This window comes from Peribacillus sp. NPDC097224, from assembly GCF_044761985.1.
Taxonomy (GTDB): Bacteria; Bacillota; Bacilli; order Bacillales; family DSM-1321; genus Peribacillus.
Genome location: NZ_JBIWDK010000003.1, coordinates 57,672 through 115,342 on the forward strand (window position 1 = coordinate 57,672; position 57,671 = coordinate 115,342).

Here is a 57,671-nt window from a genome sequence, read left to right on the forward strand (position 1 = left end):
TGGGAAAGGGTTTGCCGTGGTCGCTGATGAGGTCCGTAAGCTGGCTGAACAGTCTCAGCACTCTTCGACTCAAATCGCTGAACTTATTAAAGAAATTCAAGAAGACATGATGAAATCCAATCAATCCATCAACCAAGTCAAATTGGACGTGAAAGAGGGGCTTGGTATCGTCTCGAAAACAGAGGAAAGTTTCAAAGTCATCTTGGGTTCGATTAGGGATTCGAGTGATCAAATCGAAGAAATGGTCGCAACTTCCGAGCAAATGTCAGATAGCGCTCAAGAGGTTTTAACAAATTTAACGAGCATCACGACCATTGCAAGAAATGCAACAGGTCATAGTCAAAACGTTGCAGCTGCCACGGAAGAACAATTGGCATCCATGGAAGAAATAGCTTCTGCCTCCAATAATCTTTCGAGGATGGCCAGTGATTTACAGGAACTATTAGGAACGTTCAAACTATAAAAACGTCCAGCTCCGCCATCCCTACACTTCATAGGGATGGCATTTCTATTAGCGGTTTGTTTTCAAGTACGAAGCTCGGCAGGGAATAGATAAATAAAAACAATAAACAGCCGATATCATGGAATAAATTGATAATGAATGGACGTTGGGAGGAAGAATGTCATCGAGAAAATCAGGGGAAGAATCATAGATATAGAGGTGAAATCCACTCTTTTAATATATGTAATGAAAATTCGGCCAGATGAAAGGATCAAAAATGAGTGAAGAAACTAGGTATATGGAAAATGAATTATTAAATCTTTTAGATGCTTTCAAGGAGTTGAATTCAGATTTAGATGTGAAGGTTGTCTTTCAGAATATCATTCTCCAGATGGCCAAGCTTTTGGATGCAGAAGCAGGTACGTTATGGGTGACAGATCCCGATCGTGATGTGATAAAAGCCACTGCCGTATATGGGCCGACTTCCTCTAACATTCTCAAAGTAGAATTGAAAATGGATGAGGGAATCGTCGGAAAAGTGATTTGTTCAGGAAAACTACAGTTGATTTCTGATGTATCAACAGATCCGGCTTGGGCACCGAGAGTGGACAAGGATAGCGGTTTTACCACCAAGTCCATGCTTACGGTTCCGTTAATTGCAAAAGGGAAAGCGATTGGTGCCATGCAGCTTCTTAATAAAAAGAACGGCCAAAATTTCACTAGGAAAGATGCCCAAATGGCCCTCGTCTTAGCCAACCAGTCAGCATTGGCACTGTACAATAGCCAAATGTTCGAGGAAATTCAAAATATTAATCTAAGCATGATCCGCACGCTTGCCAAAACCCTGGATAAGAGAGACCCATATACTGCCGGTCACTCGGAAAGGGTGGCCACTTATTCTAAATGGATGGCTCTAAAAATCGGCTTGGATACCAAAACATGTGAGGAATTGTATAAAGCGGCCTTGCTTCATGACATTGGGAAAATCGGTATCCCCGATGAAATTCTACGAAAGCCTACTAAACTTTCGAATGAAGAATACGAGATCATAAAAAAGCATCCTGAAATCGGCGCGGATATTTTGTCGACCATGGAGCCAAAAAGAACAATCATGAATGCGGTGGAAACGGCAAGATACCATCATGAAAGGCTGAATGGAAGTGGATACCCTGATCAATTGGCAGGAAAGGAAATCCCTCTCTTTGCGAAAATCGTCGGAATTGCCGATACATTCGATGCGATGACGACGGATCGACCATATAACAAGGGACTTAGTTACCATGAAGCGGCAAAAGAGCTGATGACATGCAAGGATACACATTTCGATGAAGCATTGGTTATTGCTTTTCTGACCGCCTTGGAAGAGCGGAAATACATAACGATAGAAGAGGGACATGCATTGGAGGGAAGGTAAATGAATCCATTTGATTTCATGCTGATTGGGCATTTCGTGGGGGGACTTTCTGTTTCAGACCCGGTGGATGGCTAGCAACAAAGCCACAAAGTGGATTCCTCTATTCACGCATGTGACTGTCTTACTTCATCGTTTTTTTATTCGGTCTATTGGCAGGAGGAATCTTACTTTGGGGGCTCACAGTCATCTATTTCGGACATATCGTATTGGATCGGCAAACCTTCGTCTCTTTCTGGGGGAGGAATATCCAAATGGCCGATGAAGATCCAGGGTTGGTTATCGATCATGGTCGATGAAATCTTCCATATCATTCTACTGGCCATAGCGATTTATCTTTCATAAAGGGGGAACAGGGAATGGAACGTTTTATAAGAAAATATAGCATCGAAAAAGATTTTCCTTTATCTAGGTCCTTCGTTTGGAAGGTGTTGGGGGACAATGATCGCTTAAACCGGTTCATTGGTTTATTCCCTGTCGAATTCGGTAAAGTGGAAAACAAGCAAGGTGGGATTTTTTATCGAGATGCAATAGCAAAGGTAGCTGGATTCGTCGATATCTTGTGGAAGGAATATCCCTTTCAGTGGGTGAAAAATGAACAATATACCTTTGAACGCATATACGAAAAAGGTCCTTTTACTAAGTTGGTAACCACTTTTGAATTTTTGGAATCAACGATATACGAAAATGGATGCAAGGTCTCAATCAAGAGTGAATTTACTCCTCGTAATCTATTGGGTTTGGCGGCGATCCCCCTCATAGGAATCAAATCAATGAAAAACACGATCCGGTATGTGGACGAGCAGATGCTAGTGGCCAACGGTACCATTGAAAAAATCCACTATCAGAAAAAATCAGTAGGACAAGTAAATCTTGAGGAATTGAATCGCTTAGAAACGCTGCTTGATGAAGCACCTGTTAACCCGGATTATAGGATAAAGTTGCATGGATTATTGAGGGATGGCGAAAGCAATGATGTAGTCAAGATGAATCCTTATAAAGTTGCAAGCGAATGGGGAGCGGAGCCACTAGAGGTCTTGCGTCTTTTTCTCTACGCAACAAAAGCGGGCCTCTTAAATTTAAGCTGGAACCTGATTTGCCCGAATTGCCGTGTCTCCAAGGTGGAATATACGACTTTATCAAAGCTGAAAGGTCAATTTCATTGTGATTTATGCGGAATTGACTATAACGCGGACTTCGGTAAATATGTGGAACTGAATTTTTCCGTGCATCCATCCATAAGGAAAGCATATGACCTGGTTTTTTGTGTAGGCGGGCCGATGATCACCCCGCATGTACACATGCAAAGGGTAATACAAAAGGGGGATTCCTTTGCCTTCCCTCTTCCCGATGGTTTTGTGAAAATGAGGATACGCGTGTTGCAGGCGAATCATATTGTTACATTCGATGAATGGCCGGAAGATGAAAATATTAAGGGGATGGCCTATACATATGAGGACAACGGTTGGCATAGAAGCGGAGAACAATATAATCTAAAGAACGATGAAATGATGATATCCAATGAAAGTTCGTCGGATATCGTCGTTGTCATGGAAAAAGCCGAATGGAACCAAGAAGTCGTAACAGCTGCTTGGGTCACCTCTTTGCAGGAATTCCGGGACCTGTTTTCGTCTGAAGTATTATCCCCCGGGCAGCAGGTTGGCATCGAGAGCGTGACCATTTTATTTAGCGACCTTCAAGGATCGACATCCTTATACGAAAGCATAGGGGATGCAGACGCCTACGGGCAGGTTCGCAGGCATTTCGAATTTCTGAGCCATTGGATTTCAAAGAATTCCGGGGGTGTCGTCAAGACAATCGGAGATGCCGTGATGGCGGTATTTCATCTGCCGGAGGATGCCCTGAAAGCCGCCATTCAAATACAAGAACATGTGTCAGAGTTCAATGCCACGGTAGGTGATCCCATTGTCTTGAAACTAGGTTTATATAGTGGCCCAGCGATTGCCGTGAATTCGAATGATCGATTGGATTACTTTGGAAGGACTGTGAATATGGCTGCACGCGTACAAGGTCAAAGCGCCGGTCATGATTTAGTGCTTAGTGAGGATGCCCTTCAAAATGAAAAAATGCAAGCAATCATCATGGGGCTCGAAAGGTTTGAGATAATTCCATTCAAGGCTTCTCTAAAAGGAATCAATGATGATGTGGCGTTAATTCAGCTAAAAAAAAGAGTACCAGGCTCCCTTATCGTACAGAATGAAGAAGTGAGTGATATATAACAAATACAAAAAAATCCCAGTAAAATGAAGACTACTGGGATTTTCAGGCTGAGTATTACCGATTATGATGGTTAAACCAAGTAATGAAATTTTCGACGACCATATCCAAAAACTGTACAGTCGGTTCATGGGTCAGGTTGCCTTCTTGATCGACTTTTTCATGCACGGCCCCTACATGCACTTCATTTCCAGGAAGAAGCGGAGACGAGACGCCTGCGGCAAATAAGATATCCCGTAAATGCAATTGGGCCTTAACCGTCCCCAAATTCCCCATGGAAGCCCCGACGATCCACGATGGTTTACCAATCAAGACTTTATCCACACGAGACATCCAATCAATCGCATTGACTAACACGCCTGGCACTGTCCCGTTGTATTCAGGGGTCACCCACAAGACCGCATCCGCATGGGCCACTTTGTTTTTAAACTCTTTCACAACGACTGGCGGGTCGTTTTCGATATCCTGGTCGAAAAATGGTAGATCCCGAATGTTCAAGATTTCAAGTTCGAATTTATCTTGATACCGCTTTTGAATGTATTTAGCGAGTTTCAGGTTATAAGATTCCTTTCGAATGCTTCCAACGATGGCAACAACTTTCATCATAAAACCTCCTATTATTTATTTGCACGAGCTGATTCTTCATTAATAGTATAATTGTTATTTTATTGAAAGGGAAAAGAGACGCTCATATGCTTTGCTCGAATGTCTCCATTCAAGAGATAAAAAATCTATGCCTCGTTTACCCTTCGATGGTAATACTTATCAAGGAAATAGCCGAAAACGGATGCAAGCATTTGTTGAAAGAGCATCCCGAGAATCACGGGCACGGCAACGGCTGCAGGGAAATAGGTGGTGGCAAGGACTGCACCGGCACTGATATTGCGCATCCCCCCGGTAAAGGTCAAGGTAATGACGTCTTCTTTTTCCCAGTGTAGTAGTTTACCAATCCACCAGGAAAATGCATAGCCTGAAGCGGCGATGAAGAGTACCAAGAGTGCCATGACCAGTAGTTTCTCGTTGAAATGGGTCAGGTAGGGTGCGATTTTTGAACTGTTCAAGATTACGACAATCCCTACGCTTAGTTTGGAAAAAGGAGCCAGACGGGGGGCAAGCCCCTCTTTTATTTTCCCTTTTGTGGCCTGGTTCAAGAACATCGCAAGCATCGAAGGTATAACGATCATCCCGATCAGGCCTTTCACCATGGGCCATATCTCCATTTCAATCGTGCCTCCCCCAAAAAGTGAAACGCTATAAGGCACAATGAAGGGGGAAAGAAGGGTGTCGATAAGGATAATCGTCAAAGCAAGCGCGGCATTCCCTTTATAAATGGTGATCCAGATGATGCTGGTGACTCCGGTTGGAATGACGACACCAAGGACCAATCCGGTAATCGTGAAAGCGTCCCCTTGAAACACCAGGTGCCCGAGGGCCCAGGCCCAAATCGGCATGAGGATATGCAGGATCATTAATACTATGAAAATGGGTAAAGGATGATAGATTGCTCGTTTCAAGGATTTGAAATTGGAGCCTAGGCTACCTGTAAAGGTAATGAAAGCAAAAATCCATGGAACCAAAAATGTATAATCGGTTAGCCGTTCGGCCAACAAGACACCGATGACAACGCTTATCGGTGTGATGAATGGCATGGCTCTATTTAAATATGTATTGATTGACTGCAGCGACATCCATCCACTTCCTACCGTTTAATTTCTTCGTTTTTAAGTGTACCATATTCCAAACAATGAATATCGGAACAAAAATCCTTAGCTTATCACACTTGGTATATACAAAAATAAACCAGTTTAGTAAAATATTTTTAATGACTAATATTTTGGAGAGAAAGGGGATTTCATGAAAAAAGAACTTTTTTCTTGGGTAAAATCGGTACTTATTGCATTAATCGTCGTTTTCATTTGTCGTCAGTTTTTATTTGTTCCAGTGACTGTAAAAGGTGAGTCCATGGAGCCCACTTACGAAAATAATGACCGGATTGTCGTTACGAAAGTCGGAAACATCGAGCATTTTGATATGGTTGTATTTCACGCTCCGGATGCAGAAAAAGATTATATTAAAAGAGTCATCGGACTTGCGGGCGATAGTGTGGAAATGAAGGATGACGTGCTTTACATAAATGGGAAACAATATAAGGAACCATATGTGGAATCAAAAAAAGAGGAAATCCAATCTGATGAAAACTTGACTGAGAATTTCGACGTGAAAGTTCCAAAAGGGACTTTATTCGTAATGGGAGATAATCGCAGGCATAGTTGGGATAGCAGAAGGTTCGGTGTCATCCGCGAAGATTCACTTGTAGGGAAAGTGGAGTTTCGTTTCTTCCCTTTGAATGAACTGGGTGCCCCTCAATGACATGATATTTTGTTGGTTAAAAAGAATCCTATTGATAGTATAGACTAATTCGAACTTTTAGAAGATGATAGGTAAAGGGCTTTTCCATTGGGTAAGGTCTTTTATTTGATATGTGGAGGTTTTTTGAATGATGAAGAATGGGCTAGCCACTCTATCCATCCCAGAGTTGGATGAAGAGATGGGAAGGCAAGTGAAAGGGTACGTGGATTCGCTGACTGTTCCGCAGGGAAGTTTGGGAAGGCTTGAGGAATTGGTTATCGAACTGGCGAAGATGACAGGCGAGGCCTTTCCGGAGGTGTCTAAACCTGGCGTGATCGTGTTTGCGGCAGATCATGGGATTACGGATGAAGGGGTATCCGCTTATCCAAAAGAAGTGACCGAACAAATGGCGCTCAATTTCCTTAATAACGGAGCGGCAATCAATGTATTCAGCCGTGCGATATCCGCTTACTTTGACATTGTTGATATCGGGATTGATGCGGATATTGAAGCCCCTGAATTGACGTCAAGGAAAGTTCGTCGCGGAACTCGAAACTTTTATAAAGAGGACGCGATGACGCTAGAAGAAGTAAACCAAGCGCTTGAAGTAGGGTATGAACGGGCAGAGGCCATGATCGAGCAAGGTGCGAAATGTCTGATCCTTGGCGAAATGGGAATTGGCAATACGACAGCGAGTTCTGCCATCATCTCGGTCGTTAGTGGAAAAAGCGTGGAATCGCTAGTGGGTCAGGGGACCGGCCTGAAAAGTGAAGGAATCATACATAAACAAAGAATCATTGAAGAGGCCATTTCGTTAAGAAATCCTAATCCGAAAGATCCAATCGATATTTTAATGAAAATCGGTGGACTCGAGATTGCCGGTATGGCAGGGGCGATGCTTGCAGCAGCCAACAAACGAATACCGATTTTGCTTGATGGGTTCATTACGACAACGGCTGGTGTGATTGCAAACTTGATTTCGAATCGTTGCGCTGATTATATGTTCGTTGGCCATCAATCGGCAGAACCCGGCCACAGAACGGCCATAGAATGGCTTGGTAAAGAGCCGATTCTCCAATTGGACATGAGAATTGGGGAAGGAACCGGTGCTGCGGTTGCATTTCCCATTCTTCAGGCAGCGACGTTGGTCGTAAAAGAAATGGCAACATTTGAATCAGCAGGGGTATCCAATAAATAATGAAAACAAAGAGGCCTTCTTGATGGGGGCCTCTTATTTTTCATGTGAAAAATCCAGCTAAACGAAGCATAAGCCAGATGATCAGGGGGTAGGAAAGTAGGCTTCCAGTAAGCGTTATGCACAAACTCCATACTCGGCCTACCTTATTTTTTAATACGTGTGCAAGCAGAATCATAGAAAAGAGACAGATGAAAAAGGCTGTAATAGCTCCTGGATTATACGAGCCAAAGTAAAAGAATAAAGCAAGATGCTGTACCGCATTGAAGAAAATGGCACCCTGTGTGAAGATGACCCAATGAATGGATGATAAGACCTGAATCTGATAAAGACAAATGATGAGGAATACTAGAACAGTCAAGATAGAAGCGGCAAGGATGAATTGAGATTGACTGAAAAAGGTATATGAAAGTGTTTTGTTAAGTATTCGGTCATACTTAATGATTCTTCCGAGTTGTGGAGGAGAAAGAATAAAGGAATGAGCCATAACGTTTTGTTAATAGAAACACCTCCTTTAGGATGGGGAAGAAAACAAAATGGATAGAAAGAAACCCGGACGATGAACATGTGAATGTCCATGAGTCCGGGCCGGTTGATCATTTACAGATTATAAGCGTCGACGTTGAAACCTTTTGCTTTGTAATAATCAAGTGTACCTTGATAGATCGCTTTGGCAGCCTGTTGTTTGTAATAAGTTTGTTTCAGTTTCGCTGCATCGCTTGCATTATCGATGAAACCTGCTTCTACAAGCGTTGCTGGCATGGAATTGTATTTTAGAACATAGAAGTTAGCTTCTTTTGTCCCTCTATTTTTAAAGTCCATATAATCTATTAATCTAGCCTGGATTTTTTGAGCTAGAAGTTTGCTATCGGCATTGTATGGATTGACCGTAGCCCTGCTATACGAACTATAATAGTACGTTTCGCCGCCAGTCCCGCCGCCGGCATTAATATGGACGCTGACAAAGACATCATCATCTGATTTCTTGTTCGCTGAAGCAAAGTCCATGCGTTTTTGCAGGGATTGGCTGGTTGTTATTTTGTTGTCATTTGCCGTAACGCTACTTGTCTTTGCAGTTCTGGTCATGATTGTTTGGATGGGCGTTTTATCAAATAATTTTTGAGCTCTCTCACTTATATCTAGAGTGAGTTCGGCTTCTTTCAGACCATTACCCACTGCACCGGGGTCCGTACCGCCATGACCAGGATCGATAATGATGGTAAGCCCACCTAATTGGGAGATGGAGGAGAGGGCTTCATCCTCAACCCAGCCTTGAAGATTACCAGCCTGGATGTAAGTCCAGCCATTTTTCTTTCCAAAGTAGGTCACAGTCGACCCTTTTGGGATGGAACCAATCGACCCCAAAGATGTGGTTGCAGAGATGTAGACATCTACCTTAGATGTTGTTTGAGAAATGCCTTCTGATTTGGATGAGGTTTTCATCGTCTCATTCAGGTATTTCTCTTCGATCCAACCAGTTGTACTGCTGCTTTGTATGGAACGCCAGCCATTATTCTGCTCTGAAATGGCTACCATTTTATTTTTTGCAAGGGCTGAACCAGTTGTACCACTGCTCTTGTTAGCCGATTTATAGATTTTGGTTGAACTGATTCCAGTGATTTTTGCAGTGGAAGTAGTATCTACGAGAAAGTCGGTCCATATCCATCCTTCCTTGGATACCGTCTGTACATATGTCCAATTCCCCATTGTCGCTAATGAAACAACAGATGTGCCGTTATTGATTTTTGCCTTAGCTCCAGAGCTTTTGGCTGGTCCTTTGTATAGGTTGGCATAACTTTTCGCAATGACGCCTTGTTGAGAAACGGTGTCATAATCGGTATTAGTTAAATGTGCGTTCCAAATCCAATAGCTCTTTCCATTTAGAAACACATGACGCCAACTATTTTTCACTTCTGCATAAGCGACAACACTACCGTTGCTCAGTTTTCCAGAGGTACCGTATTTCTTGCCGGCTCCATTATATAGATTGACATAACTAGCTTTGACCTTTCCTACACCGTATGTAGGCTGAATGTATTTCTCAGCTACCCATGCTTCCTGACCATTAACGTAAATATGACGCCAAGATCCGGACTTCTCGAATAGGATCGCGGTAGTGCCCGCTAAAGCGGAACCGCCTTTTCCATAGCTCTTGGCTGGTCCTTTATATAGATTATAAGACGCTTTTCCGTTTGTCAGAACAGCTTCGCCAAAAGAAGACTGTACATATTTGGACGCAATCCAGCCAAAATCATCGTTGCTTTGAAAGTATGTCCAGGCGCCTGAGGTTTTTATGATGGTAACCATTTCACCCTTTAGCACTTTTCCGCCAGTTGTCCCATAAGCCTTACCAGGCCCTTTATAGACATTGGCACTTTTTATTGTATGGATTATTCCCGTGTCATTGGATTCTGCAGCATTGACCTTAAGCGAAGGGCTGAGTGAAGTGGTCGTTATGAAGAATACGGCCATTGTAAGTAGTAGGATTTTTTTAAACATAATGGGTGACCTCCTTAGTTATAAGGACGCACAAAGAAAATGACTAATAATAACAGTCAGTTATGGATTGATCGTTATTATAAAAATGGCAACAAAGATTATGATTGTTCGAAAGGCACCTCCATTTATTTCAGCCGATATTTTTTCCATTTAAAGCACGTCTCGACATAATATAACATATTTAAGAGGTTTTGTTCAAAAAAATGTTAAATTGTGAGTTCTAAAGTTTCATGGATTTTAAGAATTGCTAGTCTAAAAGACTGGTTGCCTTACAAACATTTCCTTGAGACAGTGAAAACCGGTCAATTGAACGCATTGGGAATAAAAAAGGGAGGTGAATGGGTGGATGGGGATATAAATGGTAAAGGAGGAGGGAAGAGGAAGGGATTAGCCAATGTACTTTTAGCAGGTAGACACTGGCTTTGCTTGAGAATGTCTCTTTCAATAAAGAATGACTGCTATTTAATGGGTAAGAGAGGCAAAAAAAGCGTGGGGAAGCCAGCAGGCGAAAAGAAATGTGTGCCGTACCGTTTTTTGTGCTAATCGGGACATTTCAAGTTTTTAAAAGCTTAGCTTTCACCCGCAATTTCTCTGCATTCGCTTTTGACATGCTAGCGTGAAATAAAAGGACTGCCGGTCACCCAAAAGCGCCAAGGATAGTCTTTTGCTTCACCCGAGTTCCCGATGCCGATACGGGGTCCGCTTGAAATGTGATCGGGTCGTTTGCCGGAAGCAAGATAAAGTGGGGGTTCTGTAAACATATGTCCGTAATCTGACATCGTGATGCCAAGTGCCTTGGATAACTTCCCGGGTCCGTTCGTCAGTTTGCGGACATCAGGAAGACCACGCCTTTCATGCATTAATTCCACTCCCACATAGGGCTCCACTGCCCGAATCAAGATGGCTTCCGGAATTTCGGGACCGCCACTCACGACATTCACAAGGGTATGGGTATGCATGGAATATGTATAAATCATGCCGGACTCACCGAACATAACTTCCGTCCGCTTCGTCCTTCTATTGCCAAAGCTATGAGCTGCCCTGTCTATGGCCCCCATATAGGCTTCGGTTTCGACGATAAAACCAGCAGCCGTTCCTTCCGGGGTCTCTTTCACAAGCAGGCAACCCAAAAGGGATTGGGCCAGCTCAATCGTCGGCTGGTTGTAAAATTCCGGTGGCAAAATGGATGGGATGGTAGGTTCTTTTTGCATCGTATCACTCCAATAAGTAGGTTACAGTTAAAATTCCCTTATCGAAGAAAAAGAAACCTCAGGATACAAAATGAAAAAATCGACTACGCATGCAGCCGATCCATTAGCTTATAGGCTCCTATCGCTTTGCATTTCCTGATCCCGCTTGATTTTACCCGGCCCCACGGAAAGAGCGACTAATATTCCGGCAAAAATAAAAAAGACACCGGTAATGAAGACACTGGAAAAGGCATCGATCCAAGCATGTTCAATCGTCTTGATCAGGACTTGGCGGGCTTCTTCCGGCAGTTTCAGGTTTTCAGGATAAAGCATGATATTGAATAGCTTATCTGTCTGATTGGCTAGCCCCTTCAATGCTTCATGCAGTACAAGGTTCTTTTCGCTCAGCACGGCATCATCCATATTTTGTTGAAGATGATGGTTCATGACGGCATTCAAGATCGTAATCCCCATCGTTCCGCCAATGGAACGAAAGAAGGTAGAGGCTGCGGTGACCGAACCAAGCTGCGACTTTGGGAATTCATTCTGAACGGCAATCATCAACGTCGGCATGACTAGCCCCATTCCCACTCCAAGGACTGCCATGAAAATAAAGGCGGTCAGGATATTGGTTTCACCATCCATCGTACTCATGAGGATGAATCCAAGCGTTGCAAAAAACATTCCGGAGGTAAGCACCGTACGAAAGCGGAAGGTTAACAGCAGCCGGCCGCCGACGATACTGGCGAGAATCATGCCGATCATCATCGGGGTCATGGTCGAACCCGCTTTAGTCGGTGACACGCCAAGCACGCCCTGCATGAAAAGCGGAACGAACATGATGGCCCCGAACATGCCAAGGCCCAGTAGAAACCCTAAAATGTTCGTGGTGGCAAATACCCTATTTTTAAATAGGGATAAATCCAGGATCGGTTCAATGGCCCTTCTTTCAAACACCACAAAAAGGGCAAGGAAAACGAGGGTGCTCCCAAAGATGGATATAGAGTCGATCGACATCCACTCGAACTTATCACCTCCGAAGGTCAAGCCCAACAAAAGCAACACGATGCCAGGGATTAAGGTGAAAATCCCTAGATAATCGATGTGAACGTTCTCTTTTTTCAAGATGGTTTCATGCTTTAATCCGACGTAAATCATTCCTGCTGATAATAAACCGGTTGGTACATTGATGAGGAAAATCCAATGCCAGCTAATATGGTCTACAATCAGTCCACCCAAAAATGGACCGATAACGGCGCTTAATCCAAAAATGGCCCCGAAAACACCTTGCCATTTAGCTCTCTGTTCAGCTGTGAAAATGTCTCCGATAATGGTCTGGGATAAGGGCATGATCATCCCGCCCCCGATTCCTTGAAGGCCACGGTAAATGATGAGCTGCTCCATTGAAGTGGCGGTGGCGCATAAAAAGGAGCCAATCGTAAAGATGATAGTTCCCAGCAGGTAAAGGGAACGCCTGCCATATAAATCCGATAATTTCCCGACGATAGGAACGACGGTGGTGGAGGCAATTAAATAGGCGGTCGTCACCCAAGCGAAGATGGTGAAGCCATTCAATTCCCCGATGATCGTCGGCATTGCTGTACCGACAATTGTTTGCTCCAATGAGCTGAAAAACATCCCGATGATCAATCCGGTCAAGATAAGCGTGGTATTGATTGACTTTTTCTCCATGTCCATTTCGCGTCTCCTTCTTGTAAATTTCAATCTCCATTGTAAGATATTGACTAAGTGGCCAAAATTATAAACTTTTTCTGACTATATAGTCAATCCATATTTTTCGCTAAAAAAATCACTTGATTGGGATGGAATCTTAAAGGAATGGATCCCGTGATATTTTTCTTTTACACACACTAGGAAGTCTTGGGCATGTTTCTCATTTCTGAATCCGTTATAATAAGATACTAAATGAAGTTATGATTGGAAGTGGGAAATATGAATAAAAAAATTGGATTCATTGGATGCGGTAAAATGGGAGAGGCGATGCTGGGAGGCATGCTTCGTTCGGGCGTCGTATCTTCACAAATGATCATGGTCAGTACGGCAAGTGTAGGGACCTTGACTAAAGTCACTTCAAATTATGGAGTGCAAGGGTGTTTGGACAATAAGGAAGTGGCAGGATTTGCCGATATGCTTTTCCTTGCTATTCCACCGTCCATGCACGAGCGGGTGCTATCTGAAGTGAAGGATTATATAAAAGAAGATGTTGTAATCGTTACGATGGCCGCTGGAATCACCACGTCACAAATCGAAGAGGGCATCGGAAAACGGGTGAAGGTCGCAAGGACGATGCCGAACACTCCATCACTTGTAGGGGAAGGCATGACAGTAATCAGCATGAATGATGAAATCGATACTGCCGACATAAGGGAAGTCACAACACTATTGAACAGCTTTGGAAAAACGGAGCTCATCCAAGAACACCTGATGGATGCGGTGCCGGCAATCAGTGGATCTTCACCCGCCTATGTGTACATGTTCATCGAAGCCATCGCGGATGGCGGTGTACGTGATGGTATCCCGAGGAAGCAAGCTTATCGGATGGCTGCCCAAGCTGTTTTAGGCGCGGCTAAAATGGTACTTGAAACGGAGAAGCATCCTGGAGCGTTGAAGGATGATGTCTGTACCCCGGGTGGTTCAACGATTGCGGCCGTTGCCACTTTGGAAGAGAATCGGTTCAGGGCAAGCGTTTTGGAGGCGATGAAGGCCTGCACGGATAAAACAAAGGGAATCAATCACTGAGAGAAGGGAATTTGCCTGACAAATGGGTAACTTCCCTGGGAACTTTAATCAGAATATTTAGTTAAAAAACAGGGGGAAAAGACATGAAGGAACATATTGAACAATTAAGAAGCATTTTATCGGCAGGACAAATATCCGTGAATGAAACGATACTGGAACAACATAGTCATGATGAATCGTATCATGCGCCAAGGTTACCGGATGTGGTCGTTTATCCGAGAAATGCCTTAGAAACGAGTGCTGTCGTACGGTACGCCAATGAGCAAGGAATCCCAATCATTCCTTTTGGTTTGGGGTCGAGTTTGGAAGGGCATGTAGTCCCTGTAAACGGAGGGATCTCACTTGATTTATCCTTGATGAATAAGGTGCTTGAAATCAGCGCAGGCGATTTTTTAGTGAAGGTCCAACCGGGAGTAACACGGACACAATTGAATAAAGAACTGAAAAAATACGGGCTCTTTTTCTCGGTTGACCCAGGTGCCGACGCAACATTAGGTGGGATGGCGGCAACGAATGCAAGTGGGACGACTTCTGTTAAATACGGGATCATGAGGGATCAGGTTAGGGATTTGGAAGTGGTGCTTGCGAATGGGGAAATCATACATACTGGAAGTTCAGCGGCAAAATCTTCATCCGGGATTCACTTGAATGGTTTATTTGTCGGTTCGGAAGGCACGCTAGGGGTATTTACCGAATTAACGTTAAAGGTCTACGGGATCCCGGAAGTGACGATGGCGGGGAGGGCCACATTTCCAACCGTCGAAGCTGCGGTGGCAGCCGTGAATGGCATCATGGTTGCCGGCATTCCCATCGCACGAATCGAGCTAGTGGACTCGGAATCTATGAAAAAGGTAAATCAGTTCTTGGATAAGTCCTATGATGTAAAACCTACATTATTCTTGGAGTTTCACGGGAATGCAGCCGGGCTTGAGCAGGATGTGACATTCGCAAAGGAAATTGTCCGGGATTTAGGGTGTGAAGATATCCAGTTTGAAACGGATTCGAAAGCGCGTAACGAATTGTGGGAAGCCCGCCATAATCTTGCTTATGCATTCATCCATAGTGCACCAGGCAAAAAATTGATGGTGACTGATGTAAGCGTGCCTTTGAACGAATTGTCTCATGCCATTTTGGATTCGAGGGAAAAGATCGAACGATCGAAAGTGGAAGGTGCGATCGTCGGTCACGTGGGTGATGGGAATTATCATGTCTTGTTCATGGTGGATCTTAGTAACCCAGAGGAAGTGGTGGAAGCAAAGCGGATAAATGAGGAGATTGTCGAATACGCACTAACTAAAGGCGGTACGTGTACGGGGGAACATGGAGTGGGACTTGGGAAAAGAAAATATCAGCGGAGAGAGCATGGCACTGCATACGAAGTGATGAAAACGATCAAGCAGGCTTTGGACCCGAAAGGCATCATGAATCCTGGCAAAGTATTTGAAGACTGATCACACATAACGGTGGGTCGAAAATGATCATGTTCTTGTGCGTGTAGAAAAATACAAATACAGAAAAGGCTCCAGGACGTCATGAACGTCACTGGAGCTTATCATTTTAGGCATTAATATTATTTTGATCCAAGGCACTTACTACATTGACGTAATTATATCCAAGGTCCGTCGCAACAGCCTCAAACGTGATTTCGCCGTTGGCCACGTTTACCCCTTTTGCAAGGGCTTCATTTTCAAGAATGGCTTTAACAGCCCCCTTATTGGCAATTTGCAATGCGTAAGGAACGGTTACGTTCGTCAACGCTGTGGTCGATGTTTGAGGGACCGCACCAGGCATGTTCGCCACTGCATAGTGGACAACTCCGTGTTTTACGTAAGTAGGGTTGTCATGTGTTGTGATATGGTCAACCGTTTCAAAGATACCGCCTTGGTCAATGGCTACATCGACAATGACTGATCCCGGCGACATGGATTTGACCATTTCTTCCGTGACAAGTTTTGGAGCTTTTGCACCTGGAATCAGGACAGCCCCGATGACTAGGTCCGCATCTTTAACGGCTTCCGCTACATTGAATGGATTGGAAATGAGAGTGGTCAACTGATTTCCAAAAATATCATCCAGTTGGCGAAGACGGTCGGGACTTAAGTCAAGGATGGTTACATCCGCTCCCAGACCGATGGCGATTTTGGCTGCATTCGTTCCAACCATACCACCCCCGATGACCGCTACTTTACCGCGTTTGACACCAGGTACACCGCTTAGGAGGATACCTTTACCCCCGTTGTTTTTCTCAAGGAATTGAGCCCCGATTTGTGAGGCCATGCGTCCAGCGACTTCGCTCATTGGCGTTAATAATGGAAGTGTGCGATTTACGGAAACGGTTTCATAGGCAATGGCCAATACACCATTTTCCTTTAATGCTTTTGCCAATTCCGGTTCGGCGGCAAGGTGAAGATATGTGAAAAGAATCAAGTCTTTACGGAAATATTTATATTCAGATGGGATAGGTTCTTTTACCTTCATGATCATGTCCGTGCTTTCCCAAACGCTTGCAGCATCTTCGACCATGATGGCGCCGGCTTCCTGGTAGGATTCATTGGTGAAACTGCTTCCTAAGCCTGCGTTTACTTCTATAAAAACTTCATGTCCGGCATTGGCTAATGCCATAACACCAGCGGGAGTGATAGCTACACGGTTTTCGTTGTTCTTGATTTCTTTCGGAATGCCTATTCTCATCTAAAATACCTCCAATGGTTTCTTTTAAGTATTACCTAAAGTATAAACGCGATTGGAAAAGGTTAGTATGTGGAAATCAGAAAAGTGGAAAAGAGGCCTTTGTGGAATTCCACAAAGGCAGAGTCAAAAGGTATGGGTAACTATTGGATACGAGCCTGGATGACCAAGGTGTACGTAAGAAAATCTGACATGGAACTAATCAGTGGAACCGATTTCCTTCATTCGTTCTATAATTCTTCTTTTCTTATAAAGCATCATGCCTGTATCGGCCATATCGGAGATCATGGAACGATTGGTGAATGCACCAAAGATGATGCCTGCGACGGGAACCATCTGCAAAAGTTTCTTCCAACCGAATTGATCGCGATATGTATAGACCACTTCCCGCCAGCCTTGAAGCTCGGAAGCAATTTCTCTTTTAGATTCGGACCCAGGAAGGACCATGTTCTCCATTTCCTTTAAAAGCGTCTTTTTCCCGACGACATCAGATGTAGTGAACTGTAGGCATTTGACGATGAAAACCCGTTCCTGCTTGTCCCGTGGATTGTAACCATAGGCTACGGCCATGTCTTGCAGGGTTTTAATGGACATGCCAAGGAGGAGGGGGATATCGATGGCTAAAGTGAAAACTCCGCCTATTCCTGTACTGGCCCCCTGGACCGTCGCTAAATGACTACCCGATTTTTTAATATCTTGACCAACTTTGTCCATCACTTGGAGTGGCACATCCCTGGAGATATCTTCGATGGTAGTGATGTTCAAATTTGGGCTATGAACCTCCACCTTCCTGATGATGGCCGATTCCTTCGTTAGGTATTTGCCGCCTGTTTGTATGTAGCTACCTATTTCATCGAGCAGGGCACCCAACCTTTTTTGAATGAAGGACGGGGTCACTTTGTCGAGTATCTTAAAGGGGAGGCGACCGATCCGGTCCCAAAACCATAGACCTTTCTGTTCCTTTTCCCACTTATTTATGATTTGCAATTCTTTCTCAAGTTCTTCTCTTGGTTCCAGATTCATGGTGGTCATTCTCCTTTCCGTCTTCCTATCTTTACCCGTAATCTAAGATTCATCGTGCTTTTTTTAGAAATTCTTTATATTGTTCGATCTTGATGTCTAGAAAGAGGGACATCTTTTGAATCGGGTCCTTTAGGCGGATATTCCCGATTTCACTTATCCGTTTTAATCGGTAGTTCAACGTATTCACATGGATATGGAGAGTCCTTGAAGCTTCATTGGGATTGCCGTCTTTTTCGAGATAGACGGTCAGTGTGTGCAATAATTCGGTCTGATTTTTCATATCGTATGCTTTGAGCTTTAAAACAGAAGGATGGACCGTTCGCTGTTTGTTGTTTGCAAAGACATCAAGCATTTGAAACATGCCGAGCTCTTCATAATGCAGGATATGATTCATATCGTTTGGAAAAATCGACTTCATTTTCAGGGTATATAGCGCTTCCTCATAACTTGATTTCACGTCGGTCAGGTTTTTATACATGTTCCCGGATGTTCCAAGGATATGTTCCACACCAAACCGTCGTTGCATTTCCAATATGAAGTAAGGGATGAATTCATAAGTGGAGAAGGCAGATTCATTCTCCTGATTGAATCCAGTAAAAAGGATGAGCCTATTCTGGTCTATGGCAAAAAGGAAACTATGAATCTTTTGGGTGGTCGTTAGCATATAGGAAATGAAACGTTCGACTTCACGGTTGATTTCGTTTGGGAATTCAAATACCAATATGGAAAAGACGACTGGGACATGGATGGAAAACTTAGTGAAATGCTCGAGTATTTCCGATTCTTCCTGATAGTGTCCCGTCAACATGCGCCAAAGAAACTCCTGGTGTCCCGCTTCTTTCCTTTTCTTTTTCAATTGCAGTTGTTGTAGTTGATTTTTGGCTTCCTTGGCAGAAAAGTGGAGAAATTCCATATCCTCCTCAGAGAAAGGTTCGTTTACTTCCAATGCCCAGATGAAGCCCAGGACTTCATTGTTTTTCCGGATGGAAACCGCTGCCCGATTGCCAAGCCCGACGTCATGCCTGGCATCTATTTTTATCGGCATCCCATCTTTCAACAAGGAAGGAATGATGCCGTCTTTCCATAAGCTATTGATGACTTTTTCGGGTACCCGTCTGCCAATGATGGTCATGATCCGGGCTTGGTCTGTTGTATCATCATGGGTACTATAGGCAAGGAGACGATGGTTTCCGTCTTCTATTGTAATCGGACAACCTAAAACGGAACTGATTCTATCAGCAAACTCCATCATATCCCCATAAAGGTCTTTAAAAATATCTCTATTTTTCGTAAATTCCTTCATACTGCTAAGGCACCTCGCTTAAAAAATTCCTTCTTATACAAATTTTAAACGATTATCCTTATTTAACATAGTGATAGGATAGAAGAATTCCAGAAAATGAAAAAACCTGCTGATTCAGCAGGTTTTTGGAAACGTTAGAAAAAGAAATTAATAACCATGTAAATCAACCCTGCTAATGTAGCAGAAATAGGCAAGGTAATGAACCAAGTGATTAGCATTCTTTTTGCCGTTCCCCATTTAACACCCTTAACCCGGTGGGATGCACCGACTCCTAGGATGGAAGATGAAATAACATGAGTCGTACTTACTGGCATATGAATCAAAGTGGCACCGAAGATGATGAAGGCACCCGTTAAATCAGCGGCAACCCCATTGATAGGGCGAATCTTCATGATCTTACCACCGACGGTCTTGATGATTTTCCATCCACCAATCGATGTTCCAAGACCCATTGCCAAGGCACAACTGAATTGAACCCATAAAGCGATATCCGTGCTTGATGCATATCCATTGGCGATCAGGGCCAGTGTAATGATCCCCATCGCCTTTTGAGCATCATTCGTTCCATGTGTATACGATTGAAGGGCTGCTGTAGCAATCTGGATCGTACGGAACCTTTGATTCGTTTTCGTCAGGTTGTTGTTTTTGAAAACAACTTTAAAGATGCTGTAAACGATATACCCTATCACGAAAGCGATGATAGGAGAGAAAATCAACGCTTCGAGAATTTTCAAGAACCCTTCCCACTTAATGGAGGAGAATCCGGCTGCTGCAATTGCGGCACCTGCAATCGAACCTATCAATGCATGGGAGGAACTACTTGGTATTCCGTAATACCAAGTAAGAAGATTCCATATGATGGCCGAAAGTAGGGCAGCCATGATTACATAAGAACCATTCGGGAGGGTGAACGGATCCACAATATCCTTCGTGATCGTCTTCGCCACGCCTGTGAAAGTCATGGCTCCAACAAAATTCATGATAGCTGCTAAGATGATAGCATGCCTTGGTTTTAACGCTTTTGTTGAAACAGATGTAGCAATGGCATTCGCTGTATCATGGAAACCATTGATGAAGTCGAATGCAAGTGCTAGGAAAACAATGATAATCGTTAAAATCAATAAAGTATCCATTTTTGGGGGTACTCCTTAGGCGTTTTTCATTATGATTGTTTCAAGTGTATTGGCAACGGCTTGACAGTTGTCGGCAATTTCTTCAAGGCTCTCGTAAATCTCTTTATATTGGATGATTCTGATTGGATCTTTCTCAACCGTAAACAGGTTTTTGATGGATTGGCGTTGGATGCCATCACAAACAGATTCAAGTTCTTTAATCTTAATCGCGTTTTCACGGATCATTGGTAATTTTTTAGTAGATAGCGTATCGACAGCTGTTTCGATTTCATAGGTGCATTCTTTAATGGCATCGACGAATTTAAGCATGTACTCATCGGCATTAACGATAGAATACATTTCGAATAGAGCGGAACAATGCTCCAAACCGTCTATGACATCATCCATTCTCATGGTTAATTCAAGAATATCTTCACGCTCTATAGGAGTAATGAAGGCGTTGTTTAATTCTTTAATGATGGTGTGAACCATTTCATCGCCCTTGTGCTCATAATCTTTCATCGTATCTGAAAAAACTTTTAAGTCGCTGATATTTTTAAGCTTATAATCTGCGAAATAGTCCGCACTTTCTTTGATGTTTTGAGCAATATTTAATAACATCACTGCAAATTTGTCTTTTTTAGATTTAAAAGCCATGGTTAATGCCTCCCAATTAGTCAAGCGTAATTTTACGTATACATGTGTACGCTTTAGTATTAACAACTTGATTGTAACGAATTCATCTAGCAATAGGGAAGGTTTTTCGACGAAAATTTACAAAATCTTAATAAAACTTTACAAAAAGATAAAGGAAAAGTGAAATTTGGGAATATCTACAATGATGAAGAGAGAAAAGAGAAGAAAAAAACCTTTCCGGATTGGAAAGGTTCAAGTGTTGGATTATAAAAATAATGAAATAATATAGTATATGGTTGCAGCCAATCCTGCGGAAATTGGTAACGTGATGAACCATGTCACCAGCATGCTTTTGGCGGTTGTCCATTTTACCCCTTTGATTCGGTGAGCTGAGCCTACACCAAGTATTGAAGAGGAGATGACATGGGTTGTACTTACAGGCATATGAATGAAGGTAGCCCCTAAGATGATGGCGGCCCCCGACATATCAGCGGCCACTCCGTTTATCGGGCGGATCTTCATGATTTTCCCACCGACCGTCTTGATGATTTTCCATCCGCCGATTGAAGTACCTAAGGCCATGGCAATCGCACAGGAAAGTTGTACCCAGAATGGGATGTCGGAGCTATGAGCAAATCCATTAGCCATTAAAGCCAATGTGATGATCCCCATCGACTTTTGCGCATCATTTGTTCCGTGTGTATAGGATTGAATCGCAGCCGTAAGAATTTGAATCCTCCGGAAACGTTTATTGGTCTTGCCTAAGTTATTATTTTTAAAGATGATCTTGAAGATGCTATACACGATAAAACCGACTGCAAATGCAATGATAGGAGATAAGATCAAGGCTTGGACGATCTTAGAAAACCCACTCCACTTGATGGAATCGAAACCACCTGATATTATGGCAGCTCCAGCAATGGATCCGATGATGGCATGGGAAGAACTGCTTGGAATGCCAACGTACCAGGTGACCAAATTCCAAATGATTGCAGATAGTAGGGCAGCAAGAATGACATAAGAACCATTATTTAAGGTAAATGGATCAACAATGTCCTTTGTTATGGTTTGGGCTACCCCTGTAAAGGTCAATGCTCCCAATAAGTTCATGATCGCAGCCATGATGATGGCGTGCCGAGGTTGTAGTGCCTTAGTTGAAACAGCGGTAGCGATTGCATTGGCCGTATCATGGAACCCATTGATAAAGTCAAAAACTAAAGCAAAGAAGATAATTGCAGCTGTTAAAATGAATAGACTACTCATGCATGTAAGACTCCCTTAATGTTCAAGTATGTAAATATAAAACCTAGTTTGCGGATACAAAGTGGACGAGAGATTAGTCTTGAAACTCCTACTATTTAGAATGGGAGTTATATCGATTGATTATTCTTTTGAAAAGGTGGCACCTACTTTTAACATTTTTTTGCCCAACTATTCAATTGTAACGAATTTCTTATCTATAAGGATAGATGTTTCGTCATTTTTTTACAAAATATTTTATTCATTCGATGAAAAATTACCTATTCATTCTTTTTTTAAATAATAATGGATAGTTTACCAAAGGATTTGGTGGATTGAAAGCTGAAAATTCCGAGGTGAATGGTTAGAAATGCAAGGTATCTGATGCTATAATTGGAAAATAAAACTAAGGGGGAATGTCACGTGATTTCAAGTGTTGGTGAGAAGATAACTTTACATAATGGAGTGCAAATGCCGCAGCTGGGCTTCGGTGTCTTTAAGGTGAAAAACGGTGAGGAAACGGTTGAATCAGTCAAGAAGGCGATTGAGGTAGGTTACCGTGCAATCGATACGGCCGCCATCTACGAAAATGAAGAAGGTGTGGGGCAGGCGATTCGGGAAAGTGGCATCCCACGTGAAGAACTGTTCATTACGTCGAAAGTATGGAATACGGAACAAGGATATGAAACGACCCTTCAAGCTTTCGAGGATAGCATGGAACGTCTAGGTTTGGAGTATTTGGACTTATATTTGATCCATTGGCCAGGTCAGGATAAATACCTGGAAACATGGAAGGCACTTGAGAAACTTTATCATGATGGAAAAGTGAAAGCGATCGGCGTAAGTAATTTCCATGTTCACCATCTGGAAAACTTATTGGCAAACAGTGAGGTTAAGCCTGTCGTCAATCAAATTGAATTACATCCATTGTTAACTCAAACCGAAATTCGTGATTACTGCAAAAAACATGATATCAAGGTAGAGGCGTGGAGTCCGCTTGGACGCGGGCATTTAATCGATGAACCTACAATCAACCATATTGCGAAAAAGCATGGGAAAAGCGCTGCACAGGTATTGATCAGATGGCACCTACAACATGATATCGTAGTTATTCCAAAGTCGATTACACCTTCGCGTATCGTAGAAAATGCTCAAGTGTTCGACTTTTCATTGAGCCTTAATGAGATGAACCAAATCGACGCCTTGAATAAAAATGAACGATTCGGTAGCAACCCGGATGAACTGATTTTTTAACCAGTTTCACGAACCCTAAAAAGAGTGCCCAGAGAAATTCTGGACACTCTTTTTTTTAACATATTATAGATGGAAACTGTCTATACTAACAGTGGAAGACGAAATGAAAAATAGTATATACCCCTTTCTCTACATCGATAATCTCTTTTTCGGTTCCAAAAAAATTAAAATAAAATAAGGTTTTAGATTTAGAATAAGGGGAAAATACTTAGTACAACAGCAAACAAGAAGAAAACACACACAGACATTAAGCGGTGTCCAATCAACTTCATTTTAAAATGACAATTACCTTTTTAAATAACCAAAAACATTCGCATTATTAAGATATGCGTACCAGGCATTATACCTTTTGAGTGTAAAGGTTATGGTGTTGATCGGACACGAATAATGAAAGTGATGAGTATTTCTTCAAGTCTGTTGAATAAAATTCATTTACTCAAGGAGGAAATATATTATGGGATTCTTATGGTCATTAATTATCGGTGGTATTATCGGTTGGTTAGCAGGTATGATTATCGGACGTGACGTACCATTCGGTATCGTTGGTAACATCATTGCAGGTTTTGTTGGTGCATGGTTAGGTTCATTAATTCTTGGAACTTGGGGACCTTCAGTAGCAGATTTCGCTATCATTCCAGCATTAATCGGTGCTATCGTATTTGTCTTCATCTTAAGCTTAATCTTAAGAGGAACAAGAAAAGCTTCATAAATAAAGAAAATGTAGCTGGCCTAAACGGCCAGCTTATTTTTTTGGGGGAATTTCAAGGCAATCGCTTTTAGCAGTTGCCTTATTTCCGTTAATTAGTATGGAAAAAAGTAATATTTGCTATTTAAATATATAAAAATTATTGTCATTTACTTAAGAAAAAGGATAAATAATCAATATATAGGATGAATGTAAAATTATGATGTTTTTAAAATAATAATAATTGTATACTGAAAAATGGGGAGGGAGAATGAGAATGATGAAAATGATGGGGATGCTTCTTGCAGTCACGGGCTTATTATTAGTGGCTGGCTGCGGTAGTGAAGAGAAAGTTCAAGAACAGACGATTAAAGTGGGCGTTTCCGCGGGCCCTTTTGAAGAGGTGGCCAAAAAGGTGAAAGAGGTGGCCAAGGAAGAGGGAATCAAAATGGAGATTGTCCCATTCAATGATTTCGTCACGCCTAACCGCGCTCTTGAAAATGGGGACTTGGATGTAAATGTATTCCAAACCAAACCATATTTAGAACAATATAACGAGAATCACAAAGCCAATATCGCAACTGTGGGGAAGGTTTTCACCACGAATATGGCTTTTTATTCGAAAAAATACAAAACGATCGAGGAAATTCCTGAAGGGGCCACTCTAGGAATCATGAATGATCCTCTTAATCTGTGGCGTGGTCTTTTGTTATATGAAGAAGCGGGTTTAATTAAATTGAAGCCGGGTCTTGAAAACTACGCAACCATCCAGGACATCGCAGAAAATCCAAAAAAATTGAAATTCAAGGAGTTAGAAGGCGGCATGCTTGCTCCAGCGATGAATAGCCTGGACGTAGCGATTATCCCTAGTAATTTTGCAATCCAGAATGGATACGACCCGAAGGAAGATCCATTATATATCGAACAAGGGGACAAGTTCCCGATTTACTTGGCAACCGCAGAAGAAAATAAAGATAATGAAGACTATAAAAAATTAACTGAATTATATAGTTCCAAAGAAGTGAAAGCATTCATTAAAGAAAAGTACGATGGTGTGTTCAAAACGGTCGATCATCCTTTTGAATAAAAGGAGAGAAAGGCACAGTAAAGAAGGCTCTTTGCTGGTCCAAACCTGGAAATGAAGGATAAGTAGGGGGGCTAGAATGATCCAGCTGACTGATATACACAAAACATATGTAGAGGGAAAAAAAAGCATTCATGCCTTAAAGGGTGTATCCCTTTCCGTGAATAGGGGAGAGATTTTCGGTGTGATTGGTTTTAGCGGAGCCGGAAAGAGTACGTTGCTTCGTACGGTCAATCTACTGGAAAAGCCGACTAGCGGAAAAGTCATGGTGAATGGAGTCGATTTACTGCAATTGAGTGAACGGGAATTGCGGTCATCCCGAAAGAAAATAGGGATGATCTTTCAGCATTTTAATTTGCTGGATTCCTATAATGTGTTTGATAATGTCGCAGAAATCTTAAGAATGAATAAGATGTCCAAACGAGAAATCAAGCAAAAAGTTGACGGTTTGCTTTCGTTAGTGGGCTTGCAGGATAAAGCGGGGGAATATCCTGCTCAGCTGTCAGGAGGACAAAAGCAAAGGGTGGGGATCGCTCGAGCCTTGGCGATGGACCCCGAACTTCTTTTATGTGATGAGGCCACCTCCGCGTTAGATCCACAAACCACGGAATCCATTCTTGAACTTTTGCTTGATATTAATGAAAAGATGGGGTTGACGATCATGCTGATCACCCATGAGATGGATGTCATTAAAAAAATCTGTGATCGGGTGGCTGTCATGGAGCAGGGGGAAATCATCGAACAGGGGTCAGTTCATGATATTTTCAGTACACCTCAAGCCCCGACGACGAAAAACTTCATCCGAACCGTTTTTGATGATACGGTTCCAAAAGACTTGTTGAATAAAATGCAGGGAAGTTCGTCCTATAAAGTTGTCAGGATCTCATTCAGGGGAGACGATGCACTTAATCCTGTGCTACATTCCCTTGCCATACGGTTTTCCGTGGTCACCAATGTGCTAAGCGGTTCGATGATTTCAGTGAAAGGAATGCCACTTGGGATGATGGTGCTACATATTTCAGGTAAGGAAGAATCGATTTTACAGGCCATCGATTTTCTCAAACAGGCGGTTCATCATGTGGAAATAAAACAGGATCCCGAGGTGATGATGTCATGATGGAGAGATTGGTAGAGATGTCGCCGTTATTTACACAGTCGCTTTACGAAACATTAATGATGGTTGGGGTCGCTCTTTTCGTTGCCACCATCATTGGCATTCCGCTTGGGGTGTTATTGGTGATAACAAGAAAAGATCATCTTGCACCTAGTAAAATGGTCTTTCTTATATTGAATATACTTGTTAACATCATCCGGTCCGTGCCGTTCATCATCTTGATCGTGGCCATCATCCCTTTCACTGAATGGGTGGCAGGCACGGCGATAGGCGTTAAGGGTGCGATTGTCCCGCTGATCGTATTTACCGCCCCGTATATCGCACGATTGATAGAAACGGCTTTGCTTGAAGTGGACCGCGGCATCATTGAAGCCTACTTGGCCATGGGAGCGACACGGACACAAATCATCTTTCGAATCATGTTACGCGAAGCTAGACCAGGGATCGTCCTTTGTTTGACGATTGCAACGATAGGGTTGATCGGAGCAACGGCAATGGCCGGGGCTGTGGGAGCGGGGGGACTCGGTGATCTGGCACTACGGTATGGGTACCAACAATGGGATCTTCCTGTCATGTTCCTGACGGTCCTCCTATTGATCTGCCTCGTTCAGCTAATCCAATCTTTTGGGAATTGGGCGGCCGCTACATTAAAAAAAGGATCATAATCAAAAAAAGCTGGCTCAAAGACGATGAGCCAGCTTTTTTATGGTTTATAACGTATCAAAGATACTGGGCTTATCCAGGAAAGGCGCTTCGATGGCGATTTTTTCTTCGGAGATAGGATGGATGAATTCTATTTTCCTGGCATGAAGGGCCTGACGTGGAAAGGACCTCTTTCCGCCATACAGAGTATCCCCGGCCAATGGATGATTCAAGTGGCTGAAGTGCACCCGGATTTGATGGGTCCTGCCACTTTCTAATGTGCAGCTGACAAGTGTCCGATTTTCTTTAGGGTACCGTTCAAGGACTTGATAATGAGTGATGGCTGTCTGTCCGGATGGAGATACTCTTCGTCTCGTCGCATGATGCCGGTCCCGCCCAATCTTTTCTTCGATTTTTCCTGCGTTTTTTTGAAGGATCCCTTCCACTAAAGCATAATAGGTTCTCTTGATGTTCCGTTCTTCAAGCATTCTATCGAGCATGGAGCCGGTCAGTCGCTCTTTAGCAAAAAGGACGGCGCCGGTGGTATCTTTATCGAGTCTATGAATATGTTTTATCATGCAGGTTTGGCCGGTTACCTGAAGGTGGTGGGCCACCCCGTTGATCAGCGAATTCCTATCACCGGAATGAGAGGGGTGGGTATCCATTCCTGCCGGTTTGTTTGCGATCAATAACAAATCATCTTCATATAAGATGGTGATTCCCAAATCTGTAGCGGGTACTCGATCATCATCAACGTGAAGCAACGGAATCCGGATCGTATCCCCTTCAGAAATTTGACTTGTCCAAGGAGTGATGACATCATTCACTTTTACTTCCTTACTCATTCTCCATTCATGAACAAGTTTCTTTGGAGCCTTCCAATGGTCTCTAAAAAGACCTTCTAATGTAAAACCATCCAATTGTTTATGTACAGTGATGAATAATTCATCGTTTTTTACTGTGAAATGTTTCAAATTTATTCCTACTTTCGTTGGATTAGATTGTATTTTTAAGAAAAAAATATATAATAATTACAATGAACTGTGAAAAAAGAATCATTAGACCTATTGAAAATGAGTCGGTGGGTTAAATTACCACATTATTTTTACAGTTTTTATGTTATTCTATAAAAAAAAGGATGATCCTCTAAGATTAAGCAAACAAAGATAGGACCAAAGTATTTGAAAAAGGTGGTTTTGTTGTGAAGGTTGTCTCTCCATCAACGGAAGAACAAGAGCAAGAAATTGCTGATCTTGTTGAACGTTTCTACGAATCTGTATTTCCGAGTTACTTCACAAAAGATGAAATCCTTCATTTTAAAGAAATAGGCGTTTTACAGCCTAATAAAGACCGTTTCACCTACAATGGTACACTTAGGGAAGCGTATCAGGTGATGACATGCCTTCAAGTCCTCCTAACCATTATGGACAAGGAGGAGAAGGTGGATTCAAAGGCAACTGAACGTAAATCAGATGAATTGTTCAAGCGCAACATTACACTTTTGAATGAATGCGGGATATTCTTCCCCTTCGATTCTAATCATTTTAACCGAATGAGCGAACATGTGGGAATGGAAGGTTTGTCCATGTACAATGTTCAAGTGGCGAATTCATACTTAGTATAAGGCAAATAAAAAGAACCGGCTATAACGGACTGTTCCCGTTATAGCCGGTTCTTTTTATTAATTGATGTCGTTTTCCTCGAACCATTCTTTAAAGTCTGACTTTTCATGGTAGCCAACTAACCGGGCTTTTTCTTTTCCATCAACATAATGGACAATGGTCGGCGTGCTCTCTATCCCATAATCGCTCCATCCTTGCTCGAATTCCAATAAATTGTATTGAACAAGGTCAATGCCCATCTCTTCGGCCAGGGGTGCGACGACTGGGGTGGTTTTTTGGCAATGCACGCATGTAGGGCTATAATAGTAAACCGTCACTGCTTCTTTTTCCTGCAGGTCATTCTCTAACTCGGCGGGGAGAATCAGATTTTGATAATTGGGATCATCCAATTGATCGACGGTGGCGGATTTAAGACTATCTTTTCCGTAAGGATTGCCCTTTGCCTTTTCTTCTTTTTTCATATTGGTCACAACGCCCAATACGATAAATAGGGCGACGATTATTACTAAGAATATCGCAATCTTTTTCATTAAGCTGAAGCCTCCTTGGATCTTGTCCATACGATGTAGCTGCATAGGAATATAATGATGAATGCAACGAGAGCTAAGGCAGGGATCGTAATAAATCCAAACCAGTTAATATATTGACCTGTACATGGGACCCTTCCGCACGCAAGGGAATGGTCGGAAAATAATGAAACCTTTTGAATCAAATAGTGATAGGTTGAAATGAGTGCACCGATACCGGACAATATCATGGTATAAAAGCTGATCCAATGGTCCTTACGAATGATGGCTATACCTAAAATGACTGTAAAAGGATACATGATGATCCGTTGATACCAGCAAAGGGTACAAGGTTCGTATTGCTTAATTTCAGAAAAATATAAGCTTCCAAACATGGCAATGATGGAAGCAGCCCATGCAATAAATAGCCAGTTTTCTTTACTGTCTTTTGTCTTGTTCATCGCTTCCCTACTCCACCTTCTTTTTCTTTAATAAAAGTATAGTCTGTATCGATGGCGTCTGTAAAATATATGTTCTTAAAATATGCTTCAGACGGGGTTTTTTCCAGGTACATAACAAGGGAATTAGGAGTTTCAAGTGTTATATTTTTAAAATTAGGGGTATAATCTTCGATGAAGAGAATAAAGGAGCCTGAGAAAAATGCCTAATTTAGACCTGCATAAATTTGAGAAAATCATGGAAATACGAAATATGAAGCTAGGGGACATAGACGAAATCATTGCTATGCAAGCGTCTTGTTTTCCAGGGATGGATCCATGGAAACGAGATCAGCTCGAGAGCCATTTGGAAATCTTTCCGGAGGGCCAATTCGTAGCTGAGTACGATGGCAGAGTGATTGGTTCTTGTTCAAGCCTCATTATCAATTTTGACGAATATGATGATCGCCATACTTGGGATGATGTAACGGATAATGGCTACATCACGAATCACAATCCAGACGGTTATAATCTATATGGAATTGAAGTCATGGTTCATCCAAAATTCCGCAGGATGAAAATAGGACAACGACTATATGATTCAAGAAAAGAACTAGCTGCACAAATGAACCTGAAAAGTATCATTATCGGCGGCAGAATTCCAAACTACCATAAGTATGCGGATGAATTGCTACCGAGAGAATACGTCAAGGAAGTGCAACTGCATAAAATATATGATCCAGTCTTATCGTTCCAGCTTTTAAATGGGTTCACCCTTATGAGGATCAATCCCAACTATTTGCCTGATGATCTGGCTTCCAATAAATACGCGACACTCATGGAATGGAATAATTGGGATTACCAACCGAAATCGAAGCGTTATTACAAGACGTCCGAACCTGTTCGGATATGCGTCGTGCAATACATGCTCCGTCGTATCGAATCATTTGAAGATTTCGCGAACCAAGTGGAGTATTTCACGGATGTAGCGTCCGACGCCAATGCTGATTTCGCTGTATTCCCAGAGCTGTTCACAACCCAGTTGATGTCGTTCTTAAATGAACGGTCTCCAAGTCTGGCAGTCAGGAAGCTTTCGGAATTCACGGAGCAGTACATTGAATTGTTCACGAAGCTTGCAGTAAGATATAACGTCAATATCATCGGTGGTTCTCATTTCGTTAAAGAGGAAGATGACAATATTTATAATATTGCCTACTTGTTCCGTCGCGACGGAACCATTGAGAAACAATATAAAATCCATATTACACCAAATGAAAGAAAGTGGTGGGGGATTAATGCGGGAGACCGCGTACGTGTCTTTGATACGGATTGCGGAAAGATCGCGATTCAAATTTGTTATGACATCGAATTCCCGGAACTTGCTCGTATAGCGACAGATATGGGTGCCAAGATCATTTTCACACCTTTCTGTACGGAAGACCGACAAGGTTATCTGAGGGTTCGCTATTGTGCCCAGGCACGTGCTGTGGAGAATCAGGTCTACACAGTCATCTCCGGAACTGTCGGGAACTTGCCACAAACGGAAAACATGGATATCCAATATGCACAGTCTGGAATTTTTGCCCCTTCAGACTTCGAGTTTGCCCGTGATGGTATCGTAGGGGAAACGAGCCCTAACCTTGAGATGGTGCTTATCGGCGATGTTGATCTGGAAATCTTACGACGGGAGCGTCAATCCGGTACGGTAAGACAATTAAAAGATCGTCGCCATGACATTTACAAATTGCAATACCAAAAAGGAGATAAATAAGGATTTACATGTGCTCGTGACGAAAAAGCAACAGTTGCTTTTTCGTCACGAGCCTTTACTTCATTTATGGGGAAAAATATGTTAATTTTATAATAGGGTTAATACATAAAATTCAAAATATGGGCGTTGAGAGGAGATGTTGGAGATGGAATGGAAATCTTTCTACACCGCTTGGGCAGGTTACCAGAATTTAAATGGGGAATTACGTGTCCTGCTCGAGGAAATGCAACGGGATGAAGCAAAACTCGAAGATGCCTTTTATAAGAACTTGGAATTTGGGACAGGTGGCATGCGTGGGGAAATTGGAGCTGGAACGAACCGGATGAACCTATATACGGTTCGAAAGGCAACGGTGGGACTGGCACAATATATTTCATCATTCGGGGAAGAGGCAAAAAGTAGAGGGACGGTCATCGCCTATGATTCGAGGCACAAGTCACCGGAATTCGCACTGGAAGCGGCTAAAACATTGGCGACTTTCGGTGTGAAAGCCTACTTATTCGATGAGCTGCGACCAACGCCTGAATTATCGTTTGCCGTCCGGGAGCTGAATGCCTTTGCTGGAATCGTGATTACAGCAAGCCATAACCCTCCTGAATATAACGGATACAAAGTTTACGGACCGGATGGTGCACAGTTGCCTCCAATAGCCGCGGACCAGGTCATTCAGTACGTGAATGCCATTGAAAGTGAACTTGATATACAAATTAAAGAAGTGGAAGCGTTAAAAGAGAAGGGGCTTATCGAGATCATTGGGGAAGAGTTGGATATCGCTTATAATCAACAGCTTTTGACGGTTCCTGAGAATCCGCATTTAGCCGAAGAAATGGATGTGTCACTTGTCTTCACCCCTCTTCATGGGACAGCCAATAAATCGGTTAGGCGCGCACTTAAGGACCTGGGGTATCACAATGTCCATGTCGTCAAGGAACAGGAATTGCCCGATCCGGACTTTTCGACGGTGAAATCTCCTAATCCTGAGGAGTCAGCCGCATTTGAAATGGCCATCGAACTTGGCAATCAGGTGGAAGCCGATCTATTGATTGCAACGGACCCTGATGCCGACCGGTTAGGGATTGCCGTGAAAAACGAAGCGAATCAATATGTCGTTTTAACTGGTAATCAAACGGGAGCCTTGTTCTTGGATTACTTATTGAGTCAGCAAAAGGAAAAAGGGACGATTCCTCAGAATGGAGTGGTCTTGAAAACAATTGTGACTTCGGAAATCGGGAGGACGATTGCAAAGTCCTACGGGTTGGAGACGGTGGATGTTCTGACTGGCTTCAAGTTCATTGCCGAGAAAATAAATGAGTATCAGAAAACCGGGGCACATAGCTTCGTTTTCGGGTATGAAGAAAGTTACGGCTATCTAATCAAGGATTTCGCCCGTGATAAAGATGCCATCCAAGCAGCGGTTCTTGCTGTTGAAGTATGTGCTTATTACAAAAAGCAGGGCTTGACCCTTTACCAAGGCTTGATGAATGTCTTTGAAAAATACGGATTCTATTTGGAAGGGCTACGTTCATTAACCCTAAAAGGAATGGAAGGGGCAAAACAGATCCAAGGAATATTGGATCGATTCAGGCAAAACCCACCTACCCAAATAGGGGGTATCCCCGTAGTCATCGCCGAAGATTATCAGAACGGTAAAAAGTACGATTTGAGAACGACTGTTGAGGAAGTGATTGAACTTCCGACATCCAACGTTTTAAAATATTTCCTCGATGATGGAACGTGGGTATGCCTCCGTCCTTCAGGTACCGAACCGAAAATTAAATTCTATTTCGGGGTCCAAGGAAGTTCCCTGCAGGAATCGGAAGATAAGCTTTCCGCCGTCATTAACGATTTCATGAGTGAAATAGAAGCTTTGGTGTAATAAATAAAGGGAGAGCGAAGGCAAGTTCTTCGTTCTTTGTTCCGAAATAGGATAGAAATGGAATGTCTCAAATTCAAGGAAATTACGCATGGACTTTGGTATACTGATTGAGGATAATGGGATATTTTGATGAAATATATTTCAGACCTATCATTTCAAACTTACCAAGGAGGGGAATATCCATGAAATTAGTCATCATTAATGGTTCACCACGTAAACAAGGACGTACAGGGATTGCTTCACGCTTCATATCTAAACAATACGGAGCAGAATTAATCGATTTAAGCAATAGTGAAATCCCTTTATATACCGGGGAAGGCGAGCAATACCAATTGAAAGTGATTCAAGATCTTCGCACAAGCATCGAAGAAGCGGATGGTGTCATTTTAACGACGCCGGAATATCATGGTTCTATGAGTGGTGCTTTGAAAAATGCGTTGGATTTCCTAAGCAGCGATCAATTCACACATAAACCAGTCGCGCTTCTTGCCGTTTCAGGCGGAGGTAAAGGTGGAATCAACGCGTTGAATTCCGTGAGAACGGTAGGCCGCAGCCTTTATGCGAACGTGATTCCAAAACAACTAGTACTTGATCCGCACTGCTTCGATTACGAAAATGACGGATTGAATGAAGAATCCGCATTGCTTGTCGACGCTTTGATGGATGAATTGAAAATGTATGCAAGTGCATATGCGACAATAAAGAAATAATGGAAAAAGGGGTCAGGTATGAAAATACCTGACCCCTTCCTTGTTTCCATTAGGGTTTCACCAGCCATAGTTTAATCCCTGATAAGCAACTTGCATAATATTTCCCATTTTGTACAAACTATTGTTGAACTTCCGTTACATATTCATATTCACTCGTCTGTTCAGCAGCATGATCGAGATAACGAAATAGGGCATACAGCTGAGATTGAACGATTTGGTAATCATGCTCAAACCGATATGCGTGTAAAAAATGCTCAATTTTCTTCGAAAGAATGTGATCTTTCGTTCGTACCATCAAAACTAAAAGGCTGTCCCAATCCGATCGGTGTGTGTGAAACAACGCCTGATCATAATCCGCTATCCTCATATCATTCTCCTCCTTACTAAGGAGCTATTTGTATTTTGTACAGAATGGGCAGAAGCTCTCCTTACAATAAGTGGCGATATAGAAAAACCGCGTTTGTTGTTTTTTACCTGAATAATAATCAAAGGTGAGTTCATGAAAAAAATCATTTTGCTTTGGTGGATCTGTTTTCTGCTATATCCTTCATACGCATTCTCTGAACAGCTATATTCACCCGAAACAATGGAAAAAGATCTTCTGGAAATGGAAAAAAAGTATCAACTAAAAACGGTAACAATCGGTGAAACTGAAAAAGGAAAACCGATAAAGGCCGTTAAACTTGGTAGGGGCCAGAAGTCGATTTTAATGGTCGGTGCCCATCATGGACGGGAATGGCTTAGTACGATGATTCTGATGAAGATGCTACAAGATTATGCCTCCGCCTATCAAACATGTGAGCCAATCGGTGGAATCCCCTCGGATTTATTGGATGAGGTCAGCATCTGGTTCATCCCGATGTTAAATCCTGACGGGGTCAGGATCCAGCAGGGTGATTTCTCTCACTTAAATGTATGGGAGCGAGTGGCGGTCTGGAAAATGAACGACTATAGCACAGAGTGGTCCCGGTGGAAAGCCAATGCGAATGGCATCGATTTAAACAGGCAATATCCAAGTGGTTGGGATGACATAATCAATGAAGCGAAACAACCCACGTATCAGTTTTATAAAGGAAAACGTCCACTGATGGCATCGGAGGCAAAAGCACTTGTGTCCTTCACGAAGAAGCTCGACCCCCTTATTGCTGTTTCCTACCATACGTCTGGACGGGAAATATTTTGGCACTATCACAATAAACCTAAGAACATGGCAAGGGATTACGGCATAGCGAAGAAAACGGCAGAGCTAACCGGTTATGAACTGACCATCCCGGAAAAGGAAGCAATAGGCAGTGGATTTACGGATTGGTTCATTACCGAATTCGAGCGGCCGGCGCTGACCATTGAACTTAGTTATTTAGTGGAGGAAACGAATCCACCCTTGTCCGTATTTCCCGAAGAATGGGACCGGAACCGTCAAGTGGGGATGATGCTTGTCCAAGAAGCGAATCGATTGAATAACTATTGAGATGTTATACATAATAAGACTAATAAGTGAGAAATGTTGGGAGGTAAAGGGATGAAAAAACTTCTGATGCTGGTCATGGGGCTCATGATACTAACGCAAATGGCTCCAAGTGCACCAATTGCTGCAACCCCGGATTACGAGAAATACGGGAAGATTGCCATCACTGTCGTTCAGGCCGATTATCCTGGAGACGATGTGACCGACTATCAATATAAAGGCCGTAAAAATTTGGGCAATAAACAAGTGGAAGACGACTTTGTATTCGTAGTGGTGGAAAATGGCAAGGAATTCAACGTCATCGTTACCGTCCAGCATGATCTGGAGAATAAAAAGCTTTTGAGCTTGAAGGTCATGGAACAGAAAAGAAAATGAATGCAAAGGAATCAGCACCTTCTTTTTATCGAAGGTGCTTTTTTCTATGTCCGTAGTTGCATCTGCATCCATATCTAGATTGTTTTGGTTCTGACCTATGATACACTAGAATTAACATGGTTTTCCTGTGAATAGTTGCATGATCAGTGGAGGTGTATCTATGCCCAATCTTTCCAATGAGGAAGAGTTAACAGGTGGGAACGTTTCGAAAGTATATCGTTCAGGTGATACCGTCAGACGGGAAATGAAGCCAAATAGCCAAAGGATTCATGCGTTATTAAAGCACCTGGAGGGAAAAGGTTACGAATATGCCCCTAAATTCCTTGGTATCGATGATAAGGGCAGAGAAATTCTATCTTTCATTGAAGGAGAAGCGGGGAATTATCCTCTACAAACATACATGTGGTCAGAAGATGTCTTACGGGAAATCGCTAAGATGCTCCGTCTTTATCATGATGCTGTAAGCGACTTTTCATTGGATGATCATTGGCAAGCAATCGATAATACCCCACAGCAAGCGGAGGTGTTATGCCATAATGACTTTGCCATGTACAACATCATTTTTCAAAATGAACGACCGATTGGCATTATTGATTTTGATGTGGCTGGACCTGGTCCACGACTTTGGGACATCGCGTATACGCTTTACACTTGTGTTCCATTAAGCAGATTGTATCTTACTGAGACGGGTGAGACGGTCCATTATCATTCAGTTCACGATGCTTCCCGCATAAAAAACAGGGTTAGATCATTTTTTGATGCTTACGGTGAAGGAATTGCGGAGAATTATATCGAGATGATCCTGTTACGTTTAGAAGGATTATGTAAGACAATCACAAGAAGAGCGAGTGAAGGTGATCTTGCCTTTCAAAAGATGGTGGAGCAAGGTCATCTTCAACATTACCGAAACGATATGACATTCATTTCTGAGCATAGGAAGGAATGGACATAAATGCTGATCCTCTAAAGGGACTTAAGGGAAGAAAGAAGGGAACTTCTAAATGTGGAAGTTCCCTTCATTTTGTTCGGAAATCCATTTTTCCATTGCATTTATAAGGAAGGAACAAGTATAGTTAATAACAGATTAAATACAGCAAGATTTTAGGGGAATTATAATGAGAAAGTTTAAAAAAGTATATGTCGAAATAACGAACATATGTAATCTGAAGTGTAATTTTTGTCCGAGTTCTAGCTTGCAAAGGACATTGAAATTTATGAATCCAGAAGGTTTTACGCACGTGATTGAAAAGATAAAACCACATACGGACCATATATATTTCCATCTAATGGGTGAACCATTTTTGAATAAAGATTTGGGCACGTTCCTGGATATTAGCGCCGAGAATGATTTGAAAGTGAATATTACGACAAACGGCACACTGATCCAAAAGGTGAAGGATAAGCTTCTGTCCAAAAAAGCGCTTCGTCAGGTGAATATTTCCCTTCATAGTTTTGAAGCGAATGATACGAGCAATAGCCTGGAAAGTTACGTAAGTAATATAACGGATTTCATTAATGAGGCAAATGCAACGAGTGAAGTGATCTGTGCCATACGACTATGGAATATGGATTCAGATGAACTTAAAGCGAGTAATGGGTTGAATGATGATATTCTTTCGATGTTGGAAGAGAAGCTTTCACTGGACATTCGTTTAAGTGAAGCCCTTCAGGAAAAGAATAATATCAAACTGAAGGATCGGGTTTATATCAATATGGCGGAAAAATTCGAGTGGCCGGAACTTGACCGCGATATCATTGATGAAAATATTTTCTGCTATGCATTGAGAGATCAACTAGGAATCTTGGTGGATGGTACGGTGGTTCCTTGTTGCTTGGATAGTGAAGGAAAGATACCACTTGGGAATATATTCGATTCATCCCTAGAAGAAATCCTGGATGGCGAACGGGCGAAGAATATGTATGATGGCTTCTCGAGAAGATGCGCCGTTGAAGAACTCTGTAAACGATGTGGCTACGCAAAGCGCCACAAAAAATAAAAGATGGATGTAACCCACGGAGATACTCTTCGTGGGTTTTTTCGAATTCATTCTGAATATTTTATTAAAATATTCAGAATATTATTGATTTATGGAAAGGTGGGTGTTAGAATGTTCTCTATTATCGGTGAAGTTATAACTTCAAATATATTTAAAAAAAGTATACGATTCATTTTTGTTACTGAAGGGAAGGATTTTATGGATGTTCAGCAAAAAGCAAAAGAGATATTCCCGGCATTAACGACTGGGCAAAAAAAAGTGGCCAAATACTTGTTGACTCATGCCCATACATTTGCCGTCAGTCCAGCTCAAGCGTTAGGGAAAGAAATTGGCGTGAGTGAGACCACGATCATTCGCTTTTGTTATTCTCTAGGGCTAAGTGGTTTTGCTGAACTTCAAAAACTGATTCGCAATCAGCTGATTTTCGAGAGCAGTAGCTTGAATGAATACCATACTTCTAAACTCGAAGTCGCAAACGAGCCAAACTTCATGGCACAAGTGATGGAACAAGATATCGAGAGCATCAAAAAGACCATACATAATCTATCAAATGAGGATTTTACAAAAGCGGTGGACAAAATTACGTCAGCCGATAGTATTTTAATCTCCGGACATCGTTTATCCTTTTCGGCCGCACATTGGCTGACGTTCACACTAAGGCTTGTGAAGGAGGATGTTCATTTATACCGGCCGGATACAGACGATATCTTTTTACAATTGGATAAAATGACGGAACGTTCCGTTTTCATAGCGATATCCTTTCACCGTTATGTGAAAGAAACGGTGAAAATTACGGAGATGGCTAAACAGGCTGGGGCCTTTGTGATCGGGATTACCGACTCCGAACTTGCCCCTCTTGCAGATTTCGCGGATGTCTTATTACCGGTATCAACGCCGAAGACTTCGACCATCGATACAGCACCTGTTTTATTTTCCTTATTGAATAGTTTAGTAGCGGGTGTCTCAATAAAAGACGAACAAGGATTCAAAGATAGAAAGTGTAAATACGACACATTTAAACAGGATGATTTTTTCTTCTGAAGGGGAGTTGGAAATGGATATAACACAATCACTTGTAAAGTTAAGACCACGGATCATCGAGATATTTGACCATCTGCACGCTCATCCAGAAACGAGTTGGAATGAAGTGAAGACAACAGACTTCATTGCGGACATTTTAACGGAAAACCAATGTACCGTGACAAGATTTGCCGACTGTACCGGCGTGATTGGTGAGATGGGGGAAGGCCGGTTCACGGTGGGCCTACGATCGGATATCGATGCATTATGGCAAGAAGTGAATGACACATTCCAGGCCAACCATTCATGTGGCCACGATGGGCATATGACTCTGGCTCTTGGCGTTTTCCTTGTATTGAAGGAAATGAACTTTCAACCAAAAGGGAAACTCAAATTCCTTTTTCAGCCTGCAGAAGAAAAAGGAACGGGTGCCTTGAAGATGATTGAGGAAAAAGTCGTCGATGATATAGATTTTCTGTATGGCGTGCATGTAAGGCCTGCGGAGGAAGTGAGCGATGGCCAGGCGGCACCAGCCATCGTTCATGGTTCAGCACAGTTCATAAAGGGCGAAATCCTAGGAACGGATGCACATGGTGCAAGGCCCCATCAAGGTCAAAATGCAATCGAGATCGGGGCCTCTTTCATCACATTGTTGAACAGCATCCATCTTAATCCTTCCATCCCTTATTCCGTGAAAATGACGCAGTTTTCTGCAGGCGGGGAAAGTTCGAATATCATTCCAGGGAAGGCTACTTTTTCGCTGGACTTGCGCGCCCAGGATAATGATGTCATGAAGGAATTGACCATGAAGGTGAAGAAAATCGCACAAGCTCTGGCCATTGCCAATGGCGTTGAAATTACCCTTGAACCAAGTGCATATGTAGCCGCTGCACATGTTGACGAACAAGCCCAAGCCATCATGGCAGAAGCCATAACAGATACACTCGGTAAAGAAAATTTGGTGCCTCCCGTCATTACGACTGGTGGAGAGGATTTTCATTTTTATACGTTGAAGAAACCGACCATTAAAGCGACGATGCTTGGATTGGGTTGTGGCTTAACGCCAGGCCTGCATCATCCACTTATGACCTTTAATAAAGAAGCGCTGCTTTCGGGGATCGAGATTCTGACGAAAGCCATCCTTCTTACTTTCGATAAATATGGAGAAGGGGATCGCCATGACTCATGAATTACACATCAAATCATTATCGACATTAGAAGAGTTACAAGAGGTGCAACAATTGGAGACGCTTGTATGGGGGATGAATTCCATACCAACCCACCAGACGCTGACGGCAGTTAAAAACGGGGGGCTTGTCATAGGCGGTTACCTCGATGAGCAGTTAGTGGGCTTTCAATACAGCTTCCCTGGTTTTAAGGATGGAAAGGTCTTTCTTTGCTCACACTTGTTGGCGATCCATCCGGAACATCAAAAGAAGGGGTACGGAAGATTGCTTAAATTGGCACAAAAAGAAGAAGCACTGAAAAAGGGCTACGACTTGATTTGCTGGACATACGATCCGTTGGAAAGCGTGAATGCGAATTTAAATATCGGAAAACTTAAAGCAGTTTGCCGTACCTATATGGAAGATTGTTACGGAAAGCTTGAAGGCTCACTTAATGAAGGGCTGTCGACGGACCGCTTCATGGTGGAATGGACGATCAATCAAGATTTGCAGTCGGATGCGAATCTCCCTAGTGAAGCGTCACAATTAGTGACGATAGAAAAGGATGAACAAGGTTTTCCAGTCATCACGGAATATAGGCTGGATACACAAGCAGACGTCATTGCCATTCCGATACCAACGGAGATACAAAAAATGAAGAAGGAAAATCTTTCGTTGGCGATTGATTGGCGTTCGAAAACAAGAGAGATATTCAAAAACCTCTTTGCCCAGGGATATGCTGTAGTGGGAATTGAACGGATCAAAGAGGACAACATACAACATTACATCTTACAAAAACAGAAATAAGTGGGGGAATTAAACATGAAAATAAAAGAAGTGCGTTTACGTCATCTGAATATGGATTTGATTGCTCCATTCACAACTAGCTTTGGTACATTCGTGGATAAAGAGTTTATTTTAGTAGAGGTGAAAAATGAAGCGGGATTATCAGGATGGGCTGAATCTGTAGCTTTTGCCGCGCCATGGTATAACGAAGAAACCATCAAAACGAACTGGACGATGCTGGAGGATTTCCTGATTCCGCTCGTGCTTGATAAAGAAATAGAGCACCCAGGTGAAGTAGCGGAACTGTTCGCTCATATTCGGAAAAATAATATGGCGAAATCGGCAATCGAAGGAGCTATTTGGGATCTGTACGCGAAAGAAAAGAACATTCCACTGAGCACGGCACTAGGTGGAGAGCTGGATAAAATCGATGTCGGCATCAGTATCGGTATCCAAAAAACCGTTCCAGATTTATTGAAAAAAATCGAGAATGGACTGAAAGATGGTTATAAACGAATCAAGATAAAGATTCAGCCGGGCTGGGACGTCGATGTTATCAGGGAAGTACGTAATCATTATCCGGATGTACCGATCATGGCGGATGCAAACTCGGCTTACCGTTTGAAGGATATCGAATTATTGAAACAGCTGGATCAATTCGATTTAATGATGATCGAGCAGCCTTTGTCATCGGATGATATTGTCGATCATGCGACATTGCAAGCGAGCATCACAACACCGATTTGCTTGGATGAAAGCATACATTCCGTCGAAGATGCCAGAAAGGCGCTGGATTTGGGAAGCTGTAAAATCATCAATATCAAGATTGGTAGAGTGGGTGGCTTAACGGAAGCTAAGAAAATTCATGATTTATGTAAAGAGCGAAACGTGCCAGTATGGTGCGGTGGCATGTTGGAATCTGGGGTCGGTCGTGCACATAATATCGCATTGACCACACTTGATAATTTTACATTGCCTGGCGATACGGCCGCTTCTGCGAATTATTGGCATAAAGACATCATTAAGCCGGAAGTGACGGTGGAAGATGGGGTCATCACCGTGCCAAAGACGGCAGGTATTGGATACGAAGTAGATACGACCATTGTCGATGAATTTACCTCCTATAGTAAACGATACAAAAATTGAGCAGGTTGAGTCCGCCAAGCTTTGGTATTTTCTTACTGAAGATTGGCGGAGCTTTAAACGTGAGGTAGCCAAAAGCTACCCATGCACAAAATTGTCAGAATTATCTTTAAAATGGGGTGGATTTCCATGAAGAACAGTATCAATCTAGCAGGTGCATATATCGGAATCATCATAGGGGCAGGTTTTGCTTCAGGACAAGAAGTATTGCAGTTTTTCACGAGCTTTGGAATCTACAGTGTATTGGGAATTGTCGTGGCGACTGCATTATTCGCTTTCCTTGGAATGCAAGTTACGGAGTTAGGGAGCTCGCTTCAAACACGCTCACATAAAAGCATAATCGATCACCTTTGTGGTCGTCATCTAGGCAGGGTTGTCGATGTGATCATTACCTTTTTCTTATTCGGCGTAACGGTGATCATGATTGCAGGTTCCGGATCCATTTTCGAAGAACAATTTGGCATTCCAAGTATCGTGGGTGCCGCGATCATGACGATCCTCACCATTGGAACGCTTTTGCTTAAAGTCGATAAAATCATGTCGATCATTAGTGCCGTAACGCCATTCTTATTCATCATCATGATTGTCATTGCGGGTTATTCATTCTTTACATCAAATCTTAGCTTCAGTGAAATCATTGCCTCATCCAGTAAAGAAACGGCCGCAACGGGAAATTGGCTAATGGGTTCATTGCTATATGTTTCTTATAATATGACGGCTGGAATCGCGATGCTGGCCGTAATGGGAGGTACAATGAAAAGCAAGAAAGAAGCAGGAATGGGAGGCATTTTAGGCGGGATAGGTTTAGGGGTTTTATTACTTCTAATCAATATGGGGATGATGTCCGACCTTAAATCGATTGAGGGAGTAAGCATGCCCACTCTTTATTTAGCAAATGAAATCTCGCCTTGGTTGGGAAATATTCTGTCCGTAGTGCTGTTAGGCATGATTTATAATACGTCAGTTGGTATGCTGTACGCATTTACTGCTAGACTTGTACCTTCCGAAACAAAGAATTTTAAAATCTCGGTCATCGTCGTAGGGATGTTAGCTTTCCTTGCCAGCTTTGTTGGCTTCATTAAATTGGTTGGTACGGTATATCCTCTTACAGGATATTTAGGTTTTGTCATCATTGCAGCTCTTATCATTTCGTGGGTTCGCTCAAAAACGAAAAAACGGGCATTACATGCAGAAATAGCCAAGTAATAGTAAGAAAGAGTGCCTGTTCTACTGATTCCTGACATCTTCCCTTTTGGAGGATGTCTTTTTTCTATGTACGATTGCCCTTTAAGAAGGAACAAAGCATTTTTCCGCCCTTTTTTCATACATTAGACTAAAGACAAAAGACTAGGGGGATATAAGATGAATGGATCGGAGCAGAAGGCTCTGGAATATGCCATCAGTGAAATCACAGAAATAGCCACTGGATTCGGATTGGATTTTTACCCGATGCGTTATGAAATTTGTCCATCGGAAATCATTTATACATTTGGTGCGTATGGAATGCCGACCCGCTTTTCACATTGGAGCTTCGGGAAACAATTTCATAAAATGAAGCTGCAATATGATTTCGGATTAAGCAAAATCTATGAATTGGTCATTAACTCTGACCCATGTTATGCGTTCTTGCTGGATTCCAATTCACTTGTGCAAAACAAATTGATTGTGGCGCATGTTTTGGCGCATTGTGATTTCTTCAAGAATAATGTCCGTTTCCGGAACACCAAGAGGGATATGGTAGAAAGCATGTCGGCCACGGCAGAAAGAATCCGGGAATACGAAGTGTTGCATGGCAAGCGGGAAGTGGAAACATTCCTTGATGCCCTTCTTGCCATCGAGGAACATATCGACCCATCACTGATGAGGCCGAAGCTTGCCTGGACGATGGAGGATGAGGAAGAGGAGGAGGAAATCAAGCCGGCAGCGACGGAGTATGATGATTTATGGAATCTCGAAGACAGAGATGTGAAGAAGCATCCGACCGCTAAAAGGCGTAAGAAGTTCCCGCCACGTCCTGAAAAAGATATCATGCTATTCATTGAACAATACAGCAGGGATTTAACCGATTGGCAAAGAGATATCATGACCATGATCCGAGAGGAAATGCTCTATTTCTGGCCGCAGCTCGAAACGAAAATCATGAACGAAGGCTGGGCATCGTACTGGCATCAGCGCATCATGCGTGAACTGGATTTGACCTCTGGCGAATCGATTGAATTTGCGAAACTGAATGCCGGAGTCGTGCAGCCATCACGAACGAGCATCAATCCTTATTATCTAGGGCTGAAGGTGTTTGAAGATATCGAAGAACGCTATGATAACCCGACAGAGGAAATGCTCAAGCTCGGCATCAAGCCAGGAACCGGCCGGGAAAAGATGTTTGAAGTCAGGGAAATCGAATCGGATATCTCCTTCATCCGCAACTATTTGACCAAAGATCTTGTCATGCGTGAGGATATGTACTTATTTCAGAAGCAAGGCAAAGACTACAAAATCGTTGATAAGGCATGGGAACAGGTGCGCGATCAGCTCGTCAGCATGCGGGTGAATGGCGGCTTTCCGTATATCACGGTCAATGACGGCGACTATATGCGAAATGGCGAGCTGTATTTGAAACATTGGTACGAGGACATTGAACTAGACCTGAAATACCTTGAAAAAGTCATGCCCTATATCCACCAGCTCTGGGGACGTCCCGTGCACATGGAATCGGTCATGGAGGGGAAAGAAGTCATGTTTTCCTACGACGGAAAAGGGATTCACCGCAAGTATTTATAAGGAATGGAGGCTGCCGGGAGATCGGCAGTTTTTTTTCATGAAGGCAATTCGAGAAGTACTCTGATAAAATCTCTCCAAGCCAAAACCCTTGCAACGGTCAAACCTATCGTGATAACATAAGCATTATATTATATAAGCATTTAATTATGTATAGTGGGAGGACACTAGATGAACCAAATCGAGGAGATGTCTCGTCTGTTAAAAGCCGTGAGTGACCCGAACCGGTTAAAGTTGCTGGCATGTCTGAAACAAGGTGAAGTTTGTGTATGTGATTTTGTGAATATCCTGCAGATTTCCCAGCCAGCAGTCAGTCAACAAGTGAAAAAATTAAAAGACGCAGGAATCATTTTAGAAAGAAAAAAGGGAACATGGAAACATTTCCGATTGAATGATGTTCAACAGCCCTATATTCAAGCCATCATCGATTCTTTAGAACCTGTCCAGGCTCCATGTTGTTCAACGGAATGCTAATTCTTCATCATGTTAGGGGAGAAAAGGATGGAAAATAAAAGTGTAACAAAGCGATTATCCTTCTTGGATCGCTATCTTACTCTATGGATATTTGTGGCGATGTTCGTCGGAGTCATGATTGCAGTATGGGTACCCGATTTCAAAAGTGTATTAGATACCTTTTCGGTAGGAACTACTTCTATACCAATCGCAATTGGGTTAATCGTCATGATGTATCCACCGCTTGCAAAAGTGAAGTACGAAGAAATGTGGCGCGTGTTCAAGGATTGGAAAGTGCTTCTGCTCTCCTTGTTTCAAAACTGGCTGTTAGGGCCGGTCTTGATGTTTTTCCTTGCGATTCTCTTTTTACGCGATTATCCAGAGTACATGGCCGGATTGATCATGATTGGCCTGGCCCGTTGCATTGCGATGGTCATTGTCTGGAATGATCTGGCGCGGGGAGATAGGGAGTATGTCGCGGGACTCGTGGCGTTCAACTCGATATTCCAAATCCTATTCTATTCCGTATTCTCCTACTTTTTCTTGAATGTGTTACCTGGCGTATTCGGCATGGAGAACCTATCTGTCGTGATATCGATGTGGGAAATCACGAAAAGCGTCATGATATATCTTGGCATTCCATTCTTAGCAGGGATGTTGACCCGATTAATTGGCTTGAAAGTTAAGGGGAATGAGTGGTATGAAAATAAGTTCCTACCCAAGATCTCCCCATTAACATTGTTTGCTTTATTGTTTACGATCGTCATGATGTTCTCTTTAAAAGGGGACACCATCATTGCCTTGCCGCTTGATGCAGTGCGGATTGCGATACCGCTTTTCATCTACTTCTTAATCATGTTTGTCGTAGCGTTTTTTGCATCAAGAAAGGCGGGAGCATCCTATCCGGTTACGGCTTCCCTTTCCTTTACGGCAGCAAGCAATAACTTTGAACTGGCGATTGCGGTGGCCGTTTCCGTATTCGGAATCAATAGCGGCGCGGCGTTTGCGGCGGTCATTGGACCACTCGTGGAAGTGCCGGTACTGATCGCTCTCGTCCATGTCGCTCTACGTTGGGAAAAGAAATATTTCCGGACAATTAAATTATAACTGCTTGTTTTCAATACAGGAGGAAACCTTCATGACACATAGAAAAACCATCTACTTCTTATGCACAGGCAATTCATGCCGCAGCCAAATGGCGGAAGGCTGGGCGAAAAAGTTCTTACCGGATTGGACTGTGAAAAGTGCAGGCCTGGAAGCTCACGGATTGAATCCCAATGCTGTTAAGGCGATGAGGGCAGTAAACATTGATATTTCCAATCATACATCGGATGTGATTGATAGGGAAACCTTGAATCATGCAGATTTAGTGGTTACATTGTGTGGGCATGCAGACGAGCATTGCCCAATCACGCCTCCACAAGTAAAGCGAGTCCACTGGGGTTTTGATGATCCAGCCAAAGCGGAAGGAACCGATGAGGAAAAGTGGTCCTTCTTCCAACGCGTGCGTGATGAAATTGGCGAACGGATCGAAGAATTCGCTGAAATGGGAGAATGAGCCCGCAAATAGCCAAGGCAAATTACTTGGCTATTGATTTATCCATAATAGAGGCATCTGCTTATTTATATAAAAGGAGTGACTTCAATGAAAGAAATACAGATTTTTGACCCTGCCATGTGTTGCCCTACAGGTGTATGCGGTCCTTCCATCGACCCTGAGCTATTAAGGATGTCTTTTGTGACAAGTAATCTGAAGAAAAAGGATTATCCGATCGAACGATATAATTTAACCAATGATACCGAACAGTTCATGCAACATGAACAAGTGAGTGCGTTATTGAACGAAAAGGGTCCGGATGTCTTACCGATTGTTTTCGTTGATGGAAACGTGGTACGAACAGGGAGCTATCCAAGTAATGAGGAGTTGGGAAGGTGGACGGGGTTCTCTGTTGAGGAACTGATCCAAAAGCCGAAAGTGCGATTGTCACTGAAGACGCAAAAAGATGGGGAGAGCTGACATGAAGTTATTCACTGATGAATTCTTCCCACAAACGCGATTTATATTTTTCACAGGCAAAGGTGGAGTGGGGAAAACATCCGTGGCAAGTTCGCTTTCCCTTTCTTTATCGAAGCAAGGACAAAAAGTTCTGTTGATCAGTACAGATCCCGCTTCGAACTTACAAGATGTATTCGGGCAACCGTTAACCAATCATCCCCAATTGATCAAGGGCACATCGAACCTGTATGCCCTGAACTTGGACCCTGTCCAAGCGGCAACCGAATACAAGGAACGGATGGTTGCCCCGTATAGAGGAAAGTTACCAGATGCGGTGCTTGCCACGATGGAAGAGCAAATGTCAGGGGCTTGCACCGTAGAAATTGCGGCATTCAACCAATTCTCGACCCTTTTGACGGATTCAACAATTACGGAGGAATATGACCGGATTGTATTTGATACCGCACCAACTGGTCATACGCTGAGGTTATTGCAACTACCAACTGCATGGTCCGGTTTTTTAGATGTAAATACAAACGGGGCATCTTGCCTGGGTCCGTTAGCGGGATTGGAAAGTCAGAAGCAGATGTATCAGAAGGCCGTCAAGGTGTTGGCGGACAAAGGGCAGACTACACTAGTCCTTGTGAGCCGACCTGAAGAGGGACCATTGAGGGAAGCGGCACGTGCGTCGGATGAGTTGAAGGAAATCGGGATTGCCAATCAACTCTTGATCGTGAACGGTGTCTTCGAACAGACGGATCGAGGTGATCGTTATGCAAATGCCTTGCATGACCGACAACAGCGGGCATTGGAAGACATTCCGAATCCATTGAAAAAACATCCGACTTTTTATTTGCCTCTTGTTTCATTTGCCATCACAGGAATCAATCACATGGAGAAATGGTTCACTCAAACATATGGGGAGTCTGAAAACTTATTAGATGAAATAGAAACGATCTCTCATCACTCTATTAAAGATTTGGTGGATTATTATGAATCAAACTCCCATCGGGTCATCCTTACGATGGGAAAAGGCGGGGTAGGAAAAACGACAGTAGCGTCACTTGTCGCCTTGGGACTCGCCGAAAAAGGGAAAAAGGTCCACTTAACGACCACGGATCCAGCCGCTCACATTGCTTGGACTTTTGATGATAACACCTTATATGACAATCTAACGATAAGCAGCATCGATCCGAAGAAAGTCGTGGAAGAGTATAAAGATGAAGTGCTTTCCAAAGCAAGTGAAACGATGGATGAAGAAGGCTTGGCCTTCATAAAAGAAGACTTGGAATCTCCTTGTACCGAGGAAATCGCCGTTTTCCGGGCACTCGCCAATGTTGTGGCGCAGTCCAAAGATAGCATGGTCGTAATTGATACGGCACCAACAGGTCATACCCTTCTATTATTGGATGCATCTGAAGCCTATCATAAAGAAATTTCCCGTTCTTCTGGTGATATACCAGAGCCGGTACGCGATTTGTTGCCAAAATTAAGAGACGGGTCCTATACGAGCATCATCATTACGACACTTCCTGAGATGACACCTGTTTTGGAAGCAAAACGATTGGCAGCAGATTTGAAACGGGCGAATATATCCATCCATTGGTGGCTCATCAACCAAAGTTTTTTCGTCACGGATACAATGGAACCGATGCTTACCAGGAAAGCAAAGGGAGAGAAGAAATGGATTGAGAAAGTGAAAGAGCTATCCGGCAACCAAACTGTCATTCTCCCTTGGAGCCGGGAAGAGCCAAAGGGAATCAAGCAATTGCATCAAATTCTGGACATGTAAAAATGACATGCGAAACCTATTGGAGGAATAGAACATGAAAATGACCAATCAAGCAAAAGAGTATTTACAAGAAGCGATGAAGGCAAATGACGTATCCACTCTACGATTTTATGGAATTGCAGGGTGTTGCGGAATGAACCTTGGCGTTGCCTTACAAGAAGCAGAAACAAATGATATGGTGGTAGAAGTGAATGGGGTGAACATTGCCATTCAATCTGAGATGAAGGAACAGTTATCAGATGTAACCATAGATGTAGAAGAGGAAAATGGTGAAATGGGCATAGTGCTTACAGGATATAATGAAAACTCTTGCTGCTAAATATGAATAGGAAGGATATGGAGAGAATGAGTGAAATGAAAAAAGATGAAATTCGTGAAAGCGTACGAAGCAATTATAAAAAAATCGCCCTTAAAGTCGTGAACTCTGACAGCTGTTGTGCGCCAAGCTGCTGTACACCCGAAGAAAACCAAAATATTTCCGTCGAAGAGATTTCTAAAAAGATGGGATATACCACAGCAGAGCTTCAAAATATCCCGAATGGCGCAAACATGGGATTAGGCTGTGGAAACCCTCAGGCGATCGCGGACTTAAAAGAGGGGGAGACCGTCCTTGACCTTGGGAGCGGGGGAGGGTTCGATGCTTTCTTGGCTTCTCCTAAAGTGGGGGAAAAAGGAAAAGTCATAGGCGTTGACATGACACCTGAAATGATTAGCAAAGCTCGGAGCAATGCCGAAAAAAATCAATTCGTAAATGTCGAATTTCGTTTAGGGGAAATCGAACATCTGCCTATTGCCGATCAATTCGTTGATGTAATCATGTCGAATTGCGTCATCAACCTATCCCCGGATAAAAGAAGAGTCTTTCAGGAAGCGTATCGTGTTCTGAAAAAGGGCGGGAGATTAGCGATTTCCGATATCGTGTTGACTACGAATCTGCCTGAAGCATTGCAAACGGATATGAACCTCTACTCCGGATGCATCGCCGGGGCATCTTCAATTGAAGAATTGTCCGAGACGATGAAACAAGCTGGATTTAAGAACATCTCCATTATCCCTAAAGATGAATCCAAAGAATTCATCAAGGAATGGGCACCGGAACATAAGGTAGAAGAATATATTGTCTCAGCAATTATCCAGGCGGAGAAGTAGAGTGGCTGAATACTAGAAGTTAGTTATATGTAAGCAGTTAAGAAGAACATGACCAACTGCATATAGTCTATTATTGTCGAGGAAGGAACTGATATGCAGTTCCTTGGGCATGAGTTCGGTATTGTACCGGGCTCATGCCTTTTATTTTTCCCGGTTCGTTCAAGAAATGGTATTCTATCTATTTGAATCTCTAATATCCGTAACCTCATCGCATTTGTAGCAATCTAGCCCACAGACTTCAATGAAGATACTTGGTTTTTTTGAACGTGTTTCTACTATTATATGGTAATTGATTTCACCCATTCATCAGATTCGAAAAACGCCCCACTGAATGAATTTCAATCATCGGAGCGTCTTATCCATAGGTATATAGATTTTAACATGAACCATGATCGGTACTTTACTACATGGCTCTTTTGATGCTAGGCAATTTCTTTTTTCCTTGCCAACGATAATACATTTTCATCAAAGGCATAATTAAAATAAAAATGAACAGGAGCCTGAACGTTTGGAACATTGAAACAAGCGAGACATCTGCATGCACTGCATTCGCTAATAACACCATTTGATCTAAGCCCCCTGGGGCGGTGCTTAGGAAACTTGTAGCGAAGGTTGTATCCAATGCAAAGGACATGAAGAAGCTTGATCCTAATGTTAGCGCAATCAGTGCGAAGGCACTGAAAATGCCCCCTACAAGTATGCGTACCGGCAGTTTGATCATATGCGGCTTGAGCATGAGTCCGATATGGGCACCGATTAGTAACTGAGCAACATCCATGATTATACCAGGTATTTGAGGCATTGCCAGTGGTGTTGTGAGTTGCAATGTAATGAATAAAAGAATGGGTGTAATGAAAAATGCGACCGGCAAATGGATGCGTTTCATTAAATGAGAGCAACCCCAAGCAAGTGCAATTAGTAGTACTAAACTGATTGTTAGCTTAGCGTCAGTTGGTGGCTTGCTCATTACTTGGCCAGCGACGATAAATGGTACGAAAACAACGACCAGTAAAAGTCGAATTACTTGAAAATAAGAAATAACGCCGATTTCTTTAACTTTTTCTTCCTCGGCAAAGACGACAATTTGTCCTAAACCGCCTGGGATGGCGCCTAATATGGCAGCTTTCACCGGGATTTTTGTCCATTTGCTCGTTAAGTAGGCGATGCCGATTGAACCGCCGATCAAAATGACGTTTAGGGTTATCATGTAAAGTAAAATGGAGCTCATCATGCCGAATAAATCGGTGTTGAATTGTACACCAATCGCGGTCCCGACCATGACGACACCTAAATCACGCATTTGGCTGGACCATCTAAGCGGTCCTTTATAAACAAATTGAGCTAACATGACGACAACAATTGGGCCAAGCATCCAGGGAATAGGGATGTGCAGCAAGCTAAAAATATAACCGCCAATGAAAGATAAGATTAACACTTTTAACATTGCCTTCAATAGAGACACCCCTTCCTATATAATATTCATCGCATAAGAACCACCAGCATCCTTCATCATGAATGGCTGGTGGTCAATTTATTATGAATTCGCTAATTCCTTAACTTGTGCTTCACGATCTACGTCATCGCGGCGACGGTCGCCCCAGTAGGCAGATCCGTTTTTCAAGTATTCTTCATACGTCCATTTCACTGGCTCCCAGTCTGGCTCGAAGATTAAATAGCTGTTTGTAAAGATCTCAAGACGTAAGCCACTTCCTGGATCTTTTACGTAAATGTACATGGCTTGAGAAATACCGTGTTTACCAGGGCCTACGAATTGTACATCAGCTTCGCATAAAATATCAGCAGCACGTAGTAAGTCTTGGGAGTTGTCTAACCAATAAGCGATATGATGCATTTCGTTTGGTTCTTTTGAACGGGATGTAGACATGATTGCCACGTCATGAACTAAGTTTGTTACGGATAACCAGCTTGCGACTTGTACATCGTCTGGATTTACGAAATATTCACGTAGCTTGAAGCCTAATGCTTGTTGTAAGTAATTTACGATCACAGCGTTATCTTGTGAAGTTTGTAAGTTAACATGGTCGATGCGACGTGGTGATACACCTTTGGCCCAAGATTTATACGTTTGGTTTTTAAGCACTGATTTACGAGATTCATCAGCAGGTGTTTTTTCCATATCGTAATACAGTTCAAAGCGGTGACCACTTGGTAATTCGAAGCGGACTGCTTCCCCTTGGGCTACTTCTTCGCCTGCTTCTATCCAACGTACTTCTGTACCAGCATCTTCTAATAATTTAGCGAAAGTTGCTACGTCCTCACGACGTTTTGTACGCCAGCCAATGTGATCGATGTAAGAAGTTTCACCAGCTGTAATGGATAATGTATGGTGTTCGAAATCGCCCCAAGCGCGCAAGTAATGTACACCATCTATCACTTCGGTTTCTTCTAACCCGATTGTGTCGCGGAAGAACCATAAAGATTTTTCAAGATCTGCTGATACTAAAGCTACGTGTCCTAATTTTGCAATTTCCGGTGCGTAAAGAAATTTTTCCATTTATATTCACCTCATAGTCATGTTTTTTTAATAAGAGGACAAGGAAAATATGATTTCAATCTTTATCCATCATACTTTCCGATGCTGAAATTACCCTTGAATGTTTGTTTGAACGCCGAATAAATTTCTACCGTATCCTAATATGCCGTCTTCATATAAAGAAGTAATGTGTGTGGCGATTGCCATCAGGTCACGAGTGTGCATTTCTACCGGATGACCTTTTAATAATGCGTGCCCACCTAAAGTCAGTAGGGCCTTAACACCGATTTGTGTACACTTATCGATGATTTTTGCACGAATCGCTTTATATTTTGCTCCTTCGTATGGACCACCTTTATCTTCTTCCATCATCCGGATGTATTCGTTCAATAAGCTTTTTGCAGAAATCATTTCTAGCTTTAACTCCGAAAGCACGCGTTGGCTTGTGGGAGAATCCTTTTCGTTTATGCCAGAGAAGCGGACGCGGCCGGCTGTATGCTTTTCGAACTCGTCAACTACACGTTCTGCACCACCAACAGCCATTGCGGCGAACCCTACATAGAAGCCAGGATAGAATGGTGTATTGTAATATAAATAGTCTTGATCGAAATCTTCATATGGCGGTTGGCTCTTTTCGATTATTTTGCTGAAGCGTAAAATGGCATCAGGCTTAACGAAAACATTATCAATGATCAATGTATTACTGCCTGATCCACGAAGACCAAGGGAATCCCAAGTTTTTACCACTTCCAAGTCAGAAACCTTCAATAAAATGCCGACACGTTCGGGCTTGTCATTGTCTTCGAATTTCATCATGGCGCCAACGCCAACCCAATCACAGTAATTGATACCGCTTACAAAATTGTACTTTCCGGAAACGACATAGCCATCTTCAACTGGTTCCACTTTACCGATGGGAGCAAATACGTCAGCTACAAAGCCACCTTGGTTAATGACTTCATCACGAATGTGCTTAGGATAGTAGCAAACCCAAGAGTTATGCACGGAGAAGAAGTAGGTTAACCATGAAGCTGATAAGTTATGGTAACCAACTGTGCTTACCATATCAACGAATGTATGCCAATCGAGTTGTGGATAACCAAACTCTTTCGGTAAAATCAAACGGTGAATGCCTTCCTCACGAATAATTTCCGCGATGCGTGGGGACACGGTCGAATTTCGATCAGCTTCGATTGCTTCTAACTCTGCGGCTTCACCGATGCGCTTTGCCTTTTGCATAATTTCTTCATACAGCCCTTTACTTTCAACTACTGTTACCATTTGATCATTCCTTTCAAAAATAGTTTATTGTGCTGTAACGGCTTGATCTTTTTCCACTGCCAAAAAGTCAATGACAAGTTTGTTCACGATTTCCGGTTGGTCCGTTTGAGCTTGATGACCGCAGTTTTCTATATATTCAAATGATATGTTCGGTAATAGTTTCTCGAGTTTATAACCTGTCTCCACTGGTGCAACGGCGTCTTGCTTACCCCAAATGAATAGGCCTGGAATTTTCAATTTTGGTAAGGTATCTTTCATGCAGTAACGATCCCAAAGCTTAGGCTCTTCGTTCATTCTCGCTAAGTAGGCATCGAACGCCTGATTGGATTCTTTAACGCCTGGGCGGGTTGCCGCTTGATGACGTAGTTGAATCAGTTCTTCAGGAATGACCGTGTCTTCGCTTGAATTACGGTACATGAATTTACGTAAGGATTCTTCTGTATAGTCATAACCAATCACTTCTAAGAATGACCGCAGCTTTCTCTCAGGTACTTCATGCATCGCTTGATAGATGGTATTACTACCGATGTAAACAATTTTATTTACTTTTTCTGGGTGGTCTATGGCATATTTAGCTGCAACGTAAGCACCTTGTGAATTGCCGACAAGTGATACTTCGTCGAGGCATAATGCTTCAATGAAATCATGTACATGATCCACTAGGCTTTGATGACCATTTACAGGCCATGCGTGAGGGCGGGCGTCGGTAAAGCCCATTGAAAGTTGGTCTACTGCATATGCTCGGAAGCCAGCTTTAGCTAATGCAGGTAACATAAAACGCCAACCTGCTGCGCCGCATGCTCCAGGTCCTGCACCGTGCAGTAAAATTACAGCTGGTCCTTCTGTTCCAGCCCAGGAATAATGTGTACGTACACCGTTTGCCAATATGTAACTATTATGAAACCCTTCAAGAATTGTCATCGCTTTGCCTCCTCATACTGATGTGCTTTTATTTTCTGTTTTGAGTATACCTGTTAATAATTTCAAACGTTATACTGATTTTTATTGAAAGAATAGTGTTAATCTTTAAAATTTATTGAAAAATCAATTTCGCTTTTGTAATATGAGGAATAGATAGTCAAAGGGGATGTGATTTTAATGAGCGAAATTGCATTTGATTCCAGCGAAACGAAAAATATTTTAATGTCGGCAAATGCCTTCCATACATTAAAGAACAGCTTGTTTAACAACATTGGTTCTCATAAAACAAAAGGCTTTTTATTTCGATTTGGGAAAGAGTTCGGGATGGAATCAGCAAGAAAGATGCTTCAAAATAAAGACTCGATAGATCCAGTCGGTAAGAGACATTCACGCTTAGGTCACGTGAAGGATGTAATTTTCATGGGGGAAATTGTGCGACATCCAGATGGCACGGTTGAATGCATCGATACGTGGGGACAATGGGTAGAATCATTCGAAGCCGCGTTACACCTAAAAAATTATGGTGTAGCAAACGAATGTGTTTGTCATATGTTATGTGGGTTTGCAAGTGGTGCATTGACCTATGAGTATGGTGAATCCATTATTGCCGTTGAGTACAAGTGCGTCGCAAAAGGTGATCCGTGCTGTGAGTTTAAAGTGCGCTTGGAGAGCGATTGGCTCGAAGATGAGGAAGAGCTTATCCACCTTTATCAAAACGACAACATTTTATCTGAACTTGAAATGACTTATGATGCACTTTTACACCATAAGCAAGTGCTCGAGAAAATTTCATTGTTTAATAGTCAGCTCACACAAAAAGTAACAGATAAACATTCGATGGATGAAATTGTTCAGGTTGCGTCCGAGCTGTTGAACATCTCGATTTTGATTGAGGATATCCATGGCAATGCGTTAAGCCATTTTGGTTTAACGGAAGAACAGCAACTAGCAATAAAAAAAGATAAGGTGAAATTATCGCATTTCGACGATACGCATAACGTTTCGCATTACAAAGGCGAAACATTCAGGAAGTTGACGGCACCTGTTCTTATTAACAAAAGGAATTATGCCACTTGTTCATTTTTCTACTTTGATGAAAAGGATATGGATGAAAACGACCACTTATTTTTAGAGCGGATTTCTACGGTCGTGGCCTTATGTATTTTATATGAGGAGGCGCAGTTTGAAGAGCAACAAAGGATGCGTAGCTCACTATTGGAGCGCTTAATTCATAATCGGAAAATTAAAGATATCGAATCTTACTATAAATTTTTACCATTTAAATTTCAGCCGCCGTTCTCTACAGGTATTATCAGTGTCAAAAAGAAAAAGAAAAATAAAGAAATCATCGACATTCATGACCAGTTGACACAGCTGTCCAAGTTGGCAAAAGAGTGGGATTTGCCTTGTATTTTTGCAGTGCTTGGTGAGGAAATTGCGCTCCTCAATTCGCTAAATAGTGATAAGCAAGGCTGGAATAAGAAAATCACGAAAATTTTTCAAAAGATGGAGAAGCAAAATGCCAATTATAAATATTCAATCGGGCTTAGCGGAACATTTAGTAACTTCAAAGATTTCGAGCGTTCGCTACAAGAGGCTCGTGTTGCACAGCGCTTTCCCAACGATAAGCTGCTAACGGATTACGAAGATTTAGGAATGCTTGGGGATATCGTAAAGAACATGAGCATGGAGCATCTTCACGAAATGGCGAAGAAGACGTTAAAAGACTTATACAATTTTGATGATCCCCGTAAAAAGGAATTATTGCATACGCTTTACGTCTATTTATTAAATAGTCAGCGCTTGAAGGAAACGATGGACGAGTTGACGTTATCTATCGGCGGTATCCAATATCGTATCAAGCAAATCGAAGAGCAACTACAAATTTCACTGAAAGACGCATCGACTGCAGCGTATACCTTATTAGTCATTCAGGTACTGATCTTGTCGGATAGCTTAAGCTTCGAGGAATTTGCAAGATAAGAGCGGAGTCTATCAACCATTAGGCTCGAGATGGATGGAAGAGTTACGTAAACCGCTTTTATAAACAAAACAGACTGAAGACAAACTCATTCTTTGAGTTTGTCTTCAGTCTGTTTACATGTGATGAACCCATGGTTGAGTATTATCGCCCTGGGGCGATGTCAAGGTTTATCTGCTCTTCTTCTGTAGCACGACGAGCATCTTCTTTTTCAGTTGCGGTGATTTTCAATTTACGTGTGGCTACTAACACGATGGCCGTAACAACATATAAACTAACGATGACCAACACACCTAAGTTGAAGCCTGACCGCACGTTATCGCCTGCTTGTGTAATCAAGTACCCGGTAATCCATGGCCCGATTACTCCAGCCATACTTGAAATGGATAATGAGACACCCGTTACGCTACCTACTAGATTTTTCGGAATGATCAATGTTTTAATCGCTGTATTTAACGGTAATAAGCAAGTGTTTATGATTAAGCCCATCCCTAGGAACAAACAGGCTAGAACCGGTGAAGCGACAATCGTGGTCATCGCATAAGAAGCAGCGCCGACCAGCAATACTGTAATTAATACACGATCATAAGATTTGATAAGGCTTTTATTTTTCTTGAATAAGTAGTCTGTGAATTTACCTATACAAATTGCGAACACTGTTCCTGAAATGCCCATTGCAGCGAAGATTAAGCCCATACGCTGTGGCTCAAGACCCACGATTTGTGTTAGGTAAGTTGGTGCCCATGTAAGGACCCAAGTTGTAATCCACATGGATACGAAACCTACAACTAAAATCGATAATACATAAGGGTTGATGAATACTTTAAAGATATGTTTGAACGGTACTTCTTTGTTGGACGCTAAACTTTTTACGTCTTCGATGAGGGGTTGCTTTGGCTCGTCTCTCATGAAGAAGAAGAGGATCGCCCATGCAAAGCTTGCTATCCCTAATAATGCGAAAGTGTGCTGCCAACCAAAATTCGTGATGCCTTTAACTAAAAGTGGTGCAGCCAAGTACGTTCCAACTGTTGTACCAGAAGTCATGATAGCTGCAGCGACACCACGTTGTGAGCTAGTGAACCATCGTGCTA

At 42.6% G+C, this 57,671-nt stretch carries 54 protein-coding genes and 1 pseudogene (2 of these 55 cut by a window edge); 34 read left to right on the top strand and 21 right to left on the bottom strand.

Going from position 1 to position 57,671, the window contains the following annotated elements; all coding sequences use genetic code 11:
* The 3 genes from ACIQXR_RS06930 to ACIQXR_RS06940 form a co-directional block, all read left to right on the top strand.
* Positions 1-463: the 3' portion of a methyl-accepting chemotaxis protein gene (locus ACIQXR_RS06930; RefSeq protein WP_403079849.1), read on the top strand. The gene continues 1,244 nt to the left of window position 1, outside the view; 463 of the gene's 1,707 nt are visible here — the last part of the coding sequence; its start codon lies off the left edge, out of view; it ends in the stop codon at positions 461-463.
* A gap of 256 nt (positions 464-719) precedes the next feature.
* Positions 720-1,856, top strand: a complete 1,137-nt coding sequence (locus tag ACIQXR_RS06935; protein ID WP_403079770.1) for an HD domain-containing phosphohydrolase — start codon at positions 720-722, stop codon at positions 1,854-1,856.
* 356 nt (positions 1,857-2,212) lie between these two features.
* Complete coding sequence (locus ACIQXR_RS06940) at positions 2,213-4,093, top strand: adenylate/guanylate cyclase domain-containing protein (protein ID WP_402867513.1); 1,881 nt, start codon at positions 2,213-2,215, stop codon at positions 4,091-4,093.
* 55 nt (positions 4,094-4,148) lie between these two features.
* Here ACIQXR_RS06940 and ACIQXR_RS06945 read toward each other — a convergent pair whose 3' ends face one another.
* Together ACIQXR_RS06945 and ACIQXR_RS06950 are read right to left on the bottom strand one after the other, a co-directional pair.
* Complete coding sequence (locus tag ACIQXR_RS06945; RefSeq protein WP_403079772.1) at positions 4,149-4,694, bottom strand: NADPH-dependent FMN reductase; 546 nt, start codon at positions 4,692-4,694, stop codon at positions 4,149-4,151.
* Between the two features lie 128 nt (positions 4,695-4,822).
* A complete protein-coding gene (locus ACIQXR_RS06950) occupies positions 4,823-5,779 on the bottom strand; it encodes a bile acid:sodium symporter family protein (RefSeq protein ID WP_402867515.1) in 957 nt (318 codons plus the stop codon).
* A gap of 166 nt (positions 5,780-5,945) precedes the next feature.
* Between ACIQXR_RS06950 and lepB the strand changes: the two genes are divergently transcribed.
* Together lepB and cobT are read left to right on the top strand one after the other, a co-directional pair.
* On the top strand, positions 5,946-6,461 hold the full coding sequence (gene lepB, locus ACIQXR_RS06955) for a signal peptidase I (protein ID WP_402867516.1): 516 nt from the start codon (positions 5,946-5,948) through the stop codon (positions 6,459-6,461).
* 130 nt (positions 6,462-6,591) lie between these two features.
* Positions 6,592-7,638 carry a nicotinate-nucleotide--dimethylbenzimidazole phosphoribosyltransferase gene (gene cobT / locus ACIQXR_RS06960; protein WP_402868504.1) on the top strand — a complete coding sequence of 349 codons (1,047 nt, stop codon included), beginning with the start codon at positions 6,592-6,594 and terminating at the stop codon, positions 7,636-7,638.
* 40 nt (positions 7,639-7,678) lie between these two features.
* Here cobT and ACIQXR_RS06965 read toward each other — a convergent pair.
* The 4 genes and pseudogenes from ACIQXR_RS06965 to ACIQXR_RS06980 all read right to left on the bottom strand — a co-directional run bounded on the left by ACIQXR_RS06965 (position 7,679) and on the right by ACIQXR_RS06980 (position 13,022).
* Positions 7,679-8,202, bottom strand: a pseudogene (locus ACIQXR_RS06965) (HXXEE domain-containing protein).
* Positions 8,203-8,235: 33 nt separating this feature from the next.
* A complete protein-coding gene (locus ACIQXR_RS06970) occupies positions 8,236-10,134 on the bottom strand; it encodes an N-acetylmuramoyl-L-alanine amidase family protein (protein ID WP_402867517.1) in 1,899 nt (632 codons plus the stop codon).
* 611 nt (positions 10,135-10,745) lie between these two features.
* A complete protein-coding gene (locus ACIQXR_RS06975; RefSeq protein WP_402867519.1) occupies positions 10,746-11,345 on the bottom strand; it encodes a DNA-3-methyladenine glycosylase in 600 nt (199 codons plus the stop codon).
* Positions 11,346-11,453: 108 nt separating this feature from the next.
* Positions 11,454-13,022, bottom strand: a complete 1,569-nt coding sequence (locus ACIQXR_RS06980) for an MDR family MFS transporter (RefSeq protein WP_402867520.1) — start codon at positions 13,020-13,022, stop codon at positions 11,454-11,456.
* A 255-nt stretch (positions 13,023-13,277) separates the two neighbouring features.
* Here ACIQXR_RS06980 and proC point away from each other — a divergent pair, with 255 nt between their 5' ends.
* Both proC and ACIQXR_RS06990 read left to right on the top strand, forming a co-directional pair.
* On the top strand, positions 13,278-14,084 hold the full coding sequence (gene proC, locus ACIQXR_RS06985; RefSeq protein ID WP_402867521.1) for a pyrroline-5-carboxylate reductase: 807 nt from the start codon (positions 13,278-13,280) through the stop codon (positions 14,082-14,084).
* An 83-nt stretch (positions 14,085-14,167) separates the two neighbouring features.
* Positions 14,168-15,535, top strand: a complete 1,368-nt coding sequence (locus ACIQXR_RS06990) for an FAD-binding oxidoreductase (RefSeq protein ID WP_402867522.1) — start codon at positions 14,168-14,170, stop codon at positions 15,533-15,535.
* Positions 15,536-15,641: 106 nt separating this feature from the next.
* On the opposite strand, the gene ald is transcribed toward ACIQXR_RS06990, so the two are convergent.
* From ald to ACIQXR_RS07020, 6 genes are all read right to left on the bottom strand, one after another.
* Positions 15,642-16,775, bottom strand: a complete 1,134-nt coding sequence (gene ald / locus ACIQXR_RS06995; RefSeq protein ID WP_402867523.1) for an alanine dehydrogenase — start codon at positions 16,773-16,775, stop codon at positions 15,642-15,644.
* Between the two features lie 195 nt (positions 16,776-16,970).
* Positions 16,971-17,795, bottom strand: a complete 825-nt coding sequence (locus tag ACIQXR_RS07000; RefSeq protein WP_402867524.1) for an EcsC family protein — start codon at positions 17,793-17,795, stop codon at positions 16,971-16,973.
* A 49-nt stretch (positions 17,796-17,844) separates the two neighbouring features.
* Positions 17,845-19,098, bottom strand: a complete 1,254-nt coding sequence (locus ACIQXR_RS07005) for a PucR family transcriptional regulator (protein ID WP_402867525.1) — start codon at positions 19,096-19,098, stop codon at positions 17,845-17,847.
* A 134-nt stretch (positions 19,099-19,232) separates the two neighbouring features.
* Entirely contained in the window at positions 19,233-20,231 is a 999-nt protein-coding gene (locus tag ACIQXR_RS07010) for an inorganic phosphate transporter (protein ID WP_402867526.1), read from the bottom strand.
* A gap of 15 nt (positions 20,232-20,246) precedes the next feature.
* A complete protein-coding gene (locus tag ACIQXR_RS07015) occupies positions 20,247-20,867 on the bottom strand; it encodes a DUF47 domain-containing protein (RefSeq protein WP_402868506.1) in 621 nt (206 codons plus the stop codon).
* 243 nt (positions 20,868-21,110) lie between these two features.
* Complete coding sequence (locus tag ACIQXR_RS07020) at positions 21,111-22,109, bottom strand: inorganic phosphate transporter (RefSeq protein ID WP_402867527.1); 999 nt, start codon at positions 22,107-22,109, stop codon at positions 21,111-21,113.
* A gap of 447 nt (positions 22,110-22,556) precedes the next feature.
* On the opposite strand from ACIQXR_RS07020, the gene ACIQXR_RS07025 reads away from it, so the two are divergent.
* From ACIQXR_RS07025 to ACIQXR_RS07045, 5 genes are all read left to right on the top strand, one after another.
* Positions 22,557-23,339: an aldo/keto reductase gene (locus tag ACIQXR_RS07025; protein ID WP_402956022.1), complete on the top strand. Its 783-nt coding sequence runs from the start codon at positions 22,557-22,559 to the stop codon at positions 23,337-23,339.
* Positions 23,340-23,793: 454 nt separating this feature from the next.
* Complete coding sequence (locus tag ACIQXR_RS07030; protein WP_402867528.1) at positions 23,794-24,048, top strand: GlsB/YeaQ/YmgE family stress response membrane protein; 255 nt, start codon at positions 23,794-23,796, stop codon at positions 24,046-24,048.
* A 253-nt stretch (positions 24,049-24,301) separates the two neighbouring features.
* Complete coding sequence (locus tag ACIQXR_RS07035; protein ID WP_402867529.1) at positions 24,302-25,111, top strand: MetQ/NlpA family ABC transporter substrate-binding protein; 810 nt, start codon at positions 24,302-24,304, stop codon at positions 25,109-25,111.
* A 76-nt stretch (positions 25,112-25,187) separates the two neighbouring features.
* Positions 25,188-26,225, top strand: coding sequence for a methionine ABC transporter ATP-binding protein (locus ACIQXR_RS07040; protein ID WP_402867530.1), 1,038 nt, complete (start codon positions 25,188-25,190; stop codon positions 26,223-26,225).
* Positions 26,225-26,887 carry a methionine ABC transporter permease gene (locus ACIQXR_RS07045; RefSeq protein ID WP_403079851.1) on the top strand — a complete coding sequence of 221 codons (663 nt, stop codon included), beginning with the start codon at positions 26,225-26,227 and terminating at the stop codon, positions 26,885-26,887. Before ACIQXR_RS07040 ends, ACIQXR_RS07045 begins: the two co-directional genes overlap by 1 nt.
* A 45-nt stretch (positions 26,888-26,932) precedes the next feature.
* On the opposite strand, the gene ACIQXR_RS07050 is transcribed toward ACIQXR_RS07045, so the two are convergent.
* Entirely contained in the window at positions 26,933-27,838 is a 906-nt protein-coding gene (locus tag ACIQXR_RS07050) for an RluA family pseudouridine synthase (RefSeq protein WP_402867531.1), read from the bottom strand.
* A gap of 227 nt (positions 27,839-28,065) precedes the next feature.
* Here ACIQXR_RS07050 and ACIQXR_RS07055 point away from each other — a divergent pair, with 227 nt between their 5' ends.
* The gene (locus tag ACIQXR_RS07055) at positions 28,066-28,488 is read left to right on the top strand and encodes a DUF5365 family protein (protein WP_402867532.1); all 423 of its coding nucleotides are present in this window, start codon (positions 28,066-28,068) and stop codon (positions 28,486-28,488) included.
* A gap of 57 nt (positions 28,489-28,545) precedes the next feature.
* Here ACIQXR_RS07055 and ACIQXR_RS07060 read toward each other — a convergent pair whose 3' ends face one another.
* Entirely contained in the window at positions 28,546-29,016 is a 471-nt protein-coding gene (locus ACIQXR_RS07060) for a thioredoxin family protein (RefSeq protein ID WP_402867533.1), read from the bottom strand.
* On the bottom strand, positions 29,016-29,453 hold the full coding sequence (locus ACIQXR_RS07065) for a disulfide oxidoreductase (RefSeq protein WP_402867534.1): 438 nt from the start codon (positions 29,451-29,453) through the stop codon (positions 29,016-29,018). Before ACIQXR_RS07065 ends, ACIQXR_RS07060 begins: the two co-directional genes overlap by 1 nt.
* A 199-nt stretch (positions 29,454-29,652) precedes the next feature.
* Here ACIQXR_RS07065 and ACIQXR_RS07070 point away from each other — a divergent pair, with 199 nt between their 5' ends.
* The 3 genes from ACIQXR_RS07070 to ACIQXR_RS07080 all read left to right on the top strand — a co-directional run bounded on the left by ACIQXR_RS07070 (position 29,653) and on the right by ACIQXR_RS07080 (position 33,786).
* The gene (locus ACIQXR_RS07070; protein ID WP_402867535.1) at positions 29,653-31,200 is read left to right on the top strand and encodes a GNAT family N-acetyltransferase; all 1,548 of its coding nucleotides are present in this window, start codon (positions 29,653-29,655) and stop codon (positions 31,198-31,200) included.
* A 145-nt stretch (positions 31,201-31,345) separates the two neighbouring features.
* Positions 31,346-33,076, top strand: coding sequence for a phospho-sugar mutase (locus tag ACIQXR_RS07075; RefSeq protein WP_402867536.1), 1,731 nt, complete (start codon positions 31,346-31,348; stop codon positions 33,074-33,076).
* A gap of 182 nt (positions 33,077-33,258) precedes the next feature.
* Positions 33,259-33,786, top strand: a complete 528-nt coding sequence (locus ACIQXR_RS07080; protein ID WP_402867537.1) for an NADPH-dependent FMN reductase — start codon at positions 33,259-33,261, stop codon at positions 33,784-33,786.
* Between the two features lie 118 nt (positions 33,787-33,904).
* On the opposite strand, the gene ACIQXR_RS07085 is transcribed toward ACIQXR_RS07080, so the two are convergent.
* Positions 33,905-34,153, bottom strand: coding sequence for a YhdB family protein (locus tag ACIQXR_RS07085; RefSeq protein ID WP_402867538.1), 249 nt, complete (start codon positions 34,151-34,153; stop codon positions 33,905-33,907).
* A 132-nt stretch (positions 34,154-34,285) separates the two neighbouring features.
* Between ACIQXR_RS07085 and ACIQXR_RS07090 the strand changes: the two genes are divergently transcribed.
* The 17 genes from ACIQXR_RS07090 (at position 34,286) to ACIQXR_RS07170 (ending at position 49,903) form a co-directional block, all read left to right on the top strand.
* Positions 34,286-35,254, top strand: coding sequence for a M14 family zinc carboxypeptidase (locus ACIQXR_RS07090; protein ID WP_403079773.1), 969 nt, complete (start codon positions 34,286-34,288; stop codon positions 35,252-35,254).
* A 51-nt stretch (positions 35,255-35,305) separates the two neighbouring features.
* Entirely contained in the window at positions 35,306-35,626 is a 321-nt protein-coding gene (locus tag ACIQXR_RS07095; RefSeq protein ID WP_402867540.1) for a DUF3889 domain-containing protein, read from the top strand.
* A gap of 160 nt (positions 35,627-35,786) precedes the next feature.
* Positions 35,787-36,578, top strand: coding sequence for a phosphotransferase (locus ACIQXR_RS07100; protein WP_402867541.1), 792 nt, complete (start codon positions 35,787-35,789; stop codon positions 36,576-36,578).
* A 163-nt stretch (positions 36,579-36,741) separates the two neighbouring features.
* Positions 36,742-37,623, top strand: a complete 882-nt coding sequence (locus ACIQXR_RS07105; RefSeq protein ID WP_402867542.1) for a radical SAM/SPASM domain-containing protein — start codon at positions 36,742-36,744, stop codon at positions 37,621-37,623.
* Between the two features lie 198 nt (positions 37,624-37,821).
* Positions 37,822-38,664, top strand: a complete 843-nt coding sequence (locus ACIQXR_RS07110) for a MurR/RpiR family transcriptional regulator (protein ID WP_402867543.1) — start codon at positions 37,822-37,824, stop codon at positions 38,662-38,664.
* Between the two features lie 13 nt (positions 38,665-38,677).
* Positions 38,678-39,832, top strand: a complete 1,155-nt coding sequence (locus tag ACIQXR_RS07115; protein ID WP_402867544.1) for a M20 peptidase aminoacylase family protein — start codon at positions 38,678-38,680, stop codon at positions 39,830-39,832.
* Positions 39,822-40,616: a GNAT family N-acetyltransferase gene (locus ACIQXR_RS07120; protein WP_402867545.1), complete on the top strand. Its 795-nt coding sequence runs from the start codon at positions 39,822-39,824 to the stop codon at positions 40,614-40,616. Before ACIQXR_RS07115 ends, ACIQXR_RS07120 begins: the two co-directional genes overlap by 11 nt.
* A gap of 15 nt (positions 40,617-40,631) precedes the next feature.
* The gene (menC, locus tag ACIQXR_RS07125; protein ID WP_402867546.1) at positions 40,632-41,741 is read left to right on the top strand and encodes an o-succinylbenzoate synthase; all 1,110 of its coding nucleotides are present in this window, start codon (positions 40,632-40,634) and stop codon (positions 41,739-41,741) included.
* Between the two features lie 126 nt (positions 41,742-41,867).
* Entirely contained in the window at positions 41,868-42,944 is a 1,077-nt protein-coding gene (locus ACIQXR_RS07130) for a YkvI family membrane protein (protein ID WP_402867547.1), read from the top strand.
* A gap of 156 nt (positions 42,945-43,100) precedes the next feature.
* Positions 43,101-44,516, top strand: coding sequence for a SpoVR family protein (locus tag ACIQXR_RS07135; protein WP_402867548.1), 1,416 nt, complete (start codon positions 43,101-43,103; stop codon positions 44,514-44,516).
* A gap of 168 nt (positions 44,517-44,684) precedes the next feature.
* Positions 44,685-44,987, top strand: coding sequence for an ArsR/SmtB family transcription factor (locus ACIQXR_RS07140; protein ID WP_402867549.1), 303 nt, complete (start codon positions 44,685-44,687; stop codon positions 44,985-44,987).
* Between the two features lie 27 nt (positions 44,988-45,014).
* Positions 45,015-46,073 carry an ACR3 family arsenite efflux transporter gene (arsB, locus tag ACIQXR_RS07145; protein ID WP_402867550.1) on the top strand — a complete coding sequence of 353 codons (1,059 nt, stop codon included), beginning with the start codon at positions 45,015-45,017 and terminating at the stop codon, positions 46,071-46,073.
* A 31-nt stretch (positions 46,074-46,104) separates the two neighbouring features.
* Complete coding sequence (arsC, locus tag ACIQXR_RS07150) at positions 46,105-46,524, top strand: arsenate reductase (thioredoxin) (RefSeq protein WP_402867551.1); 420 nt, start codon at positions 46,105-46,107, stop codon at positions 46,522-46,524.
* A gap of 87 nt (positions 46,525-46,611) precedes the next feature.
* Positions 46,612-46,983 carry an arsenite efflux transporter metallochaperone ArsD gene (arsD, locus tag ACIQXR_RS07155; RefSeq protein ID WP_402867552.1) on the top strand — a complete coding sequence of 124 codons (372 nt, stop codon included), beginning with the start codon at positions 46,612-46,614 and terminating at the stop codon, positions 46,981-46,983.
* A 1-nt stretch (position 46,984) separates the two neighbouring features.
* Positions 46,985-48,754 (top strand): arsenical pump-driving ATPase, encoded by a 1,770-nt coding sequence (gene arsA, locus ACIQXR_RS07160; RefSeq protein ID WP_402867553.1) that lies wholly within the window; start codon positions 46,985-46,987, stop codon positions 48,752-48,754.
* Positions 48,755-48,788: 34 nt separating this feature from the next.
* Positions 48,789-49,073 carry an iron-sulfur cluster biosynthesis family protein gene (locus ACIQXR_RS07165; protein WP_402867554.1) on the top strand — a complete coding sequence of 95 codons (285 nt, stop codon included), beginning with the start codon at positions 48,789-48,791 and terminating at the stop codon, positions 49,071-49,073.
* A 26-nt stretch (positions 49,074-49,099) separates the two neighbouring features.
* Complete coding sequence (locus ACIQXR_RS07170) at positions 49,100-49,903, top strand: arsenite methyltransferase (RefSeq protein ID WP_402867555.1); 804 nt, start codon at positions 49,100-49,102, stop codon at positions 49,901-49,903.
* A gap of 403 nt (positions 49,904-50,306) precedes the next feature.
* Here ACIQXR_RS07170 and ACIQXR_RS07175 read toward each other — a convergent pair whose 3' ends face one another.
* The 4 genes from ACIQXR_RS07175 to ACIQXR_RS07190 form a co-directional block, all read right to left on the bottom strand.
* Positions 50,307-51,347, bottom strand: a complete 1,041-nt coding sequence (locus tag ACIQXR_RS07175; protein WP_402867556.1) for an AbrB family transcriptional regulator — start codon at positions 51,345-51,347, stop codon at positions 50,307-50,309.
* A 90-nt stretch (positions 51,348-51,437) separates the two neighbouring features.
* Positions 51,438-52,418 carry a VOC family protein gene (locus tag ACIQXR_RS07180; protein WP_402867557.1) on the bottom strand — a complete coding sequence of 327 codons (981 nt, stop codon included), beginning with the start codon at positions 52,416-52,418 and terminating at the stop codon, positions 51,438-51,440.
* 90 nt (positions 52,419-52,508) lie between these two features.
* A complete protein-coding gene (locus ACIQXR_RS07185; RefSeq protein WP_402867558.1) occupies positions 52,509-53,678 on the bottom strand; it encodes an acyl-CoA dehydrogenase family protein in 1,170 nt (389 codons plus the stop codon).
* 24 nt (positions 53,679-53,702) lie between these two features.
* Positions 53,703-54,599: an alpha/beta fold hydrolase gene (locus tag ACIQXR_RS07190; protein ID WP_402867559.1), complete on the bottom strand. Its 897-nt coding sequence runs from the start codon at positions 54,597-54,599 to the stop codon at positions 53,703-53,705.
* A gap of 177 nt (positions 54,600-54,776) precedes the next feature.
* Between ACIQXR_RS07190 and ACIQXR_RS07195 the strand changes: the two genes are divergently transcribed.
* Entirely contained in the window at positions 54,777-56,582 is a 1,806-nt protein-coding gene (locus ACIQXR_RS07195) for a V4R domain-containing protein (RefSeq protein WP_402867560.1), read from the top strand.
* Positions 56,583-56,724: 142 nt separating this feature from the next.
* Here ACIQXR_RS07195 and ACIQXR_RS07200 read toward each other — a convergent pair whose 3' ends face one another.
* A protein-coding gene (locus tag ACIQXR_RS07200) for an MFS transporter (RefSeq protein ID WP_402867561.1) crosses the window boundary here: on the bottom strand, positions 56,725-57,671 show its 3' portion. 349 nt of this gene lie beyond the right edge of the window; only the last 947 of its 1,296 coding nucleotides appear in the window; the start codon falls outside the window, past its right edge; its stop codon occupies positions 56,725-56,727.

Excerpts from the sequence above, each read along its gene's own strand:
- ACIQXR_RS06935 (WP_403079770.1), top strand. The coding sequence starts at position 720 with ATGAGTGAAGAAACTAGGTATATGGAAAATGAATTATTAAATCTTTTA.
- ACIQXR_RS06940 (WP_402867513.1), top strand. The coding sequence starts at position 2,213 with ATGGAACGTTTTATAAGAAAATATAGCATCGAAAAAGATTTTCCTTTA.
- ACIQXR_RS06945 (WP_403079772.1), bottom strand. The coding sequence starts at position 4,694 with ATGAAAGTTGTTGCCATCGTTGGAAGCATTCGAAAGGAATCTTATAAC.
- ACIQXR_RS06950 (WP_402867515.1), bottom strand. The coding sequence starts at position 5,779 with ATGTCGCTGCAGTCAATCAATACATATTTAAATAGAGCCATGCCATTC.
- lepB (WP_402867516.1), top strand. The coding sequence starts at position 5,946 with ATGAAAAAAGAACTTTTTTCTTGGGTAAAATCGGTACTTATTGCATTA.
- cobT (WP_402868504.1), top strand. The coding sequence starts at position 6,592 with ATGAAGAATGGGCTAGCCACTCTATCCATCCCAGAGTTGGATGAAGAG.
- ACIQXR_RS06970 (WP_402867517.1), bottom strand. The coding sequence starts at position 10,134 with ATGTTTAAAAAAATCCTACTACTTACAATGGCCGTATTCTTCATAACG.
- ACIQXR_RS06975 (WP_402867519.1), bottom strand. The coding sequence starts at position 11,345 with ATGCAAAAAGAACCTACCATCCCATCCATTTTGCCACCGGAATTTTAC.
- ACIQXR_RS06980 (WP_402867520.1), bottom strand. The coding sequence starts at position 13,022 with ATGGACATGGAGAAAAAGTCAATCAATACCACGCTTATCTTGACCGGA.
- proC (WP_402867521.1), top strand. The coding sequence starts at position 13,278 with ATGAATAAAAAAATTGGATTCATTGGATGCGGTAAAATGGGAGAGGCG.
- ACIQXR_RS06990 (WP_402867522.1), top strand. The coding sequence starts at position 14,168 with ATGAAGGAACATATTGAACAATTAAGAAGCATTTTATCGGCAGGACAA.
- ald (WP_402867523.1), bottom strand. The coding sequence starts at position 16,775 with ATGAGAATAGGCATTCCGAAAGAAATCAAGAACAACGAAAACCGTGTA.
- ACIQXR_RS07000 (WP_402867524.1), bottom strand. The coding sequence starts at position 17,795 with ATGAATCTGGAACCAAGAGAAGAACTTGAGAAAGAATTGCAAATCATA.
- ACIQXR_RS07005 (WP_402867525.1), bottom strand. The coding sequence starts at position 19,098 with ATGAAGGAATTTACGAAAAATAGAGATATTTTTAAAGACCTTTATGGG.
- ACIQXR_RS07010 (WP_402867526.1), bottom strand. The coding sequence starts at position 20,231 with ATGGATACTTTATTGATTTTAACGATTATCATTGTTTTCCTAGCACTT.
- ACIQXR_RS07015 (WP_402868506.1), bottom strand. The coding sequence starts at position 20,867 with ATGGCTTTTAAATCTAAAAAAGACAAATTTGCAGTGATGTTATTAAAT.
- ACIQXR_RS07020 (WP_402867527.1), bottom strand. The coding sequence starts at position 22,109 with ATGAGTAGTCTATTCATTTTAACAGCTGCAATTATCTTCTTTGCTTTA.
- ACIQXR_RS07025 (WP_402956022.1), top strand. The coding sequence starts at position 22,557 with ATGCCGCAGCTGGGCTTCGGTGTCTTTAAGGTGAAAAACGGTGAGGAA.
- ACIQXR_RS07030 (WP_402867528.1), top strand. The coding sequence starts at position 23,794 with ATGGGATTCTTATGGTCATTAATTATCGGTGGTATTATCGGTTGGTTA.
- ACIQXR_RS07035 (WP_402867529.1), top strand. The coding sequence starts at position 24,302 with ATGATGAAAATGATGGGGATGCTTCTTGCAGTCACGGGCTTATTATTA.
- ACIQXR_RS07040 (WP_402867530.1), top strand. The coding sequence starts at position 25,188 with ATGATCCAGCTGACTGATATACACAAAACATATGTAGAGGGAAAAAAA.
- ACIQXR_RS07045 (WP_403079851.1), top strand. The coding sequence starts at position 26,225 with ATGGAGAGATTGGTAGAGATGTCGCCGTTATTTACACAGTCGCTTTAC.
- ACIQXR_RS07060 (WP_402867533.1), bottom strand. The coding sequence starts at position 29,016 with ATGAAAAAGATTGCGATATTCTTAGTAATAATCGTCGCCCTATTTATC.
- ACIQXR_RS07065 (WP_402867534.1), bottom strand. The coding sequence starts at position 29,453 with ATGAACAAGACAAAAGACAGTAAAGAAAACTGGCTATTTATTGCATGG.
- ACIQXR_RS07070 (WP_402867535.1), top strand. The coding sequence starts at position 29,653 with ATGCCTAATTTAGACCTGCATAAATTTGAGAAAATCATGGAAATACGA.
- ACIQXR_RS07075 (WP_402867536.1), top strand. The coding sequence starts at position 31,346 with ATGGAATGGAAATCTTTCTACACCGCTTGGGCAGGTTACCAGAATTTA.
- ACIQXR_RS07080 (WP_402867537.1), top strand. The coding sequence starts at position 33,259 with ATGAAATTAGTCATCATTAATGGTTCACCACGTAAACAAGGACGTACA.
- ACIQXR_RS07085 (WP_402867538.1), bottom strand. The coding sequence starts at position 34,153 with ATGAGGATAGCGGATTATGATCAGGCGTTGTTTCACACACACCGATCG.
- ACIQXR_RS07090 (WP_403079773.1), top strand. The coding sequence starts at position 34,286 with ATGAAAAAAATCATTTTGCTTTGGTGGATCTGTTTTCTGCTATATCCT.
- ACIQXR_RS07095 (WP_402867540.1), top strand. The coding sequence starts at position 35,306 with ATGAAAAAACTTCTGATGCTGGTCATGGGGCTCATGATACTAACGCAA.
- ACIQXR_RS07100 (WP_402867541.1), top strand. The coding sequence starts at position 35,787 with ATGCCCAATCTTTCCAATGAGGAAGAGTTAACAGGTGGGAACGTTTCG.
- ACIQXR_RS07105 (WP_402867542.1), top strand. The coding sequence starts at position 36,742 with ATGAGAAAGTTTAAAAAAGTATATGTCGAAATAACGAACATATGTAAT.
- ACIQXR_RS07110 (WP_402867543.1), top strand. The coding sequence starts at position 37,822 with ATGGATGTTCAGCAAAAAGCAAAAGAGATATTCCCGGCATTAACGACT.
- ACIQXR_RS07115 (WP_402867544.1), top strand. The coding sequence starts at position 38,678 with ATGGATATAACACAATCACTTGTAAAGTTAAGACCACGGATCATCGAG.
- ACIQXR_RS07120 (WP_402867545.1), top strand. The coding sequence starts at position 39,822 with ATGACTCATGAATTACACATCAAATCATTATCGACATTAGAAGAGTTA.
- menC (WP_402867546.1), top strand. The coding sequence starts at position 40,632 with ATGAAAATAAAAGAAGTGCGTTTACGTCATCTGAATATGGATTTGATT.
- ACIQXR_RS07130 (WP_402867547.1), top strand. The coding sequence starts at position 41,868 with ATGAAGAACAGTATCAATCTAGCAGGTGCATATATCGGAATCATCATA.
- ACIQXR_RS07135 (WP_402867548.1), top strand. The coding sequence starts at position 43,101 with ATGAATGGATCGGAGCAGAAGGCTCTGGAATATGCCATCAGTGAAATC.
- ACIQXR_RS07140 (WP_402867549.1), top strand. The coding sequence starts at position 44,685 with ATGAACCAAATCGAGGAGATGTCTCGTCTGTTAAAAGCCGTGAGTGAC.
- arsB (WP_402867550.1), top strand. The coding sequence starts at position 45,015 with ATGGAAAATAAAAGTGTAACAAAGCGATTATCCTTCTTGGATCGCTAT.
- arsC (WP_402867551.1), top strand. The coding sequence starts at position 46,105 with ATGACACATAGAAAAACCATCTACTTCTTATGCACAGGCAATTCATGC.
- arsD (WP_402867552.1), top strand. The coding sequence starts at position 46,612 with ATGAAAGAAATACAGATTTTTGACCCTGCCATGTGTTGCCCTACAGGT.
- arsA (WP_402867553.1), top strand. The coding sequence starts at position 46,985 with ATGAAGTTATTCACTGATGAATTCTTCCCACAAACGCGATTTATATTT.
- ACIQXR_RS07165 (WP_402867554.1), top strand. The coding sequence starts at position 48,789 with ATGAAAATGACCAATCAAGCAAAAGAGTATTTACAAGAAGCGATGAAG.
- ACIQXR_RS07170 (WP_402867555.1), top strand. The coding sequence starts at position 49,100 with ATGAGTGAAATGAAAAAAGATGAAATTCGTGAAAGCGTACGAAGCAAT.
- ACIQXR_RS07175 (WP_402867556.1), bottom strand. The coding sequence starts at position 51,347 with ATGTTAAAAGTGTTAATCTTATCTTTCATTGGCGGTTATATTTTTAGC.
- ACIQXR_RS07180 (WP_402867557.1), bottom strand. The coding sequence starts at position 52,418 with ATGGAAAAATTTCTTTACGCACCGGAAATTGCAAAATTAGGACACGTA.
- ACIQXR_RS07185 (WP_402867558.1), bottom strand. The coding sequence starts at position 53,678 with ATGGTAACAGTAGTTGAAAGTAAAGGGCTGTATGAAGAAATTATGCAA.
- ACIQXR_RS07190 (WP_402867559.1), bottom strand. The coding sequence starts at position 54,599 with ATGACAATTCTTGAAGGGTTTCATAATAGTTACATATTGGCAAACGGT.
- ACIQXR_RS07195 (WP_402867560.1), top strand. The coding sequence starts at position 54,777 with ATGAGCGAAATTGCATTTGATTCCAGCGAAACGAAAAATATTTTAATG.